59 protein-coding genes and 3 pseudogenes (1 of these 62 cut by a window edge) are annotated in these 57,671 nt (G+C 35.3%); 40 read left to right on the forward strand and 22 right to left on the reverse strand.

The genetic code is table 11. The features are described 5' to 3' along the window. The 5 genes from HNP81_RS06450 to HNP81_RS06470 form a co-directional block, all read left to right on the forward strand. Positions 1–49: the 3' portion of an FAD/NAD(P)-binding protein gene (locus tag HNP81_RS06450; protein WP_182502000.1), read on the forward strand. It extends 1,127 nt beyond the left edge of the window; 49 of the gene's 1,176 nt are visible here — the last part of the coding sequence; the start codon falls outside the window, past its left edge; the stop codon is at positions 47–49. A 540-nt stretch (positions 50–589) separates the two neighbouring features. Beyond that, positions 590–1,006: a DUF1284 domain-containing protein gene (locus tag HNP81_RS06455; protein WP_182502001.1), complete on the forward strand. Its 417-nt coding sequence runs from the start codon at positions 590–592 to the stop codon at positions 1,004–1,006. Positions 1,007–1,346: 340 nt separating this feature from the next. After that, positions 1,347–2,087, forward strand: coding sequence for a metal-binding protein ZinT (locus tag HNP81_RS06460; RefSeq protein WP_182502002.1), 741 nt, complete (start codon positions 1,347–1,349; stop codon positions 2,085–2,087). 357 nt (positions 2,088–2,444) lie between these two features. Beyond that, positions 2,445–2,729, forward strand: coding sequence for a DUF3219 family protein (locus HNP81_RS06465; RefSeq protein WP_182502003.1), 285 nt, complete (start codon positions 2,445–2,447; stop codon positions 2,727–2,729). 19 nt (positions 2,730–2,748) lie between these two features. After that, complete coding sequence (locus HNP81_RS06470; protein WP_182502004.1) at positions 2,749–3,699, forward strand: LLM class flavin-dependent oxidoreductase; 951 nt, start codon at positions 2,749–2,751, stop codon at positions 3,697–3,699. Here HNP81_RS06470 and HNP81_RS06475 read toward each other — a convergent pair. Beyond that, positions 3,668–4,051: pseudogene (locus tag HNP81_RS06475) on the reverse strand (glycosyltransferase); the annotation flags it as partial. The gene HNP81_RS06470 and the pseudogene HNP81_RS06475 sit on opposite strands and share 32 nt — an antisense overlap. Before the next feature lie 396 nt (positions 4,052–4,447). On the opposite strand from HNP81_RS06475, the gene HNP81_RS06480 reads away from it, so the two are divergent. The 8 genes from HNP81_RS06480 (at position 4,448) to HNP81_RS06515 (ending at position 9,910) form a co-directional block, all read left to right on the forward strand. Next, complete coding sequence (locus HNP81_RS06480) at positions 4,448–4,819, forward strand: VOC family protein (protein ID WP_028392470.1); 372 nt, start codon at positions 4,448–4,450, stop codon at positions 4,817–4,819. A gap of 650 nt (positions 4,820–5,469) precedes the next feature. Then, positions 5,470–5,745 carry a DUF2277 domain-containing protein gene (locus tag HNP81_RS06485; protein ID WP_028392469.1) on the forward strand — a complete coding sequence of 92 codons (276 nt, stop codon included), beginning with the start codon at positions 5,470–5,472 and terminating at the stop codon, positions 5,743–5,745. 72 nt (positions 5,746–5,817) lie between these two features. After that, positions 5,818–6,315: an SRPBCC family protein gene (locus HNP81_RS06490; protein ID WP_182502005.1), complete on the forward strand. Its 498-nt coding sequence runs from the start codon at positions 5,818–5,820 to the stop codon at positions 6,313–6,315. A 147-nt stretch (positions 6,316–6,462) separates the two neighbouring features. Then, entirely contained in the window at positions 6,463–6,930 is a 468-nt protein-coding gene (locus tag HNP81_RS06495; protein ID WP_182502006.1) for an SRPBCC family protein, read from the forward strand. Between the two features lie 392 nt (positions 6,931–7,322). Beyond that, positions 7,323–8,060, forward strand: coding sequence for an extracellular solute-binding protein (locus HNP81_RS06500; protein WP_182502186.1), 738 nt, complete (start codon positions 7,323–7,325; stop codon positions 8,058–8,060). A gap of 14 nt (positions 8,061–8,074) precedes the next feature. Next, the gene (locus HNP81_RS06505; protein ID WP_028392465.1) at positions 8,075–8,548 is read left to right on the forward strand and encodes a COG4315 family predicted lipoprotein; all 474 of its coding nucleotides are present in this window, start codon (positions 8,075–8,077) and stop codon (positions 8,546–8,548) included. 84 nt (positions 8,549–8,632) lie between these two features. Next, a complete protein-coding gene (locus HNP81_RS06510) occupies positions 8,633–9,187 on the forward strand; it encodes an RNA polymerase sigma factor (RefSeq protein ID WP_182502007.1) in 555 nt (184 codons plus the stop codon). Beyond that, complete coding sequence (locus tag HNP81_RS06515; RefSeq protein ID WP_182502008.1) at positions 9,188–9,910, forward strand: anti-sigma factor; 723 nt, start codon at positions 9,188–9,190, stop codon at positions 9,908–9,910. 106 nt (positions 9,911–10,016) lie between these two features. Here the strand turns inward: HNP81_RS06515 and HNP81_RS06520 are convergent, their stop codons facing one another. The 4 genes from HNP81_RS06520 to HNP81_RS06535 form a co-directional block, all read right to left on the reverse strand. Continuing rightward, positions 10,017–11,963 carry an FtsX-like permease family protein gene (locus HNP81_RS06520; RefSeq protein WP_182502009.1) on the reverse strand — a complete coding sequence of 649 codons (1,947 nt, stop codon included), beginning with the start codon at positions 11,961–11,963 and terminating at the stop codon, positions 10,017–10,019. Next, positions 11,950–12,714, reverse strand: coding sequence for an ABC transporter ATP-binding protein (locus HNP81_RS06525; protein WP_182502010.1), 765 nt, complete (start codon positions 12,712–12,714; stop codon positions 11,950–11,952). Before HNP81_RS06525 ends, HNP81_RS06520 begins: the two co-directional genes overlap by 14 nt. A gap of 102 nt (positions 12,715–12,816) precedes the next feature. After that, positions 12,817–13,815, reverse strand: coding sequence for a sensor histidine kinase (locus tag HNP81_RS06530; protein WP_182502011.1), 999 nt, complete (start codon positions 13,813–13,815; stop codon positions 12,817–12,819). Beyond that, positions 13,808–14,503, reverse strand: coding sequence for a response regulator transcription factor (locus HNP81_RS06535; protein ID WP_182502012.1), 696 nt, complete (start codon positions 14,501–14,503; stop codon positions 13,808–13,810). The genes HNP81_RS06530 and HNP81_RS06535 overlap by 8 nt, the downstream gene beginning before the upstream one ends. Positions 14,504–15,174: 671 nt before the next feature. Between HNP81_RS06535 and HNP81_RS06540 the strand changes: the two genes are divergently transcribed. Both HNP81_RS06540 and HNP81_RS23750 read left to right on the forward strand, forming a co-directional pair. Continuing rightward, positions 15,175–16,107 carry an alpha/beta hydrolase gene (locus HNP81_RS06540; RefSeq protein WP_182502013.1) on the forward strand — a complete coding sequence of 311 codons (933 nt, stop codon included), beginning with the start codon at positions 15,175–15,177 and terminating at the stop codon, positions 16,105–16,107. Between the two features lie 156 nt (positions 16,108–16,263). After that, complete coding sequence (locus HNP81_RS23750) at positions 16,264–16,401, forward strand: nitroreductase family protein (protein ID WP_312859657.1); 138 nt, start codon at positions 16,264–16,266, stop codon at positions 16,399–16,401. Positions 16,402–16,560: 159 nt separating this feature from the next. Here HNP81_RS23750 and HNP81_RS06550 read toward each other — a convergent pair whose 3' ends face one another. Together HNP81_RS06550 and HNP81_RS06555 are read right to left on the reverse strand one after the other, a co-directional pair. Next, positions 16,561–16,740, reverse strand: coding sequence for a small acid-soluble spore protein H (locus HNP81_RS06550; RefSeq protein ID WP_182502014.1), 180 nt, complete (start codon positions 16,738–16,740; stop codon positions 16,561–16,563). 302 nt (positions 16,741–17,042) lie between these two features. Next, the gene (locus HNP81_RS06555; RefSeq protein ID WP_182502015.1) at positions 17,043–18,716 is read right to left on the reverse strand and encodes a ribonuclease J; all 1,674 of its coding nucleotides are present in this window, start codon (positions 18,714–18,716) and stop codon (positions 17,043–17,045) included. A gap of 490 nt (positions 18,717–19,206) precedes the next feature. Here HNP81_RS06555 and HNP81_RS06560 point away from each other — a divergent pair, with 490 nt between their 5' ends. Continuing rightward, complete coding sequence (locus tag HNP81_RS06560) at positions 19,207–19,791, forward strand: hypothetical protein (protein WP_182502016.1); 585 nt, start codon at positions 19,207–19,209, stop codon at positions 19,789–19,791. A gap of 179 nt (positions 19,792–19,970) precedes the next feature. Here HNP81_RS06560 and HNP81_RS06565 read toward each other — a convergent pair whose 3' ends face one another. From HNP81_RS06565 to HNP81_RS06575, 3 genes are all read right to left on the reverse strand, one after another. Further along, positions 19,971–20,336: a carboxymuconolactone decarboxylase family protein gene (locus HNP81_RS06565; RefSeq protein WP_028392455.1), complete on the reverse strand. Its 366-nt coding sequence runs from the start codon at positions 20,334–20,336 to the stop codon at positions 19,971–19,973. Between the two features lie 475 nt (positions 20,337–20,811). Further along, on the reverse strand, positions 20,812–21,135 hold the full coding sequence (locus tag HNP81_RS06570) for a transposase (RefSeq protein ID WP_182502017.1): 324 nt from the start codon (positions 21,133–21,135) through the stop codon (positions 20,812–20,814). Positions 21,136–21,279: 144 nt separating this feature from the next. After that, positions 21,280–21,708, reverse strand: a complete 429-nt coding sequence (locus HNP81_RS06575) for a ferritin-like domain-containing protein (RefSeq protein ID WP_182502018.1) — start codon at positions 21,706–21,708, stop codon at positions 21,280–21,282. A gap of 164 nt (positions 21,709–21,872) precedes the next feature. Between HNP81_RS06575 and HNP81_RS06580 the strand changes: the two genes are divergently transcribed. Further along, entirely contained in the window at positions 21,873–22,295 is a 423-nt protein-coding gene (locus HNP81_RS06580; RefSeq protein ID WP_182502019.1) for a pyridoxamine 5'-phosphate oxidase family protein, read from the forward strand. Positions 22,296–22,503: 208 nt separating this feature from the next. On the opposite strand, the gene HNP81_RS06585 is transcribed toward HNP81_RS06580, so the two are convergent. From HNP81_RS06585 to HNP81_RS06595, 3 genes and pseudogenes are all read right to left on the reverse strand, one after another. Continuing rightward, entirely contained in the window at positions 22,504–22,932 is a 429-nt protein-coding gene (locus HNP81_RS06585; RefSeq protein ID WP_028392452.1) for a YugN family protein, read from the reverse strand. 359 nt (positions 22,933–23,291) lie between these two features. After that, entirely contained in the window at positions 23,292–24,203 is a 912-nt protein-coding gene (locus HNP81_RS06590) for a DMT family transporter (RefSeq protein WP_182502020.1), read from the reverse strand. 394 nt (positions 24,204–24,597) lie between these two features. After that, positions 24,598–25,334: pseudogene (locus HNP81_RS06595) on the reverse strand (helix-turn-helix domain-containing protein). A gap of 306 nt (positions 25,335–25,640) precedes the next feature. Here HNP81_RS06595 and HNP81_RS06600 point away from each other — a divergent pair. The 11 genes from HNP81_RS06600 to pdxA all read left to right on the forward strand — a co-directional run bounded on the left by HNP81_RS06600 (position 25,641) and on the right by pdxA (position 38,892). Next, positions 25,641–26,336, forward strand: coding sequence for a FadR/GntR family transcriptional regulator (locus tag HNP81_RS06600; RefSeq protein WP_182502021.1), 696 nt, complete (start codon positions 25,641–25,643; stop codon positions 26,334–26,336). Beyond that, entirely contained in the window at positions 26,327–27,541 is a 1,215-nt protein-coding gene (locus HNP81_RS06605; RefSeq protein ID WP_376766724.1) for a CynX/NimT family MFS transporter, read from the forward strand. The genes HNP81_RS06600 and HNP81_RS06605 overlap by 10 nt, the downstream gene beginning before the upstream one ends. Positions 27,542–27,751: 210 nt before the next feature. After that, positions 27,752–28,030, forward strand: coding sequence for a hypothetical protein (locus HNP81_RS06610; RefSeq protein ID WP_028392447.1), 279 nt, complete (start codon positions 27,752–27,754; stop codon positions 28,028–28,030). 457 nt (positions 28,031–28,487) lie between these two features. Beyond that, on the forward strand, positions 28,488–30,119 hold the full coding sequence (gene abc-f, locus HNP81_RS06615; RefSeq protein WP_182502023.1) for a ribosomal protection-like ABC-F family protein: 1,632 nt from the start codon (positions 28,488–28,490) through the stop codon (positions 30,117–30,119). Positions 30,120–31,028: 909 nt separating this feature from the next. Next, entirely contained in the window at positions 31,029–31,751 is a 723-nt protein-coding gene (locus HNP81_RS06620) for a DUF421 domain-containing protein (RefSeq protein WP_182502024.1), read from the forward strand. Positions 31,752–31,863: 112 nt separating this feature from the next. Further along, positions 31,864–32,049 carry a hypothetical protein gene (locus HNP81_RS06625; protein ID WP_182502025.1) on the forward strand — a complete coding sequence of 62 codons (186 nt, stop codon included), beginning with the start codon at positions 31,864–31,866 and terminating at the stop codon, positions 32,047–32,049. A gap of 213 nt (positions 32,050–32,262) precedes the next feature. Then, complete coding sequence (locus HNP81_RS06630) at positions 32,263–32,733, forward strand: NUDIX hydrolase (protein ID WP_182502026.1); 471 nt, start codon at positions 32,263–32,265, stop codon at positions 32,731–32,733. A 373-nt stretch (positions 32,734–33,106) separates the two neighbouring features. After that, positions 33,107–35,092, forward strand: a complete 1,986-nt coding sequence (locus HNP81_RS06635; protein ID WP_182502027.1) for a methyl-accepting chemotaxis protein — start codon at positions 33,107–33,109, stop codon at positions 35,090–35,092. 445 nt (positions 35,093–35,537) lie between these two features. Beyond that, the gene (locus HNP81_RS06640) at positions 35,538–36,509 is read left to right on the forward strand and encodes a 2-keto-3-deoxygluconate permease (RefSeq protein ID WP_182502028.1); all 972 of its coding nucleotides are present in this window, start codon (positions 35,538–35,540) and stop codon (positions 36,507–36,509) included. A 94-nt stretch (positions 36,510–36,603) separates the two neighbouring features. Next, entirely contained in the window at positions 36,604–37,893 is a 1,290-nt protein-coding gene (locus tag HNP81_RS06645; RefSeq protein WP_182502029.1) for a four-carbon acid sugar kinase family protein, read from the forward strand. 3 nt (positions 37,894–37,896) lie between these two features. Continuing rightward, the gene (gene pdxA, locus HNP81_RS06650; RefSeq protein WP_028392440.1) at positions 37,897–38,892 is read left to right on the forward strand and encodes a 4-hydroxythreonine-4-phosphate dehydrogenase PdxA; all 996 of its coding nucleotides are present in this window, start codon (positions 37,897–37,899) and stop codon (positions 38,890–38,892) included. 257 nt (positions 38,893–39,149) lie between these two features. On the opposite strand, the gene HNP81_RS06655 is transcribed toward pdxA, so the two are convergent. Both HNP81_RS06655 and HNP81_RS06660 read right to left on the reverse strand, forming a co-directional pair. After that, positions 39,150–39,344, reverse strand: coding sequence for a hypothetical protein (locus HNP81_RS06655; protein ID WP_182502030.1), 195 nt, complete (start codon positions 39,342–39,344; stop codon positions 39,150–39,152). Between the two features lie 500 nt (positions 39,345–39,844). Next, positions 39,845–40,513 carry a DUF5342 family protein gene (locus HNP81_RS06660; protein ID WP_182502031.1) on the reverse strand — a complete coding sequence of 223 codons (669 nt, stop codon included), beginning with the start codon at positions 40,511–40,513 and terminating at the stop codon, positions 39,845–39,847. 517 nt (positions 40,514–41,030) lie between these two features. On the opposite strand from HNP81_RS06660, the gene HNP81_RS06665 reads away from it, so the two are divergent. Then, positions 41,031–41,486 carry an SRPBCC family protein gene (locus tag HNP81_RS06665; protein WP_028392438.1) on the forward strand — a complete coding sequence of 152 codons (456 nt, stop codon included), beginning with the start codon at positions 41,031–41,033 and terminating at the stop codon, positions 41,484–41,486. 564 nt (positions 41,487–42,050) lie between these two features. Next, complete coding sequence (locus HNP81_RS06670) at positions 42,051–43,307, forward strand: MFS transporter (RefSeq protein WP_220478513.1); 1,257 nt, start codon at positions 42,051–42,053, stop codon at positions 43,305–43,307. A 268-nt stretch (positions 43,308–43,575) separates the two neighbouring features. On the opposite strand, the gene HNP81_RS06675 is transcribed toward HNP81_RS06670, so the two are convergent. Further along, positions 43,576–44,445 (reverse strand): LysR family transcriptional regulator, encoded by an 870-nt coding sequence (locus tag HNP81_RS06675; protein ID WP_182502032.1) that lies wholly within the window; start codon positions 44,443–44,445, stop codon positions 43,576–43,578. 128 nt (positions 44,446–44,573) lie between these two features. Between HNP81_RS06675 and HNP81_RS06680 the strand changes: the two genes are divergently transcribed. Further along, entirely contained in the window at positions 44,574–45,482 is a 909-nt protein-coding gene (locus HNP81_RS06680; RefSeq protein ID WP_246399256.1) for a DMT family transporter, read from the forward strand. 78 nt (positions 45,483–45,560) lie between these two features. Further along, positions 45,561–46,277 carry an NAD(P)H-dependent oxidoreductase gene (locus HNP81_RS06685; protein ID WP_182502033.1) on the forward strand — a complete coding sequence of 239 codons (717 nt, stop codon included), beginning with the start codon at positions 45,561–45,563 and terminating at the stop codon, positions 46,275–46,277. Positions 46,278–46,484: 207 nt separating this feature from the next. On the opposite strand, the gene HNP81_RS06690 is transcribed toward HNP81_RS06685, so the two are convergent. Both HNP81_RS06690 and HNP81_RS06695 read right to left on the reverse strand, forming a co-directional pair. Then, positions 46,485–47,117 carry a LysE family translocator gene (locus HNP81_RS06690; protein ID WP_182502191.1) on the reverse strand — a complete coding sequence of 211 codons (633 nt, stop codon included), beginning with the start codon at positions 47,115–47,117 and terminating at the stop codon, positions 46,485–46,487. 176 nt (positions 47,118–47,293) lie between these two features. Then, entirely contained in the window at positions 47,294–48,196 is a 903-nt protein-coding gene (locus tag HNP81_RS06695) for a DMT family transporter (RefSeq protein ID WP_182502192.1), read from the reverse strand. 467 nt (positions 48,197–48,663) lie between these two features. Here HNP81_RS06695 and HNP81_RS06700 point away from each other — a divergent pair, with 467 nt between their 5' ends. After that, the gene (locus HNP81_RS06700) at positions 48,664–49,554 is read left to right on the forward strand and encodes a LysR family transcriptional regulator (protein WP_182502034.1); all 891 of its coding nucleotides are present in this window, start codon (positions 48,664–48,666) and stop codon (positions 49,552–49,554) included. A gap of 154 nt (positions 49,555–49,708) precedes the next feature. After that, positions 49,709–50,176, forward strand: coding sequence for a GrpB family protein (locus tag HNP81_RS06705; protein WP_312859654.1), 468 nt, complete (start codon positions 49,709–49,711; stop codon positions 50,174–50,176). Positions 50,177–51,036: 860 nt separating this feature from the next. Here HNP81_RS06705 and HNP81_RS06710 read toward each other — a convergent pair. Further along, positions 51,037–51,504 carry a hypothetical protein gene (locus HNP81_RS06710; protein ID WP_182502035.1) on the reverse strand — a complete coding sequence of 156 codons (468 nt, stop codon included), beginning with the start codon at positions 51,502–51,504 and terminating at the stop codon, positions 51,037–51,039. After that, positions 51,482–51,868: a hypothetical protein gene (locus HNP81_RS06715; protein WP_246399257.1), complete on the reverse strand. Its 387-nt coding sequence runs from the start codon at positions 51,866–51,868 to the stop codon at positions 51,482–51,484. Before HNP81_RS06715 ends, HNP81_RS06710 begins: the two co-directional genes overlap by 23 nt. Positions 51,869–52,113: 245 nt before the next feature. On the opposite strand from HNP81_RS06715, the gene HNP81_RS06720 reads away from it, so the two are divergent. Together HNP81_RS06720 and HNP81_RS06725 are read left to right on the forward strand one after the other, a co-directional pair. Continuing rightward, on the forward strand, positions 52,114–52,263 hold the full coding sequence (locus HNP81_RS06720) for a hypothetical protein (RefSeq protein WP_182502036.1): 150 nt from the start codon (positions 52,114–52,116) through the stop codon (positions 52,261–52,263). 89 nt (positions 52,264–52,352) lie between these two features. Next, entirely contained in the window at positions 52,353–52,988 is a 636-nt protein-coding gene (locus HNP81_RS06725; RefSeq protein ID WP_028392431.1) for an FMN-dependent NADH-azoreductase, read from the forward strand. Positions 52,989–53,189: 201 nt separating this feature from the next. Here the strand turns inward: HNP81_RS06725 and HNP81_RS06730 are convergent, their stop codons facing one another. Next, on the reverse strand, positions 53,190–53,630 hold the full coding sequence (locus HNP81_RS06730; RefSeq protein WP_028392430.1) for a GNAT family N-acetyltransferase: 441 nt from the start codon (positions 53,628–53,630) through the stop codon (positions 53,190–53,192). Positions 53,631–54,295: 665 nt separating this feature from the next. On the opposite strand from HNP81_RS06730, the gene HNP81_RS06735 reads away from it, so the two are divergent. From HNP81_RS06735 to HNP81_RS06750, 4 genes are all read left to right on the forward strand, one after another. Then, on the forward strand, positions 54,296–54,574 hold the full coding sequence (locus HNP81_RS06735; protein ID WP_182502037.1) for a KGG domain-containing protein: 279 nt from the start codon (positions 54,296–54,298) through the stop codon (positions 54,572–54,574). 358 nt (positions 54,575–54,932) lie between these two features. After that, positions 54,933–55,553, forward strand: coding sequence for an HAD-IA family hydrolase (locus tag HNP81_RS06740; protein WP_182502038.1), 621 nt, complete (start codon positions 54,933–54,935; stop codon positions 55,551–55,553). 99 nt (positions 55,554–55,652) lie between these two features. Next, positions 55,653–56,642 (forward strand): zinc-dependent alcohol dehydrogenase family protein, encoded by a 990-nt coding sequence (locus HNP81_RS06745; RefSeq protein ID WP_182502039.1) that lies wholly within the window; start codon positions 55,653–55,655, stop codon positions 56,640–56,642. Between the two features lie 135 nt (positions 56,643–56,777). Next, positions 56,778–56,999, forward strand: a complete 222-nt coding sequence (locus tag HNP81_RS06750) for a hypothetical protein (RefSeq protein WP_182502040.1) — start codon at positions 56,778–56,780, stop codon at positions 56,997–56,999. 224 nt (positions 57,000–57,223) lie between these two features. Here HNP81_RS06750 and HNP81_RS06755 read toward each other — a convergent pair. After that, positions 57,224–57,561, reverse strand: a pseudogene (locus HNP81_RS06755) (flavodoxin domain-containing protein). Positions 57,562–57,671 lie beyond the last annotated feature (110 nt).

Below are 57,671 nucleotides of genomic sequence, written 5' to 3' on the forward strand. Positions count from 1 at the left end.
TATTTCTGGAGCACGCCATGCGGCAGAACGAATTGTCGCTAGTTTATAAGAATATAGAGATGATATAAATCGTAATCATTTCAATTTATAAAGGGACAAATGATCACCAAACAGTTAACAATTAGTGTCGTGCTTAGTATTTTGCTATTAGTTCTATCGGCATGCTCAACCTCATCTGAGCCATTAAGTTCTTGAAATGATAGAAATAAAGAAGAACAAAAGCACTTAATCTTTCTGTCTAATTTTCCAAGTGAAACTTTAGTACACACTTAAATGATACAGCAGTAAGAGCATGTGTGACAGTAACCTTAGTGAAGATTAATTTTGTGTTATTAAAATGCGCTAGTTATTTTATCCACTTTAAATAATTCTGTTTATTAGTAAATAATAAATATTAATCCAAGCCAGTAATAAATGATGTTTGCAGCGATTAGACTATAAAATAACAGGGAATTTGAAGTTGGAACCCATACTTTAATAAGTTCCCAATTGATCAGGTATGGTATGTTATAATGACAAATAAGTTAACTGATTAATTATTTTGGTTAACATTTGAATTTTAATTAACGTGTCGAACTGGGGGGAATTTATGTATAAGCTGCGTGGTCATCATATTTTTTGTCTTCTGGGCTATCGGGGAATGGGCTATTCCAAAGAATACGTTGAAAATATGACTAAATTGCATCAAACATTGAGAGAAAACCCTAAGACGTGGATTCAGCTTGTAAGGGGACCAGATAAGTTGTGTGAAAAGTACCCCAACTCAGGTGAATACCACTGCCAAGACAACAATATTTATGAAAGAGATTCCAATATCTTAGATAAATTAGGGCTTAAAGTCGGACAAGTTCTGAGTTGGGAGGACATTGAGTCACACATCCGACAGTATGTCGTACCCGCCGATATTAAAAATGTGTGTGAAACTTGTTCCTGGCGTTTATACGGGGTTTGTGAGGAAGGTATTCAAGAGATTCTTGAAGGGAAGGGCTTAAGGGAAGTTAAATAAGTCCTCCCTTTTATATTGGCTATGTTAAAGCTCATTGTTGTATTAAGAACTATGTTGATTGGAGCTGAAGGCGTGAGACTCCTGCAGGAAAGCGAGTCAAAGGGAGACCCCGCAGGCGCACTGCGCCGAGGAGGCTCCCGGACCGCCCGCGGAAAGCGATCGCCTCTCGCTGCAATCAACAGGCAAGTTTAACAGCTCCTATTAATTAAAAAAACATAAATCATAATCATTTCGTTTTATATTGACAGAAGATTCGAAACATAGTATATTCATAAAAGTATAAATAGTAATTGTTACGATTTACACCTATTATTATAATGGAAAAGGAGATCTTTTATTTATGAAAAAGGAACTTATCAAATCAATATTTGTGTTTTTCTTATTAGGTATAGTCCTTACAGGCTGTCAAGAAAAAGTAGATACACCTGTCGAACATGCTTCCTCAGATTCTAAATCTACTTCTTCTGAATCTACAGGAGGTACCAATCATAGCCATAATCATAGCCATAATCATAACCATAATCACGATGATGAAAAGCAGAAAGAAATATATTCAGGGATATTTGAGGATGACGAAGTTGAAGATAGGGAATTATCAGATTGGGAAGGAGATTGGCAATCAGTCTATCCATACTTATTAGATGGAACTTTAGATAAGGTCTTACAGAAAAAAGTAGAAACAAACAAAGATAAAACCTTTAAAGAATACAAAGACTATTATAAAGTTGGGTATGAAACAGACATTAATCGAATCGTTATAAAAGATAATATGATGACATTTTATAAAAATGGAGAAGGAAAAGTAGGAGAATACAAGTATCATGGATACGAAATTTTGACTTATGAATCCGGAAATAGAGGCGTTCGGTATTTATTTGATTTAGTTGGGGAAGTAGATGGAGTACCAAAACATGTTCAATTCAGTGATCATAGTATTTATCCAACAAAAGCAGAACATTACCATATTTATTTGGGAGATGAAGATCATGACACTCTTTTAAATGAATTAGACAATTGGCCAACTTATTATTTTTCTAATCTAAGTGGAGAAGAAATTGTAGAAGAAATGAATGCCCATTAAGATTTATCGTTATTTTCCTCTTTTAGTTCGATAGAATAAAATACAGCTTTAGAAAAAAGCAATATTAACAGTTTCTCTCAAATACATATGTAACAGCAAATGAAGAAACGTCATTTTAAAAAAGTTTGATTAAAATGGCGTTTTTTTTATTATATTTGATCAATTTTAATATCGATCTCAACTTAAAATGGTAATTTTTTTCAATTCCTCTTGGGATTCTTCCTCATACAGATAGGTAAGGGTTTGAATAATTTAAGGGCACGACAAACGTATATCATAGGCTTCAATTCTAAGCAATAGAGTTCGTTAACTGGTTAAGGGTGTGTTATCCTTTTTTGGGAAAGGGATGATGATGAAATGGTTAAGGAAATTCAACTAAATGATACGAAAATCAAAATCACACAATATGAAGAGAAAAAAGAAAAAAACGGAATTCGAATTTCGGTAACTTTTTATGTTACAAGTGACGACTACCATGACATAACAACACTTCTTTATAAAGGAACATTTGATGTAATAGTACCTGAGAAACATCTTGAGTTCCGCGGAACGATCCAAGAATATTCAACATCTATTACAAATCTATACGAAAAAGGACAAATTGGCGAATTTAAACTGACTTTAAAAGAAGGAACAAAATAGAAAAGGGGAATTTCATTTTATGAAATTAAGCATTTTAGATCAATCTCCTATTTCAACTAATCAAGCGGCACACGATGCACTACAGGAATCAATGAAACTTGCAAGAATAGGGGAGACATTAGGATATTCACGTTATTGGATTGCTGAACATCATGCATTGCCAGGGCTTGCATGCTCCGCACCCGAGGTGATGTTAGGTTATATTGGAGCAAACACAAAAAATATACGAATTGGCTCTGGGGCGGTTTTATTGCCATATTATAAGCCATATAAAGTGGCAGAAACCTATAACTTGTTATCCACTCTATTTCCAAATCGGATTGATGTGGGGATCGGGAGGGCACCGGGTGGTCCTGCTGAAGCATCAAATGCATTATCAGACAACTATTTGCAAAATGTCTATAAAATTCCTGATTTGGTAAAAGAATTAATTAAATACATAGATAATGAGGAGTCCATATTACCGGCTTCTCCGTTGCCGCAAATAAGTCCTGAACTTTGGATGCTAGGAACGAGTAAAAAAAGTGCAAATTTTGCAGCGGAAAATGGTTTAGCTTATTGTTTCGGAAAATTTATGAGTGATGAAAACGGAGAAGATATCATCAAAGAATATCGTCATTCATTTCAACCAAGAAAAAAAGGCCAAAAACCTTACGTCATTATGGCTTTATCAGTAATTTGCGCAGAAACTACTCAAAAAGCAGAGGAAATTGCCTTAAGTTCGATTGTTTGGCAATTGCAAAACGAGAATAGAGAAGGGAACCAAGGTGTTCCTTCTGTCGATGAAGCAAAAGAATTTCAATTAAATCTACGTGATCAAGAGTCAATTGAAAGAATAAAAAAGAAAATGATTATAGGTAATCCGAATGAGGTAAAAAGTAAGCTTTTAAAGATTCAATCCCATGTATTAGCAGATGAAATCATGATTGTAACCATCACTTATTCACCAAGGCTTTATTTCCGCTTTTAGCCGCATCTACAATTTTCCCCGCAATAACAATATGATCCTTGAGCAAATCCGTAAGTTTGTTCCCAGCTTTCTCTCCGTATACTGGCTTTACAGAATTACCAATATCCTCCTGATTTTTCAGAAGCCTAGTCAGTACCTGTTTTTGATCCTTCGCTCCTGCTGTTGTTGCACTTGTAATATAATTACTTGTCCACAATACATGATCCATCCAAAGTCTCCTGAATTTATTTTCGAACTTAACCTCAGATTGGCTAATGGGTTGTACCTGCGGTTTAGCATAGGCACTGGATGTTCCAACCACCATGTTTAGCGGAAATAACAAAATAAATCCTATCAACAATAATTTCTTCATAAAACCTTCTCCTTCCAAGGTTAAAAATGTCCTTTTTAGTATTGATATATGGGATCTTTTTACTCTTATAAATGGTTCTACTTACCTTCTTGATCTGTAAATAAGTGTCTTTAAATGAAAGAGCAAAAGAGTAGTGATCATTAAAATAACGGGTGTAAAGCTTCAACTGCTGGCGGCTGTTTTTATTGAGCTAACGGATGCTTATCAACATAATTGATCTTCCACAACCGGGCTCATATAAAGGTCCATTCAATGGAATATGGTTTATTCCTTTGAACGGGCTTTGGTTGTATTTTATAAAAATTGGACAAACTGAAATGTGTTCTTCAAAGTAATCATGTATACTTAATTTACGCAATGAATTTTCTAAATTATTAATTTATTATTGGAGGAAATATGAAACTAGGTGCATTCTCAGTAAGTTTAAGTGTAAAAGACATTAACAAATCAAAATCATTTTACGAGAATCTAGGATTTCAAGTGTTTGGAGGGGATATTACCCAAAATTGGCTCATTATGAAGAATGAAAGTTGCATAATCGGTCTGTTCCAAGGAATGTTTGAAAAGAATATTCTTACTTTTAATCCAGGTTGGAATGAAAATGCCGAAAATCTCAATTCATTTACGGACATTAGGGATATTCAGAAACAACTTAAAGCAAAAGGAATTAAAATGCTGTCTGAAGCGGATGAAACAAGCGAAGGTCCTGCAAGTTTTACAATTGAAGATCCTGATGGTAATCCGATTCTTGTAGATCAACACAGATAAAATAAAGGATGGACTGGGAACATAAAATTAATCTTCAATTATTAAAGAATCTATTTGATACTGAATGGGTTCTTTTATTTTGCCCTCATAATGATGGGCTACTTAATTTTCAAGCCAACCCTTATGGATGTACCAACAACTATAATATTTATTCAAGAAAAGGGAGTATTTCTTAAATAAGAACTTCACTTCTTGTGTTAAGCAAAAATCAATAACTTCTTAATTATACAACCAATCTTTTTATGCATACTCATTGATTGAAGAACATTTGTTCTGTTATAATTATCCTATAAACATAAAATGAGAACGGGTCGAAAACTAACAACCATCCATTCTGTATACTCAAACCGTTCAGGCCATCGCGGATAAGTATGTGGCGAATCGTGAAACCATTCGAACACTGTGAAAAAAAGATAAAAAAGCAAATTCCCCTTGGCGAAGAAAGTCATATTTTTTGTAACAATCGGGTACTTTTCTGAACCTCTTGGGTTATGTGACTGTTTAAACGAAGAGTATATAAATGAACATGATGTAGGGGAAAATACTTTTCTACTTCTAAATAATTTTGTGTTACTTTTTCAAAAGAAAAGGAAATTAGGAATTCTTTGTGGAATGGAATGTAGTAAAGTGAAAGCAAAAAGGAGAAGCATATGTGCCGAAACATTAGAACCTTATTTAATTTCGATCCACCAGCTACCGATGAAGAGATTCACGCAGCATCTCTTCAGTACGTCAGAAAGATAACGGGCTATAACAAACCTTCAAAGGCGAACGAGGAGGCATTTTTTCATGCAGTCAATGAGATAGCATTGGTTTCTAGGAACTTATTGAATACACTGGAAACGAGTGCTGAACCTCGCAATCGTGAGGTCGAAGCTGAGAGAGCTCGTGCTAGAGCAGCTAAAAGGTTTGGAACGAATGAGTGAGGACTAAAGAATAGAGTTAAAGAATTGAAAGCGAAAAAGAAAGAACATTATATGACATAAAGGAGTATTTAAATGAACAACTATTCAACAACCACTTTAACAATGATAAGAAATTTTGATGTAGCACCTGAAAAAGTTTTTGACGCATGGTTGAACAGTGAGATGATGAGAAAATGGTTCTTTACATTGGAAGGGACGAATAAAGTGGCACAAAATAATCCTCAAGTAGGTGGCACTTGGGAAATTGTTGACCATCGAGGTGGAAAAGATTATCGAGCAATAGGGGAATATCTTGAAATTGATCCTCCAACAAAATTAGTGTTTACATTTAAAATGCCACAATTCAGCGAAACAGAAGATACGATTACTGTGGAGCTAAAAGAACTTCAACAAGGCACTGAAATGACATTTTCACAAATCATCATCGTTCCTCATGAAGAAAATTGGACAGAATCTGATATTGAAAAAGCTCTTGGAGAGTATCACGATGGATCTGAACATGGGTGGAATTTAATGTTCATGGGACTTAAGGAATTAGTTGAGACAGGGAAGATTAGCTATACAGGCTAAAATAGATGAAAGTAGTGTCAGTGTACTAGAAGTTGACAAACGGGTAGCGTTTCTACAATATGTGGAGACGCTTTTTTATTAACTGGTTTATTTCGGAATAATAGTTTTTGATTTAATCTTAAAGAATTTTGGTAGAGGTGATTTTCGATGAAAAAATGGACAAAAGACATAGAAATAAACGCTCCAATTGAACAGGTTTGGAAGTTTCTTGATGGTTCTTTAGAAAATATGCAAGAAATTATGCCTCAAGTTGTCGAACACAAGCCTATTAAAATAACTGAAGAAGTGGTTGGGAGTATATACCGCCAAAGTTATCGAGAAGGAAAACGAGTAGAAGAGTATGATGTAGAAACATTAGAATATTCGAATGAACCTAATAAGAAAAAGTTAAAAGTCGGTTTTACTCTTGCTAATATGTTTGAAATTACCGCTTTTTATGAATTAAATAAAATAAATGATAATAAGACTTTATTAAAATATACAGTGACCAATCGCCCGTTAAAGTGGATTGTGAAATTATTTTTATTGTTTGCTACTGAAAAAGTGGTCGTTGAATTTTTAGAACGTGTCAAAAATGTAGCCGAGTCCCAAACATATAAAGGAACATTTGGTTAACGTCTTAACCGACATCAATCTCCCCCCTCTCTCGTTCGCCGATAAGAGGGGGTCTTTTTTTACAAAACAAATAAGACGTTAGTACGCCACCATTTACCATGATGGATCGCTCCTGTAGCACGCTACACTCGCCTAATCACAATGGTGGCGGAGCGAGCCTGACTTTGAAGTCCTTTCTTAATATAAATACGTATATCTGCAAAGTAGATTGTCTAGATTAGTAAGTTGCGAAGCCTTGTCCCCATGTCTGCATACAGATAAATTGAAAAAAATTGAATTATTTTCAAACCGTTTGGCAGTTTGTCTCGTTACCTATAGTATAAACAGATTTTTCTGAAAGGAGAGTAGAGGGTGTGAAGAAAAAGGTCATTTTTGTTGGGTGCATAGTATGTATGCTTGTGTTGTTAGGATTTTCAACAGTAATGGAATCTAAATGGCATCCTGCAAAGAACGATGTTGTAAAAGTATATGGACCAGGTGGACCGCTTGGACCAATGAAGGAGTTGGCAGATCGTTTTACGGATGAAACGGGGATCAAAGTCGAAGTAACTGCGGGCCCTGAAGTAAAATGGATAGATCAAGCCAAACAGGATGCTGATATTATTTACGGCGGATCTGAGTATATGTTGACGGATTTCATACTTAAACATCCGGGGATTATTAATGAAAAAACTCGTACTGAATTGTATTCGCGAGCGGCTGGAATTTTAGTTAGAAAAGGAAATCCAAAACAGATACAAACATTGGAAGATTTAACGAAAAACGGTGTGAAGATTGTAGATGTGAATGGAGCAGGGCAACTTGGTCTTTGGGAGGACTTGGCAGGAAGGAAAGGGCTTATTTCTGGGATTAGCAAGAATATTGTGATATCAGTAGAGTCGAGCGCTGAAGCTATCGAACTTTGGAAGAAGAATTCTAAATATGATGCTTGGATTACATATGAATCTTGGCATTATCGTCTAACAGATGTGACAGAACTGGTTCAGCTTCCAGATGAAGAAAAACTTTATCGAGGAACACCGATAAGTATAACAAGCAAGACGGACAATAAGAAAGAAGCTAAACAATTTATTGAATATTTAAAATCAGAAGCCTCTCATCAAGTGTTTCAAAAATGGGGCTGGAAGTGAAGGAGTGGAGTTAAATGAAGAATAAATGGATGTTTATGTTAACGATTGTTGCAAGTGTACTGTTTTTAGCAGCCTGTGGCAATGATACGAAAGATTCTGCTACGGAAGATCAAGCGGTTACTACCACAGCTGATGAGACGACACCGAGTCTGAAATTATTGGAAAATGAAAAAGTAGGAAAGTACTTGGCTGATTCGAAAGAAATGGCACTGTACTATTTTAAAAAGGATGAACAAGGAAAAAGCAGCTGTTCGGGTGAGTGTTTGGAAAATTGGCCACCGTTTTTGGAACAGGATTTTAATGTACCAGAAGGCTTTGACAAAAAAGATTTTGGAACAATTAAAAGAGAGGATACTGGTGCAGAACAGGTTACCTTCAAAGGATTCCCGCTCTACTATTTTGTAAATGATAAGCAAGTAGGCGATGTCAATGGAGAAGGTGTCAAAGATGTTTGGTATATTGTAAATAATGATACGGTTTTTCCATAATACGAAAACAAGGGGAATGATCAGACTCGTGATTGTTCCTGTTGTTCGTTTTCAAAAATTACTTGGCGAGGAGTGCAGGTGCGATTGAAAGAAAAACTTGATCAAGAATTAATGGCATTAGTAATTAAAAAGCATCGTCCTGCTCTGGAAGAACTTTATGACCGCTATATTAAATTAATCTATGGCTTCATTTTTAAATTTACTAATGGAAATGAAGAAAAAACAAAAGAGATTGTGCAGCTCGTTTTTTTAAAGCTTTGGACGACAAAAAGCAGTTTTAGCCCTGAAAAGGGGAACTTCGTGAATTGGCTGTTAACGGTTACACGGAATGTATGTGTAGATTATGTTCGTAAAGACAGTATTCATATTCAGAATAACCAACAAATTGGGATGAGTCAGTCAATTGACATAGAGGATCCGAATAATGATATCGAAAATGGACTGATTAACAGTGAAATTACGAAAGCCAAAAATAAGTTAAGCAAGCCACAAAAACGACTCATTGATTTATTATATTGGAAAGGGTATTCGCTTACGGAAATTGCTAAAATTGAAAATGAACCGATTGGAACGATTAAGAGTAGACTTCATCAGTCACTCAAGCAGTTGAAGAAGTATTTGGAAGTAGGTGATTTGTAAATGAAAAAAGAATGTGATAACCTGCTTTCATTTTTATCAGATGAATTGGAAGAAAAAGAAAAAAAGGCATTCGCAGAACATTTAATTCACTGTTCAGAATGCACCAGGGAGTATGATCAAATGACGGAAGCCTGGAATTCATTGAAGTGGGATTTTGAAGAAATGGCTCCCCCTGTTACTCTTAAATCGGAAGTGATGAATTTTGTTTTTGAGCAAAATCATGAAAAACCTGTACATAAGGTGAAGCAATGGAGCAGCTTTTTTAGCAGGCAGTTTACACCGATCACTTCAGGACTCTTTTTGGCTACTCTAGTTTTAGCGATTATCCTGTTTTATTCCAATGTACAGTTAAAAAAAGAACTGCAAGCAACCGATCTACCGGTAAAAGTTAAAACGGCATTTTTATTGCAGCCTGCCGATAAAACGGCTGTAAATATGAATACGGCCGGAGCTGCATATATCCTCGAGCAAGGTCATGAAAAAAGTTTAGTCGTACAAATTCGGAACTTACCTGCATTACAAGAGTCTGAAGTTTATCAAGTGTGGCTTTTGAATAATGGTAACCGGACGAATGGCGGCACTTTTAAGCCAGATAAAGCTGGGACAGGGTCATTGACGTACAAGCTGCCAGCAAATAATCAATTCAATCAAATTGGCATTACGAAAGAACCAGATCCAAATGGTACACAGCCGCGAGGTATAAAAATAGTTGGATCTTCTTGATCATGAGTGAAGGGTTGACTACACACTCTATACATTGTTTACTGTGTCAATTTCACAGTAACAAAATATAGTAGAGGTGGAGTTCAGCCCTTTTGTTTATTTCCTATTAGAGTGCGTCTTTAATGACCTTTTTGTAATAAAAAACAGATAGGATACCAAAAATTGAGTACAATGCGGTATAAAGGACCATCACGATAATCATCGGTGTCCAAACTTCAGAGCCAAATAAAAACCAGCCTGATTGAACGGCAAAATAGCTATGGCATAACCCGATGACTAAAGGAATTCCGAAATTAAAAATTTGTTTGGCTTGGATTCCTTTTAACAAGTCTCGCTCTGTAAACCCGAGTTTTCGTAAAATCGTGTAATTGGGTTTTTCGTCTTCACTTTCATCCATTTGTTTAAAATAAAGGATACATCCGGAGGTAATCAGAAACGTTAAGCCTAAGAAGCCAACGATAAACATTATAAGCCCCATATTTTGTTTTTGATTGTTACTCGTTTCAAGGCGAGAATCATTTTGACGATTATCACTAAATTTCATTTTTTGAAAAATCTCATTTGCTTTTTCAATCGTTGCTGTATCTTTCATAGCAATGCCGATATAAATCGTAGATTCTTTTTGAATGTCTGTATTTAGATCCTGTTTTAGACGTTCGAAAATGGTTTTGTCAACAATGGCAGTGGGTAGACCACCGTTTGTGAAATACAATGAAACAAAAGAATTTTTCTTTAGTCCGATATAGTTTTGCGGTATGTCTTCATGTTGCCCTTTCAATTCAATGGGGCCAGAGTCTTTTAAAGACATAAATTTCTGTAGCAGGTCACTATACCCGGTAAAAATAACTTCTTTAGCAGACACATCGATATCCTCTACATCTTGGTCACTAATAACAGGAATGGTCATGACGTTCGGATCAAAGTTCATTTCCTCTAGATTTGTCTCCAATATTTGCTCCATATTAACATCAACTTGAATAACATCCACGGTTTTCTCACTATACTTCATTTGATTCGCTTGTAATGCTGCTTTAAATTGTTCGGCATCTTTTTGATTCGCAAATGAAAAGTCGTTAGGGACATAGTTCTCGGCCATTTTTTCTGCAGAGTAGTAGGAAATATAGCTTAACGATAATAAACCAATCGCAAGGGCAGATACGACCGTAATAATGGTTAATAATAAGGCGTTTGATTTCATGCGAAACATAATCGATGATAGAGACAATACTTCATTGATATTTAAGTAACCGTGTTTCTGTTTGCGAATAATATTTAGAATAAACCGGACAGAACCTTTATAGATAAGATAGGTTCCGATGATGACTGATGCCAAAATAATAATCATGGCAAGAAATAGTTCAGTCATGGTTGTGAAGTCTCCACTAAATAATTTTGATGAAAGATAATAGCCGATTATGATCAAAATTATGCCTGTCATCCCGATGAACATTTCAAGAAAGGACACCTTTTTTACTTTGCCTTCTGTCATGGAAATGGTTCTAAATAAAGATAAAATGGTTTGCCTTTTAATAAATGCATAGTTCATCAACATAATAAAGCAGTAGATGACACCAAACACAACAAGTGTTTGGATGAGTGCCTGAAAAGAAAAATGAAGGGTTGCGATCGCTTCAACAGCTGTAATTTTAAATAAAATCATAATAATTAGTTTGGATACGGAAAAGCCAAGAAAAATTCCTACCATTAATGATCCGAAATAGAGGATAAAGTTTTCCATACTAAGGATGCGGAATATCTTGCTTTTCGTCATGCCGATTAATTGAAATAAGCCAATTTCTTTACTCCGCCGTTTAATGAAGATGCTATTGGCGTACAAGAGAAAGATTGAAACAATCGCGACAAGTAAGACGGAAGCTGTTCTGATAGCAGCTGCTCCTTTAATTGACCCTTTTGTTTCATCCATCGATGGGTCAAATTGCAAGGTAACAAATGCAAAATAAAGTGCGGCACTAAAGATTAAAGCAAAAACATACAGGTAATAATTTTTTAGATTCTTCTTCAGATTGCGGAAGATGAGTTCATTGATGCTCATGTTGCACCCCGCCTAATACACCTTGTGTCTTCATGATGTCATGGAAGAAGGTCTGCCTTGTTTCTTCCCCTTTATTTAGTTGTGTATAAATTTGTCCATCTTTGATAAAGACGACTCGACTGCAATAACTAGCGGCAACAGGATCATGCGTAACCATAATAATCGTTGCTTTACGTGTTTGATTTAATTTGCTTAATTTGTTTAATAAGTCGGAAGCGGATTTTGAATCGAGCGCACCAGTCGGTTCATCAGCGAAAATAATGCTCGGTTCATGAACAAAGGCTCGTGCTGCGGAGGTACGCTGTTTTTGACCACCGGAAATTTCATTGGGATATTTATCTTTCAGTTCATAAATACCTAGTTCTTTTGCAAGGGTAGCAAATTTTTGTTCAGCTTCTTTCTTCGGTGTCTTTGTAATCGATAACGGTAATAGGATATTTTCTTTGACCGTCAGTGTATCTAATAAATTGTATTCTTGAAAGATAAAACCCAAATGGTGCTTACGAAATTCGGCTAACTGTTTTTCTTTCATATTACTAATTTCTTTACCTTCGATTTTAATGGTCCCGTTACTAATTTTATCAATGGAGGATAGAACATTAAGCAAAGTCGTTTTCCCTGAACCGGATGCTCCCATAATACTTACGAATTCGCCTTGATGAATGCGAATATCAACCCCTTTTAAGACTTCTTGTTTATTAAATTTAGTACCATAGCTTTTATGGATTTTAACGGCTTCAAGAATATGCATAGTTATCCACTCCCTTTTCTTTCAATGAACTTAGTATAAAGCGCTCAAGCTTAATTTGCCTTCGATTGAGCGAACAAAGAATAAAAGCATATGACATTTTTGTCACATGCTTGTTAGCTTTACGAATTCATTTCTTTTTGGAAAGGTTAACGTAAAAGTCGTTTCAGCGAGTTCTGATATGACATATATATCAATATGTAATGGTTGAGCTGCTTTTTTGGCTAAATATAGTCCCATCCCTGTTGCTGCATGGTCTTGATGGGTAGTCGTTGTAAAGCCCCTATCGAATATACGCGGTATATCCCTAGGATCAATGCCTCGTCCGAAATTTTTTACTTCAAGAATGGTTTGCTCAGCTTGCTCATAACTTGTAATCATGATATCGGCTGCTGTACTATATTTGACTGCGTTTGTTAAGAGTTGTCTAATGATAAAAGCCAGCCATTTGGCATCACTAAGTACTTCAGTTATCTCTAATTGGATTGCAAAGCCAATCCCTTTTTGTATGCACCATGATTGTAATGTTTTAATTTCAAAGAAAATGAGCGTTTCTAAGTTCGTATTTTCTATGTATAAATCATTTTCGATGGATGGAATACGCTTTTGATGGAGCTGCTGGTCAAGTAGAAGATGGATTCGCAACCATTCATAAGTTAAATGAGTTTTCATCATTTCATTGTCTAAGCGATCAATCATTAAATGCATCGCTGTCAACGGTGTTTTTACTTCATGAATCCAAGCCAATAGTTCATCTTTCTCTTGCTCTAAAGTTAGTAGATTTTGTGAAGCTACCTGTTTTAGTAATTCGGTTTGGTTTGTCATACTATCTTCTATTATTTTTTCAAACGGACTTTCTGGATAGGCGATGCTCGTTAAATCAAGATTGTTTTCTCTATCTACTAAACTTCTATAAAATTTCGTTTCTTTATGGTAGCGAAAGATCAAAAAGATTGTAAAAAAGATCATCGATAAGAAGACAAGATAGAGGATGGGCTTAAGCGGAATTGCCGAATCAATGTAGGCGACAAAGATGATTAATAATTGTAAAAAAATAAATAAAATGATCCAGCTGCCTCTTTCTATGACATATTTTTTAATCATATATAGTTGCCTCTTCTATGGCTTTGTATCCTTGCCCAACTTTCGTTTCGATAAAGCTTCCTAAACCAATTTCATCGAGTCTTTTTCGTAAACGATTTACATTGACTGTTAGGGTGTTATCGCTGATAAAGCGCTTATCATCCCATAAGCTATTAATTAATTGCTCTCGACTTACGATCTTATTTTTCTGCTCAATCAAAAGTTTTAAAATAAAAATCTCATTCTTTGACAGTTCTATTGATCCAGCAGTAGTGGTAACCGTATTTTTCTCATAATCCACCGTTGCCCCACACCATGTTTTGAGCTCGATTTTTTCACTATTGTAATTATAGACACGACGAAGAATCGCTTGTACCTTTGCAATTAGCACATCAAAATGAAAGGGTTTTTGGATATAATCATCCGCACCAAACTGCATAGACATCACAATATCAGTCGGATGATCGCGAGAAGATAAGAAGATAATTGGAATGTTGGAATGTGATCGAATCATTCTACACCAATGAAACCCATCGAATTTTGGCAATTGAATATCAATAATAACTAAGTCAGGCTTTATATCCGTAAATTCTTGAATCACTTTACTAAAATCAGTAATCCCATAAACATCATAAGACCATTGGGCTAATCGATCTTTTATCTCATTAAATAGAGTCGTATCATCTTCAATTAACAAAAGTTTAAACAACTGGATTCACCACGCCTTTAGATTAACTTTACAATAATTGTATAATAAATAATTAGTGTTTGCTATTGTGCTATGTGTTTTTTAGGATATATATAGTAGAATTTGATGCTAATTCTTCAACATGTAAACTTGCCTACCATTGTGGAATAAGGTTGAGAAAAAGGAACATGCCATATTGATAAAAGTTACTATTATCCAGGGATCGAAAAGAAGCTATCCTTAAAGTGAATATGGATGAGTTTTTTAGGAGAAGACTATTTAAAAAAAGCCTAGTATATATATGAATGAAAATGATTTTGGAAATATATAAGGTACAAAACCAAGGGCCATGCGTAAGAAAATATTCGATTGTTTAGATCAATATTTTTGAATTCCATTATACATAGAAAAATTCATGGTGATAAAGTATAACATTGAATCTAACTAGAATTTGTAACAAAATAGATTGAAAATTTAAAAAGCATCGAATGACGGAATTAGTCATACGTGTCACCTGTGTGTTTCGTGAAAACTGAGCCCTTCAAAAGGAGAAGGTCAGGGTTCAATATGGCCGTTTTATCACACTTCTTAGAATACTTTAAATACACCTTTGTTTGCGGAACCCCTTAAGGTTTTGGTGCAAAAATCATTAGATGACATCAATAAATTACAGAGATACAGGAGAGGAATATATGAAACAAGTCATTGATAATATTCGAAACGATCAGCATTTGCTTTTTACATACGACTCACGTCCCATGACTGAAAATATGAAACGATACAGCGAGTTTTACAATCTCCCAACAGAGAACGTAAAGTACCGTTACGGATTTGAACAAGTTGCTCATGAATGGCTGTTTATCCAATCCTTTCGTCCCTTACAGGTAAAATCTCATATTCTCCTTCTTCACGGATATTATGATCATACTGGAGTGTTAAGTGCTGTCATACGTTTTTTGGTTCAACAAGGGTTTCATGTGTTGATATTTGATTTACCGGGACATGGATTGTCAACAGGAGAACGGGCAGTCGTTACGGAGTTTTCTCTCTATGCAGAAAGTATTCGTGAAGTCGTACACAGACACCTGTCCTCAAGCTCTCTTCCCGTCCATATCGTAGCTCACAGTACCGGAGCTGCTGCGGCAGTCGATTATATACTGAACAATCATGAATCGTCCCAGATTCGAAAAGTAGTTCTCATCTGTCCACTTATTCGGTCTTATCGCTGGAATGCAATCACCATCGGGATAAAACCATTAAAGGTGTTCACCCAGCAATTGAGAAGGGTGTTTCGAAACAATTCATCAGATTCGAAGTTTTTGCGCTTTGTGAAGCAGGATCCATTGCAGTATGATAAAATCCCTCTCAGTTGGCTAGAAGCATTGATGAAATGGAATGAATCCATCAAGGAAGGAACCCCTAGTCCTGTCCCTGTTCTCATCCTCCAGGGAAAAAAGGATACAACGGTGGATTGGCGATATAATGTCGTTTTCTTACTGAAGAAGTTTCCAAATATAGATGTTGAACTTATAGAGAACGGAAAACATCATTTATTAAATGAAGAAGAGCTGATGAGAGATAAGGTGTTTTCTTCTATCCATCGTTATTTAACAAGTGATGCGTAAATGAGAACTCGCTCGCCTTTGGTTTTCGATGAAGCAAGGCGCTACGCAGAGGAGGAGGTCCAATTTTATGTTCTGTATTAGTTATATTTAAAGCTGTTTTGTTTATTTTTTTGATTAAAAAATAACTTTATTGGAGACTTACAATTCGTCATAGTTATATTTAGTAGGAGCGATATTCAGAGTTTTTTACCTAATGTTATTCCAGAAGATATGGTAAATAATATACTGGTAGCTGCTTATCATGTATCATCATTCGGATTCATGCAAAATTGGAACTTCATCTTAATTTTCTGACATGGAATTAAGGAGCGGTGATGAAGAAGATTTTGATTGAGGTTTGTACTTATGATGTTTTTCTTATTGTGCTAGGCGCAAGGAGATGGGAAATACAAACACCACTCAGAGTGGTGTTTGTATTGAAAGGTATTATTTATTCAGGATACATTTGACAAGTTAATGTTCTTTTAAGTTAGATAAAGGAATATCTTGTTCTTTCTTTGGTTCATCGAGGGGATAGATTCTAGCTATTTCATTATTTTCATCCACATTTTGAATATAGATTGGAACCCCATTATAGGTTACATTAGCCATAACTGGCGAAGCAGCAATCTCTTGTGCCCGTTGTTTGTTCATTATAATGACCTCCTTTTGATTTGTAACAGTTATAATGTTTACTTTTAACTACTTAAGTATTCTTGTTATTCAATTTTAAGCAAACAGAAATTTAAATATGGTTACTCAACTGGGTGGCTTTAGTTGAAGATAATGAAAACCATTATGTAACAGTTTTCTTAACTTATTATTGTGTGGTGTTTCATAATGGTCTGACCTCGCACACTAAATCAGCATGTAGTGCCCCATTCACTTATCGCATATTATGTAGTTTTGAGGGGTCTGAACCACAGTTTCAAAAAATTAGAGCATGTTGAACCTACCTAAATTTCAATAATGATAGGGAGAATCATTGGTTTTCTCTTCGTATGTGTGAACACATATTGACCTACTGATTTTCTAATCTTTTGTTTCATTACATTCCATTGACGGATATTCTCTTCATTTAGTTCTTTAACGGTTTTCTTAACAATGGTGTTAATCTCTCTTAGGTGGTCATCGGAATCTCTTACATACATGAATCCACGCGATATGGTATCTGGTCCTGAAATAATTTTTCGTTCTAATTTACTGAGCGTTAACACAATGACCAGCATTCCATCTTCCGAAAGTTGTTTCCGGTCTCGTAAGACAATTGCACCGACATCACCAACACTGATCCCGTCTACATAGGTATCACCAGCTGGAATGTTTCGAGTCTGATTGGCAATTGAGTTTTCGATATCAACGACATCACCATTTTTAATGATAAATGTATTCTCTTTCTTTACTCCAACAGATTCGGCTAGCATTCGGTGGTGGTACAGCATTCTATATTCACCATGAATCGGGATGAAATAGGTTGGCTTCATTAATGTAAGCATGAGTTTTAAATCTTCCTGATAGCCATGACCCGAAACATGCATTCCGGTCGTGCTACCTGAGCCATAAATCACGTTAGCACCCAATTCGAATAAGTGATCGATAATACGGGAAACATCTTTTTCATTCCCTGGTATTGGCGATGCAGCTAGAATAACAGTGTCCCCAGGATAAATGGAAACATCCCGATAGTTGCCAGTCGCGAGGCGACCAAGAGCGGCCATTGGCTCACCTTGACTTCCTGTACATAGGATGACTACCTTTTCAGGAGACATTTTATCAACTTCGTGTGCCTCAACGATCATCCCTTCAGGAAGCGTTAAATACCCACGTTCGATTGCAACTGATACGACATTCACCATACTTCGGCCAAGTAAGGAGAGCTTGCGTTTTGTCTTGATTGCAGCATCCACCACTTGCTGAACACGATTAATATTTGAAGCGAAGGTAGAAACAAAGATTTTCCCTTCGGCTTTCATAAAGGCCTCGTTCATATGGTTTCCAACCATTTGTTCAGACGGAGATAAACCAGTACGTTCCGCGTTCGTACTTTCGGATATTAAAACTAAGACACCTTCTTTTCCAATTTCAGCCATTTTATGAATATCTGGAGATTGATGATTAGCGGGTGTTAAATCGAATTTGAAGTCCCCGGTATGAACGACATTTCCTTCTGGTGTATGAAAGACAATGCCTAGACAATCAGGAATACTATGGCTTACTTTGAAAAAGGATACATGAATCTTTCCGAAATTCAGTTTTGATTCAGAATCAATCGTAACGAGTTTCGTATCTCTTATTAGCCTATGTTCCTCTAATTTTAATTCAATAAGACCTAGTGTAAAATGAGTAGAATAAATGGGAACATTTAATTTCTTTAAAAAGTAAGGAATCCCACCGATATGATCTTCGTGTCCATGTGTCACAATTAAAGCTCGAATTTTCTCCTTATTTTCTTCCAAGTAGGTAAGATCAGGGATAATTAAATCAATACCTAATAAACTTTCATCTGGAAACTTCCCACCACAATCAATAATCACGATATCATCTGAATATTGGAGCACATACATGTTTTTACCGATTTCATTTATGCCGCCTAATGCAAAAATGGATAATAAATTTTCATGTGTTCTCAAATCTAAACCTCCCAATGCCAATTAGTATTTTTAGCATTCCCTATTGAGACATCTTTAATTAAGTTTAAATACGCTAATCAGAAAGATAGATACAGCAAGTGATGTATCAATTTTGCAAAAAATTCTCAACAATAGTACAAGCCATTTCATATAAAGGACATATTATGTTACGAAGAGAAGTTCCTGAAAAGCCTGAGGGCGTACTCGCCATTTTGGTGGTGCCGGGATGACAGGCAGGGGCATGATGGAAACTGATGACCACTTTTCCTAGACAATATTTTCGCTTTCTCAGCATCCGGAAATTGAGACTAAACCCTTCAAAGAAATCATTGGGCGTCACTGATAACCGACCGTTTTTGCCAGTGGGGTTCATGTAATTAACATTTACTTAAAATAACCTGGGAATCGAAACGCCTTTTCCTCCTACCGTTAGTGGAAGAGAGGAGGAGATTAAATGAAAATTAATTTAAGAAAAGGAGACATTTAGGGTATGTGTCCAAATAACTATGGTAATGAAAGTATACAGTCGAGTAAAAGTTCTATGTTGTCCCGTAAAGAGATAAAAGCCATTGAATCCTGGATATCTCAAATGGGTGAATATCAATTTTTTATATCCGCGTATCAAAAAGCGGATATTGCAATGAATACGTTGAAATTCAAATATAAAGTGATTGGACAGGGGTATAATCGAATCGTCTATGATCTCAATAATGGCTATATACTAAAAATTGCACTGTCTGATGTAGGATTAATAGGCAGCGCAAATGAAGCCTACATTTATAATAACTGCAATAAGGAGGTCCAAAAGTATATTTGTCCGGTTAAAGAGTTTGGGACCGGCTGGATTATTATGAAGAAGATGGAGATTGATATACCAAAAGCCATCATGGAATATACGAAATTAATCGAGTTGAAATTAATATTCCTAAGTTACGGCATCATTCCAATAGATTTGCGGTTAGCTAATGTCGCATTCTCCAAGGATAATGAAATGGTTGTCATTGATTACGGTCTATTCACCATGGATCTCAAAAGCCCTGTGTTGCGCTGGATATTTAACGATGATTCTTTATAAAGATAGATGATGGAAAACGAATTGATGCGATGGTAATGACATTGCTTTTTTAGAATCTGTCCCTATATCAGCGCGCCCCCCTACTTAAACAGGGGGGATTTTTAATACTATCTTTATAAATTAACACTTATCCATTTTCGTTTTTTCACTTGAAAATAAGATTATTAATTTACACTTAATTACTGCTTTAATTGATTTAATTCCTGAACGCACGTTTGGACAAGAGTTACCGCCTGGCTCATCGCCGCTCCCCCACCAAATGCTGCAGTAACGCCAATAGCTTCAAGAATTTCTTGTTCTGAGCATCCTTGATCAAGGCACCCTTTAGTGTGATATATAATACAATACTCATCTTGAGAATAAAGGCTTATGCCTAAAGCAATAAGCTGTTTTTCTTTCTTAGATAAAACACCTTCTTTAAAGCACTCTTCTGTAAAGGCATTAAATTGTTCAGCGAGCTTAGGCATTTTCTGAGTAAATAAACCGAGTCCAGCTTTATATTCTTGAAGGGCGGCTTCTGTAGAAGTTCTAGATTCAAATTCCATACATAGTTCAGCTCCATTTCAATAATTCTTTAATCCCAAATTAGTATGAGCTAAACACAAGCTGATTAATCAAAAACGATGTTAATTTAAGGCTGTTTTCCAACAGATTGTTGCTTTTAACAATTTTGCAAGCATAGAGTGGATTGTAGCGGAAAGCAAGTGCCTGCAGCGAAAAGGAACGGTTCATTAATTAAAAAAACAACAAACTATGCGAAAACAGCCTAATTTAATTAGCAGCTTAACGAAGCAGATAGATTCCCATTTATCCTTCTATATCAAGTAATCATATTTTTCCCTGATTGAAGTTTCACTTTATTGTTCCAGTAATAAAATAGTTTCAAGCATAGTAAAAAGGAGTAGGTTAAAGGTTTCCCCTTTTGCTAAGTGATAATCGTAGTTATAGACGCACTAATTCCGTTCCATGCACTGAAAACTATGTAGCCTCTTGTAAACGAATAAACGCTCAAATTAATTTTTAAGATTCTTTCTTATCGGGATTATATGTTGAGATAAAACCCAAAGATATAGTTAATACCAACAGTTGATAAAGGATATATATACCTATGTAGGCTCCGGTAAATAAGAAAAAGGGGTTTAAGAAAACAGCGTGGATATTCGTCATAAATACGCTTTTATTTTTAATAATTTCAAGAATAGATAGAGAAGCAATATTTCCAAAAATAAGTGTCGAGATGATAGCACCTATATTAAATATTAAACGGAACTTCATCCAGAATTTCTGTAAGATAAACATGCTTAAAGGAAATACAATACTTGCTAGGACTAAAAAAATAATCATAAAAAATTACCTTCTTTATATAGTTAGAATTTTTTATCTCACATTACCGGAAAGTCACTCCTCACCTAAGGCTTAGAAGATTCGACGAAGCGTAAGTGGGGAGTGATGCCAATATCTTGAATTAGTAATTGAACACAAGTAATTCTAATGAACTAAACCTTTTAAAAATTTCACATGTTCTCTGTCCTTATCCAATATCTCTTCAATCAATTGACGACTTTCTACATCTAAATCACCTTTTACGATTTCTTCTGATATATGAATCCCATAATAATCTTCTCCCTTTAATGCGTTATCTATTATTCCGACCGTTGTATCAGGTATTTTGAAAGAGCCTATGTAGCCTTGAATGGAACCGATAATCCCTTCATCATCTACTGGCGTTCCCCCAAGGTTTTGAATTCTTTCTGCTACCTTTAAGGCGTGATGTTTATGATCTTGTTGAATCCTTTGAAAATCTTTTTTTGTGTTCGGGTCGTTTAATTTCTGTATGTGATGTTCATAAGCATGAATACCCATATACTGTCCTTTTAAAAAAGCATTTAATGTATTTACTACATCGTTAACTTCCATAATAAAACACTCCTTTATTTATGTATTATTTGTCTAAAAGTAAGTACTATCCATTGCTAAAATTGGACGTATTATTTTTTACTTGCTCCAAGAAAATACATAGAAACGGTAGGGTTTAATCTGAAGAATAAGTGGAATAGTACATAGAAAAGGAGTGAAAATCAATGAACCAGCAAGATTTAAAAAAACAAGTACTGAAGATTATCTCAAATCATAGAGCGGGCGTCCTATCAACCGTGGAGAATAACAAGCCTCATTCACGATATATGACGTTCTATAATGAAGACTTAACGCTATTTACACCAACGCAAGCAGATGCTGAGAAAATAGACGAAATAGAAAAAAACCGATCCGTTTCTGTCCTAGTGGGGTATGAAGGCAAAGGCATAGGCGATACCTATGTTGAAATTTCCGGAACATCCATAATGAATGATTCGGAACATTTAAAAAAACAATTCTGGGATGAATCATTTAAAAAATGGTTTGATGGCCCTGAAGATCCAAACCTTGTGTTTCTGCAAATACAACCTGAAACGATCCGTATCTTAAATAATAATGGTGAACCACCCCAAGAACTTAATTTGTAATAACCGCTAAAATATCGTTCATACAATCCATTCTTTTCTTTTATTTAGAGGATACGAAATGTATCCGTAATTTCCGACTTACGTATAACTACTAAATTAGAAACGGGGTATCGTTTATTGGGAGTTGAAAAAAGGGAGCTTTAGATATTAAAAAAACGCTTGAATCAAGCGTTTTTTGTTTTCGTTTCATTAGTAAAATCAATTTAGATTAGGAGCTTAATAGTTCATTCATGGAACTCAATACATGATCTATTGTTTCTTCACCGGCTTTTTTCCAGCGGCTTTTATCTCTTACATACCCATCATTATCCAAGGGCTCTTGAAATTGATTAAGACCTGTGGTGGTGGTCAGTAATGAGTTTTCATCATAGTCTAGTCCAAAATTCACTACATGCTTGATAACATAAGGTGTTCCAAACTCAATAAATGCATTAGAATGATCCAAAGCACCATCCAAAACATTGAAAGGGATTCGTAAGTAAATGGTTTCCCCACCTTCTCGCCATAAAACAGTGTCGAATTTCCCTTGGTCATACTCAAAATTACTGCAGAAACTACATCCAAAAGAGTTAAAGATTTCTCGTACAAGACCAAAATAGGCCTGTTTTCCCTCAATACCTGATTGTAATTTGATCATCATCATTCACTCCTGAGAAAAATGTTATTACTATTCTTAACAAAAAGCTGAATAAGATACGATCAAGATGCTCTTGTTTTTTATGTGACGCAATATATATTGTAAATTGACACTCTAGGTTAGCGAAAAATAAAAAGCACAAGTGGATTGATACCACTTGTGCTTTTTTTGTACGTTCAAAGTAAACCTTTTTGAAAATCGTGCAAAGTTGCCGTAGTAATGCCTTCTGACATTTGTTTATTTGTCTTCGCATTATTTATCCCGGTTTAACAGGATGTAATATCCCCACCTCAATTTTTGCGAGAGAATCAAGAAATAAATAGGTGGGGGATGAAAACCCCACTGAGGGAAGTTTCACTTTATTGAGCTAATGAATGGTTAGAATGACTTTGTTCTTCTTGCTTATCTTTAATAACGATTAAGACCCCTAAGAGAATTAAAATAGAGCCTATCCAAAAGGTGATACTAATCGTTTCCCCTAGTATTAACCATCCTAATAATGTTCCAACAACGGGTTGAACGAAAAAGAAAACTCCCCCACTGGAGGCATTTAGCATTTGTAATCCACGACTCCATAATAGAAATGCAGTACATGTTGATATGACACCTAAATAAATTAATCCTCCCCAAATGGTTGGATTAGTTAATTCATTTATATCGATTTGTGGTAATTTTGTTATGACAAAAGGAGTTAGAACAACAACAGCAATTAAAGTAGCATAGGTTGTAACGACAATTTGTGAATAATCACTAGGTATACGTTTTATAAGTACAGACATTAATGCCCATGTTAATGCTGCTATAATAAGTGATACTCCACCAAGCATGCTAGACATATTAATATCATCAATTCCAACAATGATAATCACACCAATAGTGGCTAAACTAACTGAAATAGCCTTCTTTAAAGTTAAACGTTCTTTAAGGATTAAACTAGCAAACACAACCATAAATGCTGGTGTTGTAGAAGTTATAATAGCACCCATTTGTGCAGTAGAAAGCATTGTACCTGTTTCTTGTGTAACAATGGAAATGACGTACCCTATAATTGCGATAGCAACGATAATGCCAAAGTGACGTCTATTAATTCTCCAATTTTGTCTAGTCAAAAGGCTAATAATGACTAATGCAACTAGTGCTATTAAATAACGCATCCATACAAGTTCTAATGGTGGTATGACTGCCACTAATATTTTAACGACAACATACATCCCGCCCCAGATACTCGAAGCTAATATTAAATATAAAGAACCAATAAGTGTATTTTTCATTTTTATACCCTCCGTTTTAATTTAGGCTTTATATGCCCTAACGGAGAGAAGCACCTATTATAGTTATCTCTCCATTAGAACGGGAGAGTGCTACTGGTACATCATTTTCGAATAATGGAGTCCAATACATTTTGATTCACCTCTAGTCTAATCTAACTGTAGATCTGTATTTTATTGTAGCAAAGATTATTAAGCCTGTTTTATCAGGCTTTTAAAGAAATTCCTGTACTGAGAGTTAGATTGTGAAGAATTGTAATTAAAGTAATTGGTGCTTCTGTTCCCAAAAGCATTGAAGTAAGTAAAATTCAAAATTAACAATATTCTCCTTTCATACGATTCACTCCAATAAAAAAAGATAATAAGAACGGTTAAACTAATAATAGAAAAATAATCATCATTTTTCTTTACTAAGTTTAAGGTTCTTTTTATCCAATCTTAATGTTTTCGATACATTTGCGGAGGTTTCCCTACGCATTTCACAAACCACCTAGTAAATGAGGAAGAATTTTCAAAGCCTAATTCTTCACTTATGCTCGACATCGACCATGATGTCGTTTTTAATAATCGTTTAGCATCATTTAAACGTAGTTCGGTGATATAAGCTTTAGGACTTTTACCTGTTTTTTGTTTAAACCATGATGAATAATATACTGGATGGTAATGCTCAATTTCAGCCAATGTTTCAACTCTAATGGACTCCTTATAATGATTGTGAATAAAGTCAATAGAAGGAGAAGGTGATGTCCGTAATTTTTGAGCCACATATCTAGTCAGATCATTTAATGCAGATGTTGTGTTCCCTTGATCCCTTGCCTCCTCCAATAATAAAAGTCTTATGGAAGACCATTGTTTGTCTAACTTCATATACATACTCTCTGTTTTACTAGGTAAATAATGGTTTGGGATATCTAAGATTAAAAATTCATTCCTGTCAGTAGAACGATAAATATGATTGCACTCAGGAGGCAGATAAAAGCAGTAGTCTGAGTTAAGGTTGATTTTTTGCCACTTCGTTTGTAAGTCTAAGGAGCCTTGTAATGGAAAGAGGAATTGACCAAAATCATGTTGATGAGAATCAAATTCTTTGGAATATGTTCTTTTTTCACAAATTACTTGTTTACCACTCTCCACCAACTTAATCCCCCCTCACTCGTAATTTAATCTAGATTATACCATTCATTTGGTAATTAAACTTAATCAAAACTGTATATTGTTATAGGCTATCAGGTGGTCCCAGTTTTGTTTTTCTCTTTATTGTTAAAGATAAAGGAGAATTTTATCTGGATTAACAGACCTCTATCGCCACATTCGCTTTTGAGAGAGTCACGGGAATTTCCCTTTATTTTTAGGCGTGAAAGATTTACTTTATTTTCATCTTATGATACATTATCCAATAAACCAAACATCCTATGTTTAAAAAGGGGTCTCGATCAAGTAATGATAAAAAAGACTAAACGTCTCACATTAGTAGAACAAGTCGCAATTCAAATGGAAGATTTAATCGAAGCTGGACAATGGGAAGTAGGGAGTAAAATTCCGGCAGAGCCAGAACTTATGGAAAAGTTTGATGTGAGTAGAAATACATTACGAGAAGCGATTCGTGCTTTAGTTCATGCGGGTCTTCTAGAAACACGGCAAGGTATTGGCACGACGGTGAAATCAGCGAGTACTCTCGGGTTAGCATTAGAGAAGAAAATTCAAAAAAGCGACCTAATGGAGACTCTAGAAGTTCGGTTAGCTTTAGAGAAAGAAGCTGCAAAGCTAGCGGCAGAGCGAAGAACGATGGAGGATTTAAATATAATAGAAGAATGTTTAACGAAGTGTAAGGAAGCGGCTACAAATAAGGACTCCGATTATTTTATAAATATGGACATTGAGTTTCATAAATCGGTTGTAAGAGCTACTCATAATCAAATGTTTATTGAGTTGTATGATCATATTACCGATGCTTTACAAAATTCTGTGCATGAAAATATGCGTGCAAGACGTCAATTAGAAGATGAATATGCCGTTCATACAGATCTCTATGAAGCGATTCGAGTACAAGATGGCCATGCCGCTGTTTCATGTGTAGATGCTTATTTAAGGAAAGCGAAAGACTCACTATACACAATGATGGAGGGATCAAATTGAGTAAGCCAGCTTTACAACTGAACAATCATCCTTTAACAAAAGGGCAATATTGGTTATTGCTAATAGGCATAATTTTTATTGGGGCGAATTTGCGGGCGCCGATCACTTCTGTCGGTCCGTTATTATCTACGATAAGGGATGAGTTAGGTTTATCTCACTCAATGGCGGGCAGCATAACAACTGTTCCATTAATCGCCTTTGCCTTGCTTTCGCCATTTGCACCGAAAATCGCCAAAAAACTTGGGAACGAAATGACTATTTTTTGGGCCTTTCTCGTCTTAACGTTCGGTATCGCTGTCCGGATTCTTCCAGGGGCAAGTTTCTTGTTCCTCGGAACTATATTAATTGGGCTTGCGATCGCAATTTGTAATGTGTTGCTTCCAGGTTTGATCAAAGTGAATTTCCCGTTACAGATGGGATTAATGACAGGAATCTATGCCGTAGTTATGAATGTGTTTGGTGGTTTAGGTTCTGGTCTGAGTGTGCCACTTTCATCTCTAGGAAATATGGGATGGCGGGGTTCTTTAGCAGTTTGGGGGATTTTATCAATTATTGCGATTATCATTTGGAGTTTTCAACTAAATAAAAAACACGATATACATGTAAACGGCAATAAGAGCAAAGTGAGTGCAAAAAGCATGTGGAAATCTCCGATTGCCTGGAGTGTTACAGTGTTTATGGGCTTGCAATCGCTCGTTTTTTATACATTGATGACGTGGATGCCTGAAATTATTCAAAGTTATGGCTATAGTATTAGTGCATCGGGGTGGTTACTTTCCTTATTGCAATTTGCCATTATTCCAATGACATTTATTATTCCAATTATTGCAGGAAAGTTGGAAAATCAGCGGCTGCTATCATCCATTACAGCCATTTTATATATGATCGGTTTTTTAGGTTTATTTATTGGTGTTTTCTTGCCAGTATGGGTAATTGTTATTGGTATAGCCAGTGGAAGTGCATTCGGCTTATCGATGATGTATTTTACTTTACGAACAAATGATAGTCAACAAGCTTCTGAATTATCAGGAATGGCTCAATCCATTGGCTATTTATTGGCAGCTTTTGGACCGATTGTTTTTGGTTGGCTTCATGACATTTCAGCTGGATGGCATGCGCCACTGTTTCTTTTTTTAGTACTGCCGATTATTTTCTTTATTGCAGGCATAGGGGCTGGTAAAGGTTTTATTGAAGAAAAGGTGTAAAGATTTTGTAGGCTGTGTAGGATAAAAGATAGAGAACACATGCATCATCTGCGTGTTCAGCAAAGAAGTTACCATTTAATCGAGAATGTTTTGATAGATTTCATTCTTAATAAATTGGAAGAATAGCTGAATGAGAATTTTGTTCAAAATAAACCTATGAATATTCTGTTAATGATAGAATAAAAATGTAAGTATACGAGGGGGATAAAAGTGTATAAATATCTTCATTCTTTTTCTATTATTTTCTTTGGAATCTGTGTGCTTTTAGGTTCTTGGTTTATTTCGCAATCATTAAAATCAAATCAAGATAAACAAGAAAAGATATCAAAAGGGGAGCAATACAGGTATGAACTCCTTTCACCGAATGAAAATAACCTGATCATTTTTGATAAGCAAAGCGGAGATTATTGGAGAAAGTTCATTGAAAGTGGTGAAGGACCTACTGAGTGGGAAAAGCAGCCATCGCCAATTTCTGAGACTTTAGAATAAAATATATTCATGAGCGTCTGCTCTTAAGCCCATCGATGAAATAGGTTCAGATTCTCAAATTATAAAACCTTATGAAGGTGGCGGTGCGAAGCTGATTTTGCAAAGCCCCGCCCCTTTTCCGCTAACGGTGGCTATGAGCTTTTTCGTAATTGAAGAAGATTCGTTGGTTACATTAACAGACTCAAAAGTTGATTGCTTTCACTGTAAATAAGTGCTACAATCACACTAATATAAATCGAAAGGGATGATGGGTGGACGATGGATAACTAATCTTATTTTTTAGAATTTGAAATTTTATATTTCGAATGATATAAAACTAGGATTAGTCTATCCATTTTCTACTATCCCTTGAGCTATTACGTGAGATAGCTTATTTAAGTACGGTAAAAATGCGACTAATCCTTCCAAATGAATTGGGAGGATTTTTTTATTCTCCCTAAAAAGAGGGTGGATTTTAATGAAAGAATTGCTGCAGTTACAAAATGTGTGCGTTGAAATCAAAGATCATATAATGTTTGAAAACGTAAATATCACCGTACAACAAAAGGATATTATTGGAGTTATCGGTAAAAACGGTGCCGGAAAATCTACTTTGTTGCGGGTATTGAACAAGGACTTTTTACCGACAAAAGGACATGTTAAATTTTTACAAAACGATCTTAAAACCATTATGGTTGAGCAAGAAACCGAATCGCATTCTTTTGAAGAGATTACTCCAAAAGAAGTTACATTATTAGAGAAATGGCATGTTCCAACTCATGAATTCTCAAAATTAAGTGGTGGAGAAAAATTAAAAGCGCGACTTGCAAAAGGACTTGCACAAGATACAGACCTGTTACTATTAGATGAACCGACAAACCATCTTGATGAGCAAAGCTTAAAAATCCTAATTAACCAGATAAAAAGTCATAAAGGTACCGTTATTCTTGTATCGCATGATCGATATTTTTTAGATGCTGTTGCAACAAAAATTTGGTCCATTGAAAATAAAATGCTTATTTGTCACAAAGGCAACTATTCTAGTTATATGAAATTTCGAGAACAGAAAAGACTCACACAGCAACGAGAATATGAAAAACAGCAAAAAATGGTTGAACGTATTGAAGGTCAAATGAATGAACTTACTTCTTGGTCAAAAAAAGCTCATGCACAATCGACGAAAAAAGAATTCCCTAAAGAATACTACAGGGTAAAAGCAAAGCGAATGGATGCACAAGTAAAATCTAAACAAAAGCGTCTTGAGAAAGAACTTGAAAAAATAAAAGTTGAGCCACTTGATTCAGAATACAAAGTGACCTTCTCGATGAAAGCAAATAATAAAGTAGGAAAGCGCTTCTTAGAAGTTAAAAATTTAATGAAATCATATGACGGCAGAACGCTTTTTAAAGACACCAATTTTACGATACAGCATGGTGATAAGGTTTCAATTTCTGGTCCAAATGGTAGTGGGAAAACGACATTATTGAAAGTAATACTCGGACAGGAAACTGCCGAAGGCGATATATGGATTTCACCATCTGCAAAAATTGGCTATTTAACTCAAGAAGTATTTGATCTACCACTTGAACAAACTCCAGAGCAGCTTTTTTATAAAGAAACCTTTGAGGAGAGAGGAAAAGTTCAAAATTTAATGAAGCATTTAGGATTTTTGGCTTCTCAATGGTCAGAACCAATTATGAATATGAGCATGGGTGAACGTGTGAAGTGTAAGCTAATGAAGTATATTCTAGAAGACAAAGATGTGCTTATCTTAGATGAACCAACGAATCATCTAGACTTAGCTTCGCGTGAACAACTGGAGGACACGTTAGCACAATACAATGGGACGCTTTTGGTCGTATCGCATGATCGCTATTTCCTAGAAAAAATAACAACTACTAAACTCGTTATTATGAACAATCGTATACACAAGCAATTGAATGAAGTGGCGTCTCATAAAGATAATAAGGAAGAAAGACGCTTACAGCTTGATACAGAAAGACAAGAGGTTTTAGGAAAACTTAGTTTTATGACCCCAGATAATAAAGAATACGCAGAACTTGATCTGAGATTTAAAGAGCTTTCGAAACAAATAAGAGAGCTTTCCTAATGAAAAAACTTGTTTCATAAAAAGGTGGTGGCCTCCTAAGGGATTGACCTCGCACTCAAAAGGGGGTTGTTCAACAAGATATTAAAGATGGCTGGTGAGGAAACGTTCGCACGAAGAAGGAAGTGACCATAGTAGCAGAATATATGGAAGGTATGGGTGGAGCAGCTGTAGAAATTGATTCAGCGCAAAGCTTCATATCTTCTTGTTGATTAGGTTTTTAATTATCTTTGTGGTGTTAGAGGTGTCAACATCGTTGATTTTATTAGACAAGTAGGGGCAATTTTGATAATTGTTTTTGGGTTAATTATTGTTGGAATTTTTTACTCGAAATTTTTAATGATGATTAGGAAAATCACTTTAAAAAATTGTCCATTGGGTTATATAGGCTCTGTTTTAATTGGAGTAGGATATCTACTGGTTGGATACCTTACGTTGGGCTATATTAGGTTCTGTTATGGCTCTAGGTTATCTACTGTCAAGTCTTAATCTATACGATTACTTATATACTTGATTTTCGATACCGTTCTTTACCATGTCATTTTTGGTAAATCAGGATAAATAAGATTACAATATCACTCGATTTGGCGGTTACCTCACAATTATTATGTGAGTTGTCTTGTTTTTTATTGGATGACTAAAATCACATCATTTCTAAGAAATCATGTATTTGGAGTCTTTTCCGGTTTCTAATACATAACAAACAGAGCATCCAAAAACTAATCAAAACTCAATTTCAGCTGAAACTTGGGTCCTTCCCAATTACATGAAGACCCTATTTACCGAATAATAGATTTACTTTTCACGATCTACCCTTTAGGTTAATGACTCAACATACTATAAATTGTATACGTTAAATACTATAAAAACAGTAAATACTACAATAAATAAGTATTGTTGGAGTGGTTAGTTATGTCTGATTTTATGGAAATTATTGTGAGGACCATTTTTGCTTTTTTTCTTTTTATGGTTATTGCCAATTTCTTAGGGAAGCAAACCTTATCACGAATGACCTTACATCATTTTACTGCAACGGTAACTTTTGGTTCAATTACAGCTAATCTTGCTTTCAATCTTCGTAACGAAGCCTGGCAAGTGGCGACTGCGATGATCACCTTTTTTTGCATTGCCTTTTCATTGTCGATTATTACTTTAAAAAGCAGAAAAGCAAGGAAATGGTTATCTGGTAAACCAACTATAATTATTGAGGACGGAAAAATTTTAGAAGAAAATTTAAGACTGCTTCGTTATACATTGGATACGTTAAATCACGCTTTACGACAAAAAGATGTATTTGATATTCAAGAAGTACAATATGCTGTAGTTGAGCCAAATGGTGAAATATCGCTTCTTAAGTACCCTCCATACCGTTATGTGACAAAAGAAGATCTTAACATTTTCATAAAAGAGGGCAACCATTTTCCTATTGAACTTATTATGGAAAAACAGATATTGGACAAAAATTTAGATAATAATGGATTAACGAAAGACTGGTTATTAAGTGAACTAACAAAGAGGGGATTAACGGTTACTAGCGTATTTTATGCTGTGAAAGGAACGAATGGTCAATTGTATTTTGATGTTTACAATGACCGTCTTACTTCACCAATCGATAATGAAACCGGACATCGTTAATTATGTGAATTTGCACTTTACTTTAACAAAAACCTTTAAATTACTAATTATTGACATGCACTTATGGTAAATTGTTCTTATTGATATCGTACATATTTGGAGATGGATACTTTTGTATATCATAAAGTTAAGAATGGTATGGATAATTCCTAATGTACTTTGTTACTTAATATTTGTTGGCTTGAATAAATTATATGATCAAGTAAATGATGAGCAAATTAAGCAAACAGCCATGGAATTGATTGAAACTGAAGAAGATAGCAAATATCGTAAGAAGGATCTGTCTGTATGGAAATAACAGATCCTATCCCCTATTACGGGAAAGTCGAAGCTGTCTTTTGGGCAGCTTTTTTTGTATGAAGGACAGGGGGCCGGGCTAATCATTCAAGTCTACTAAGAATTGATATTCATGGTGTAACCAATAAAAAAATATGCGACAGTATAGTGGAAGGAAGGCTCGGTATACAAAAATTAGTCAAATAAATAAAAATCGTAGAAAGGCGTATATCAAATGAAATTTAAGTATACAGTTTGTTTTTTAAAACAAGGTAATAGAATTCTCATGTTAAATCGAGAAAAAGCACCGATAATGGGTATTTGGAACGGCGTTGGTGGAAAAATTGAGGGCGATGAATCTCCAGTACAAGCTGCACTTCGCGAGGTGTGGGAAGAAACAGGAATTCGATTAAACCATTTTTTCTCTGAAGGAGTAGTAAAATGGACGACTTCAAATGGTTCAGTTGATGGCATCCATGTGTTTCTTGCTGTAATAGACCAATCTTTAGACTATCCTACACCAATAAAGACTAGAGAAGGAATTCTAGATTGGAAAAAAATCGATTGGATTTTGGATTCAAATAATCTTGGCATCCCAGAAAAGGTACCTCACTACTTACCATTATTAATAAATGATGAAGGATACCATGATTTTCATTATGAAGCTGGGAGCATCATATATGAAAAAAGCGAGAGTAGAGAGTGAATAAATCTTCTGACCACAATGAGTGAAAAATTATGCTATTAAGTGAATAAAAGTCGAACACATATTGTCAGGACTACTATGTGCTCGACTTTTTTTAGTTTATTCCTCATTAACGTGCAGTAAAATCCATGGTTGCCTCAGGTGCAGAAATAGGATCATCAGCTGTAAATAATAAAGATTTTAAAAAAACTCCCCTTGTTTAACTACTTGCCTACAATCGTCGCATACCAATTAATTTAACACTGGAAATAGATTACTAATTATTTTTGAAAGCACTCTAAAAGTATTGCAAATGTAGACGATAAAAATAAAGGTATTGTTAAGCTGGTTTTTGAATATTTCAAATTTCAACAATTAAATAGGGGGCATATATATGAAAAAAACTAAAGATACCAAGTTTCGTTTTAGCTTGAGGAAGAAATTAATAATAGTGTTTTTAATCATTTTATTAGTACCAAGTTTTTCAATAGCTATATTCTCTTATCAAAGTTCGCAAAATAATTTAGATCAACAAATGATAGAGACGGCGCAAAAAGATGTAGGGATCATTAATCATTCAGTAGAGCAATTCATTCGTTCACATATAGAAAATGTCAATTATTTAGCAAATTCAGTTGTCATTTCTAATATTGTCGAAGATGATGATTTTCAAATGAGAAGATTGCTAGATACAATACAGAGCGATAAAGCAGATGTTGAACAAACATTTATAGCAACAGAGAACGGGCAATTTATTAATTCGCCGTCTACAGTAAAAAATCCACCTGGTTATGATCCAAGAGTGCGACCTTGGTATCAGGATGCGATGGCTAATAAGGGTCAGATACTTATTACAGATCCACGCGTATCGCTAGCGACTAAACAAGTCGTCATTACGATAGCCAAAGCAACGACCGATGGAAAAGGGGTTGTTGCTGTTGATCTTAAATTGGGGAGTTTTATCAATTTAGTCAATCAAATCAAAATTGGCAAACAAGGTTATTTATATGTAATCGATAAGAATAATCATTATATTACCCACCCGAAGATTGAGGTTGGCACAAAAGTAGAAGACGGTTTGTCTAAAAAATTGCAAGCGGCTCAATCAGGCAAGTTTAATTATGTAGCAAATGGGGAGTCGAGGAAATTAGCGTTTTCAACGAGTGAATTAACAGGTTGGAAAATTGTCGGCAGTATGAATCAAAGTGAAGTAGCTGATGCAGTTAAACCTATTTTAAAAACAACATTAATCGTCATAAGTATTTCGATTATACTTGGAGGCTTATTGATTTTCTTCATCATTCGCTCAATGATTCGTCCAATTACTGAGCTAGTCGGGGCGGCGAATAATTTGAGTCAAGGCGATTTAAGTGTTCAAATCAAGTCGAAATCGCAGGATGAAATCGGTTATTTAGCGACAGCGTTTGAGCAGATGAGAAAGGGCCTTAATAAGGTCATTTTGGAGGTACGGGAAAAATCAAGTACACTAGCAGCATCTTCGGAACAATTAAATGCTAGTACAGAACAGAATACATCGGCAACAGAACAAATTTCTTCATCGATTCAGGAAGTTGCTGCAGGTATGGAGAGTCAGTCTAACCAGATTGAACAAAGTTCAAGAATGGCTGGAGATATGTCAGCATCGATTCAATATATTGCTGCTAGTTCAAAAGAGGTTTCACAAACAGCAGCTAATGCATCATCGGCTGTTGCAGTAGGAAACAAAGCGATTGAAACAACTATTGGACAAATGGAATACATTAAGAAAACAGTAAATGAATTATCAAGCAGTATCCAAGTTTTAGGTAGCCATTCACAAGAAATTAGTAAAATTGTAGATGTTATTACAAATATAGCCGATCAAACAAATTTACTTGCGTTGAATGCAGCGATTGAGGCGGCTAGGGCAGGAGAGCATGGCAAAGGATTTGCTGTTGTTGCAGATGAAGTACGTAAACTTGCAGAACAATCGGCACAATCAACTGATCAAATTAGACAAATGATTGGATCGATTCAGAATGAAACAGCAAATGCGGTAAAATCAATGGAATCAGGAACAGTGGAAGTAGACAAAGGAATTGAAGTAGTCAGCGATGCAGGTTCATCGTTTACGGAAATTACAGGTTTCTTCAATACCATATCGGAACAAATCGAACAAGTCACATCTAAAATCCAGGATATTTCTACTGGTACGGAACAATTTGTTTACACTTTTGAAGCAGTTGCAAAAGTAGCAGACGCAACAGCAGGTGGCGCTCAAAATGTTTCAGCATCTACACAAGAACAATTAGCTTCTATGGAAGAAATCAGAAGTTCTGCGACTTCTTTATCACAAATCGCCGAGGAATTGCAGGATATTGTACAGCAATTTAAACTGTAACATAGGCAAGTGAACATATAGGAAGACTTGAAGAGGTAGCCTTATAAAAGTATGACCTCACATCTACACAATCGTTTATTAAGAAATAATACTAATAAACGATTGTGTAGATGTGAGGTTCTGGACTTTTTGTTATGGGGCTGCCTCTTTATGTATAGATTGAGAACATCATGTCGTTTCAATGAAGTGCACTTTGAAAAAGATAGAAAATAATGTTTCAAATGGTATTAAATGAAGATAATAATAATCAAACAAAGCAGCTGAAAGATTAGGCATAAACAGGCTAACTTTAAACTTTGTCGAAAGAATTGTTTCAATATTAAACAGTATAATATTTTTTGAGATAAAATAATTAAAAACTGTTGCATTTGAAAACGGTTTATCTTAATATAATGATTGCGAACATTATTATATATAATTTAAGTTTCAAAAAGGGGTTAATAGAATGAGGATTAAAGCAACACTAGATCGTGTTCCAGGAGGAATGATGGTTGTTCCGTTATTACTAGCTGCAACTATCAACACATTTTTTCCTGGCATATTAAGAATTGGTGGCTTTACAGAAGCATTATTTGTAAATAGTGCCAGTGCATTAATTGCTTTATTCCTATTAATAGCAGGTACTCAAATCACATTTAAAACAGCCGGTTCTTCTGTTGGTAAAGGTGTAACACTTTTAGTTTTTAAATGGGTACTCGGCTCTTTAGTCGGTCTCCTTGCTTTTTGGCTTGCGGACGATAATGGATTATTTTTAGGCTTAGCACCATTAGCTATTATTGCTGCTATGACGAATTCAAACGGTGGCCTTTATATTGCTCTTGCTGGTCAATATGGGAAAGAAGATGACAAAGCTGCTTATCCATTTTTAGCATTAAGTGATGGACCATTTTTAACAATGGTTGCCTTATCCATTTTTGGTACTATGGGCTTCGCCAATGGTATGTTCTCGCCAATGTCTTTCGTTGCTGTATTACTTCCATTAATTATCGGTATTGTTATCGGGAACTTAGACCCGGAAATGGGAGACTTCTTAAATAAAGGTAGCGACAAGCTAGTTCCTTTCTTTGCTTTTTCTCTAGGTATGGGAATCGACTTTAGTGCCATTATTAAAGGTGGAATTAGTGGTATTTTCCTTGGTGTCATTACTGTTGCACTAACTGGTGGAATTGGGTACTTACTTTTCAAATGGATTGGTTGGAATCCGATTGTTGGTGCTTCTGAAGGTTCAACAGCTGGAAACGCAGTTGGAACGCCGATTGCAATTGTTGCTGCCAATGCATCATTTGAACCAATTGCAGAACTAGCAACTGTTCAAATTGCAGCAAGTGTTGTAACAACTGCTATATTATTACCGCTGTTTATCGGGTTCTTAGCAAAACGATTAGATAAAAAAGCCGTAATGGCTAAAGCTAGTTAAAAGGTTATTAGAACTAATATCGTTGAAAAGTAAGAGCGTTATAATTTCTCTCTTCTTTTAAAATGATAAATTGTATTTTCGGAGGAGATCGATTATGAAATTAGCTATCATCGCAGATGATTTGACTGGTGCCAATGATAGTGGGGTTCAATTAGCTCGTCACGGTTTAAAAACGACTGTTTTATTTGATATGGACGAAACAAGCGTTAATAATTATGAAGCTGTTGTTTTTGATACGGATAGTCGTTCGATCGATCGAAAAGAAGCATACGAAAAAGTGAAACAAATAGCAGAGTTTCTCAAAAATGCTGGTTTTAAAAATATTTTCAAAAAACTCGATTCAACAATGAGGGGAAATATTGGTGCAGAAATTGACGCGGTATATGAGGTTATGAAACCTGATTTCGTCATGATTGCACCTGGCTATCCTAAAAACAATCGAACGATTCTCCAATCTACACACTATTTAAAAGGTGTTCCATTAGGAGAAACAGAGATTGCAAAAGATCCTAAAACACCTATAACACAATCATATTTACCCGAACTTTTAAAAGAACAAACGAAACATCCAATTGGAACGATTACAGTTGACGACTTAGAACAAGGGGAACAATTTGTTCACGAAAAAATTAAGGATTATTTCCAAAAAGAAATAACATACCTTATCATTGATTCAACGGAAGAACATCATCTTAAACAAATTTTGGATTACACTAAAGAATTAGCCTATCAATTTACTTGGGTCGGTTCTGCTGGGATTGCCAATTATCTTCCTGACTACTATGGTATCCCAAAAAAGGATCAAGAATTGGCTATTCATACAAACACGAATCCAACACTTACGGTTGTTGGTAGTGTGAATAAAAACTCTAGAGCACAGATGAAGGTGCTGTTAGAAAAAACAAATGTCTACGCAATCCCATTCGAATCCTATAAAGCGATTGCTGAGGATACGGAAAGAACAAGTGAAATCAGAAGAGTCTACCACGAAGCCATGCAAAAAGCAGAAGAGGGACTAGATGTTTTGATCTATTCCACAGGTGAAAAAGAAGATATTGAGAAAGCATGGAGTACTGGAGAATTAAAAGGACTTAGCCATACTGAAATTAGCAATGAAATAGTAAAAGCAATAGGTGCGGTTTGTTCTGTGCTCTTAGAATCAGGAATTTTCACAGGTGTTACGATGACTGGTGGAGATACGGCAAAACAAATCTGTACTTTATGGGATGTCAAAGGTTTTGAATTACTAGACGAACTTGAAATAGGTGTTCCTATTTCTAAGTTTTTAGGGAATGATAACATTTATGTAGTCACTAAAGCTGGTGGTTTTGGTGCAGAAGATGTTTTCATTAATGCAATAAAAAAATTAAAGGGGGAAAAATGAATTATGAAACCAATTATCGGAATTACTATGGGAGACGCTGCAGGAATTGGTCCTGAAATTATCGTTAAATCACTTAATCACAAGGAAGTATATGACAACTGTAACCCATTGGTTATCGGGGATGCAAAAATTTTAGAAAAAGTCAGCCCGATTGTTGATTCAAAAGCAACAATCAATATGATTAAAGATCCTTCAGAAGCTAAATTTGAATATGGAACAATTGATGTAATCGATTTAGATCTTTTACCAGTTGACCAACCTTTCGGAGAAGTTTCAGCTGCTGCTGGAGATGCTGCATTCCAATATTTGGCTAAATCAATCGAGTTAGCAAAAGAACAAAAAATTGATTCAATCTGTACAGCTCCTTTGAATAAAGAAGCGTTGCATAAAGGTGGTCACATCTACCCAGGACACACTGAAATTCTTGCTGATTTAACAGATACAGAAGATTTCTCAATGATGTTAACAACTCCTAACTTAAGAGTAATCCATTTAACAACACATATGGGATTAATTGAAGCGATTGAAAGCATCAACCCAGAAAGAACTTATAAAGTTGTTAAATTAGCACATGATACATTATCAAAAGCTGGCTTTGACAATCCTAGAATCGCGGTTTGTGGTATTAACCCACATGCTGGTGAAAATGGTTTGTTTGGTAATGGCGAAGAAGAAGAAAAATTAATGCCTGGTATTGAACAAGCGAAAGCTGAAGGAATCAATGTAACTGGTCCACTTCCAGCTGATACATTATTCTTCAGAGCTGGCAGAGGCGATTTTGATGTTGTCGTTGCTTGCTATCATGACCAAGGACATGCTCCAGTAAAAGTAATGGGCATTGAAGAAGGCGTTAATATTACAGTTGGCTTAAAAGGCGGCATTATTAGAACGTCTGTTGACCACGGTACAGCATTTGATATTGCTGGTAAAAACATCGCGGATGATAAAAGTATGTTAGCCGCTATTAGATCAGCGATTGAATTAGCACCTAAAAGATAAAAAACTTCCATCAGTGGATACTGAGGATACGTGTAAACTCTAAAACGTGTAGAATATTCTATTCGTTTTAGAGTTTTTTTGTGGAATACTTTATTTGTCTTTCCTTATTTTGTGAAAGCGAACTACTATTATTTGTTAGGGTAAGATGAATATTGGGGTAGTTAAGTAGATAGAGGGAATAGAAATGCCATAATAGAATTAAACAACTCCTCAAAAAAGAACCTCACTAGTAAGTAAGGTCTAAAGTAGCCGATCGATTATAACAAGGTGGATAGAAGCGATACTTTTTTATATAACGCAAAAACTTCTTTATTTTGCACTTCCCCTGCCTGATTGATTTGCCCTTCCATATCGATCATTAAATCAGCCAATTGTAGAGCTTTTTGTCTGTCAGAAATATTGCTGCTGCGAATGATCGATTCGTACTTTTCATTGTACTCAGCTAGTGTCATTTTATAAGTCCTCCTTAAAGTGATTTAACTCGTATTTAAATCTTCATTTGTTTATCCGAGGTATGTGTTCATGTTACTTTTATAAGGCTAGCAATCAGCTATTTGTTGTACTTTCATGTATTAATATAAGTATTTCAGTCATTATAGATTGTTTTTTTATGCTACTTGCCATACTAGTACCCGTTTTATAAACTAGTGAAGTTTATCGGGCTGAACGAACATTATTTAATCTAGTATAGCATGATTCCCCACTTACTTCAGTAATAAGGAAAAATGAATGGAATGATTTTCGACAAATTCATATTTGAATAATTCCATTGGTTATTACAAGGTGAATGGATATAGAGGAGGAGAAAAGGACCTCTAGCTTTTGAAAGAGGAGAGAAAGAAAGGGCCTCCCCGCAGCTCTAAATTCAGTATAAAATAAGTGTTATGAAACACTACCACCTGATTTAGAGTGACGAGGTCAGCCCCTTTTTACAAATTTTTCAATATGAGGTTTACTGCTGATTTTCAAACAATAGCTTTACTTTAAAGTCTTGGTAGATGTGGTTCTGCATCAAGTCAAACACTTTTGATTCCAAATCTTGAAGATCGTCTTCTTCGAGATTTTGTTTAGGTTGAGGGTGAAACCACTGAATGCCATCATCGTGAAAAATACCATGATAATGATCGCCTTCAAAGCTTAGCGTAAACTGTTGCCGTTCATGAATTTGATCTTCAAACAACGGTTTAATTTTAAAATCTTGATTAATGTGGGTTTGCATCAAGTCAAACACTTTCGACTCCAAAACTTTAATATCCTCTTCAGCAAGCTTAGTATGCGGTTGAGGATGAAACCACTGAATCTCTTCATTGTGGAAAATCCCTTGGTATGTGTCCCCTTTGAAGTTTAATATAAATTGCTGACGTTCATGAACTTGATCCTTAAACATTGGTTTTATTTTTAAATTTTGATGGATATGCTCTTGCATTAAATCATATATGTTGGCTTCCAAATTTTTTAGAACTTCTTCAGCAAGTTTAGTATGCGGATGAGGATGAAACCACTGAATGTTGTCATCGTGGAAAATCCCTTGATAAGTAGCCCCTTCAAAGCTAAGTGTAAATTGCTGACGTTCATGAATTTGATCTTTAAACAATGTTTTAACTTTAAAATTTTGGATCATATTAAAAACCTCCTAAAATTTTTTATTCCGTTTGGCACAATTTAATGTAAGTAGAAGAGAAAGGTAAGTAATGACTAAATCACCTTCGTAGTTATTTCATGTTTTGATCAATATTCAAAATGTCTCCAGTTAGTGCGGCGATATCGACATCATATTCTGTATCTTGATTGAAAAAGGAAATTTTGTATTTTTAGCTTGTGATTTTCAATCGTTTGAGTATTAGTTACTAAACCGCCTTTTGTTTTGTCTAAGGCAATTGTCTTTGCTTTTCATTCGTAATGATTCAATATAAATGGCGGTCTATTAAATGCCATCTAGGTTTTGTCTATAGTTGAATCATACCGACTAGAGTTTAAAGAAATAGAAGAGTTATCTTAAAGTTTCCTTAGAATTGTAGAAGAAAGTGCAACTTCCAATTATGTGATTGATCCCAATTACGGGTAGTAAGGTCCCACGGATGGATGTTTAACTGTATAATAATGGTAGTGTTAGAGAATACGTATAAGGAGAAGAAGTTATGCCGGTTATTGCGAATCAACAATTAATTAAAGCGCCAATTGAAGTATGTTTTGACTTAGCGAGGGATGTGGATATTCATACTGAAACAACATCGAAAACAAAGGAGAGGGCAGTAGGTGGTGTGACCGAAGGGTTATTGGAGGAGGGAGATATTGTTACTTGGGAAGCCATTCATTTTGGGATTAAGCAAAGGTTAACAGCGAAAGTGATAGTAATGGAAAAACCAAATAAATTTGTAGATATTATGGTGAAGGGTGCTTTCCATTCTTTTGTTCATACGCATCAGTTTATCGAGGAATCAGGTGGAACATTAATGATCGATACATTTGAATATAAATCTCCATTCGGTTCAATTGGTGTTTTAGCTGATACGTTGTTTTTGGAAAAGTATATGAAATCATTCATCATATCTCGGGCAAAGGCACTGAAAGAGATTGCAGAGAATATGGCTTAACCGACTTTCTCTAACAGTGCTTTGCTGTGGATTTAAATAAAGGTGAATCATTGAACCTTAATTCGTACTGTCGATAGTTCAAAGAGAAAGTAAGATCTTAGCAACAGTAGAATGGGATTAACAATTAGTGGGGGATAAAGATAACCCCCACTAATTGAAGTTTCATTATGGTTTCAAGATACACTTTAATGTAACTATTAACACTAGATATTGCAGAACCAATGAATAAGACAGTAACAATTTATAACAGTAAAATAAAAAGAATCTTTTTTCATTTGAATGGCTTTCAAAGAAAAGAACTTCCGAAGTTACTAAAGTAGCGAGCGTGATGGTAGCTGGCATTGTCTTAAAATTACTCATATATAATAAAAATGCAGAGTTCTATGTGAAAGTGAATGTAAAATATAAGGGGGGATTTTGAAATAATTCATCTTTATGAACACCTATTTTTTATCAAAGATACAGGATGCTTTTAAAGAAAATTACAATTTTTCAAAAAAATGTATTATGATATAATTATTCTGGAAATGATAGCGATTACGATTTGGTGAGGGGAGACTTTTTATGTCTATTTCCAAAAGTGCATTACAAGAGCAATACACAGAAGGAACAAATCAACAAATGGTAAGAAAGAATTCTATTCAAAAGGAGAAAAAACCAAGTGAAATTTTGCTGATTACGGTTTTAATGTTTGGTTACTCCTTGCTTTACATGGACAAAAATATGATTTCGACAGCGATTATCCCTATAGCAGAGCAGTACAATTTTACAACAAGTCAGACAGGTTTAATCATGAGTTTGTTTTTCTTAGGCTATTCCTTAATGCAAATTCCGGGTGGATGGTTAGCAGATAAAATTGGCTATAAAAAGGTTTTAATTATATCTCTTTCACTGATTACTGTATTTACATTTGCATTTGGTTTTGTAGGAAGTCTTATTTTATTTATTTTGATTCGTTTCTTTGCAGGTGTTGGACATGCAGGCTATCCATCAAGTACGTCAAAAAGTATCGCGGTGAATTTCTCGAAAGATAGACGGACTTTCATCCAATCGCTAATATTATCAACAAGTGGAATTGGAGGAATCCTAGCTTTCCTATTCGGAGCAAGACTAATAGATTTGGACTGGCACTATGCATATTATGTATTAGGTACATTATTTCTCATTTCGTTAATTTTGGTTATTTTCTTTGTACCTAGTGGAACTGCAATTGAGAAAAGGAAGGTTGAACCAAAGCAAGCTAGTTTTAAGTCAGTCATTTTGAATCGAAATGTAATCGTTTTATTTATGGTGATGGTTTTAGTTAATATGGCGTTTTATGGAAATATGTCTTGGCTGCCATCTTTCTTAAAAGCAAAATTTGCATTATCGATTAGTACAGTTGGAACGATCCTAGCAATCAACGCTGTTGGGGGAACAATTGCTTCCTTATTAGCAGGCATTTTATTGACAAAATTTTTTGCTGATAAAGAAAAAGTATTATTTTTAAGTAGTTCGATCCTTTCAGCTGGAGCATTTGTAGGTCTGGTGCTTTCTGATTCATTGGCAGTATCTATTGGCTTGTTATATGTGCTTACATTTTTATTAACCATTATCTTTGTTGGGGTATTCTCTTGGCCTCACAAAATCCTGCCTGAAAAAGTAATTGGTTCATCCGTTGGGATTATCAATACGGGTTCGACACTTGGCGGATTTGTTGCCCCAATGACTTTTGGAGCTTTAATTACTCTATTTGGCGGATCTTTCTCCATCGTGTTTATCAGTCTGTCAGTAGTGATGGTTATTGCCGGGTTTATTGTTCTAACGGTTAAAACAAAGTAGCAGGAGAAGTGATCCATTATTAAAAGATTTGAAGAAAGAAAAGAGGAAATGGATATTCAAGTACTGAAAAAAGTGAAGAATAAAGGTACATACAGAGTTATTAAAAGGATAAAAAATGAGAAGCGGTTCAGAAAATTAACAATTTGCTGAACCGCTTTTGTCGACAATCTGAGACATTCTTTCAAAGAATGTCTTATATTAATTATTTAACATTATACTATTGCCGTGAATTTTTTAATTGTATATGTGCACGGACTTTAATTAAACTTCATAAAGGATTTTTATACCTTTCAAGGATAAAGTCAATAAAATATTTACTTGCAATTGGCAATACCCTTTTGTCCTTGTATGCCAGACTGATTGTACGAATGACAGCTGGAGAGATTTCTTTTGTAACAATATTATACGGACATCTACTTAAAACAAGCTTGGGTAAAATAGAAATGCCAAGCCCCTGTTCAATCATAGACATAATCGTATAATCATCATGTACTTGATATTGAATATTAGGTTCAAAGTTGTTTTGTTTAAAAATCGTTAATGGTTCACTAATCTTTCTCTCGCCTAAAAGGATATAAGGTTCTTCGGTTAATTCTTTCAATGTAACTTTCTCTGCTGCAGCTAAAAGATGATTTGCCGGCAATACGGCAAGCATCTCATCTTCTTGCAAGGGAATGGTCGTGACATTTGATACAGCTTTTGGATTGACAAAACCGAAATCTACTCTCCCTTCTTTAATCCAATTTGAAATATCCTTGTATTCACCTTGATGTAATTCGAACTGAACAGCAGGGTACTGTTCCTTAAACTCTTTCATCAATGCTGGCAGCCAATGACATGAGACACTAGAAAATGTTCCAATTCGAATAAGCCCACTATGGAGTCCTACCATTTCTTTTTGCTTTTCTAGCAATTTACGGTGTGAATGATATATATTTGTAATATATGGAAAGAATTCCTCGCCATCTGCTGTCAGAGTAATCCCCGTTCGTGAACGTACAATAAGAGTAGTAGAAAGCTCCTTCTCTAATGAATGCACCATTTGGCTAATGGCAGATTGAGTATAGCCAAGCTCTTCTGCCGCTCTAGTAAAACTGCCTGTTTCGATTGCTTTGATAAAAGCATAATACATATTCATCGATACCATCCCCTTTATATTAGGATATCTAATAGTTGCATTATAAATATTCGTTTTATTAATGCAAATACTGGTGATACGATATTGCTAAACTTTAAAGAAATCGATGAAAGGGCGAAGGGCTTACAATGATGACACAACGACAAGCAAACTTGATTTTAGCTACGGTTTCAGTGGCGTGGGGATCATCGTATATCTTTATGAAGATCAGTGTGGCTGAAATCCCTCCAATCACCATTATCGCTTTACGATTTTGCATTGCGTTTATCGTGATGTTCGCAATATTCTTCAAAAAAATCATTCATGTAAATACTAAAACGTTGCATTACAGTGCGATTTCGGGTGCTATACTTTTGGGGATTTTCGTTTCACTTATGTATGGTATGAAAAACACGACAGCTTCTACAGCTGGTTTTTTGACAAGTACAACGGTTATCCTCGTTCCTGTTTTACAAATATTTATTACACATAAACTTCCTAGTAAAAAAATAGCATGGGGCGTTCTAATTGTCACTACTGGTTTAGCTTTACTCATGATCTCCGATGATATGAACTTTGGATCTGGTGCATTTTTTTGTTTAGTTGCTTCCCTTTTTAATGCGGTACATATTATCGTGACAAATCGCTTTGTCCATGAGGTTAATGCCTTACAGTTAGGGATCTATCAACTCGGATTCGCTACTTTGTATGCAATCATCTCAACCTTTCTATTTGAAACACCTGTTTTACCGAATGACATGATCCAGTGGTTTGCGATCTTTGGTCTAGCACTCATCTGTTCTGCTTATGGCTTTGTCATGCAGACGATCGTTCAAAAGTACACGACACCTACAAGTGTAAGTTTTCTATTTTCGCTAGAACCTGTTTTTACAGGTATCTTTGCCTTCATCTTTTTGCATGAAATTATGGGACTACAAGGGTATTTTGGCGCAGTTCTCATTTTAGCTGGTGTACTTATAGCAAACTCAACTTCTAAAAAACAATCTAAAAAAAGATTTTCTAAAGAAAAAAGGAGAATTGTAGAAGAAAGATATTGATTGCAATAAGAGTGGTTTAAATCATCTAATAGTGGATGAGGATAGTTGGGTTAAAAAAAATCTAAAGGAGTCCAAATTATGAATGTACTTATTATCTACGCCCACCCAGAGCCTAAGTCCTTTAATGGTGCTTTAAAGGACCTTGATGTTTCAGAATTAACATCTTTAGGTCATCAAGTCAAAGTGTCAGATTTGTATGCGATGAATTTCAAAGCTGTTGCCGACCGTGATGACTTCCAGATGCTTGAAAACGAAGATTTTTTTAAGTACGCAAAAGAACAAAAACGCGCTACTAAAACAAATAGCTTTTCCAAGGATATTCAGAGAGAGCAAGAAAAACTTCTTTGGGCAGATTTTGTCATTTTCCAATTCCCACTATGGTGGTTCTCTGTTCCTGCCATTTTAAAAGGCTGGTTTGATCGAGTATTTGCTTCTGGTTTCGCTTATTCAAGCGAGAATCGTTATGATTCTGGTGGACTGAAAGGTAGGAAAGCGATGTTGTCCACTACAACAGGATCACCTAAACAGGCGTATACACCATATGGAATCGACGGTGATATTCATGAAAGGATACTTTATCATATCAATCATGGAATGCTTTACTTTGCTGGCTTAGAACCTATCGAACCTTTCATTGCTTGGACTCCATCACATAATGATGAAGACCGAAAACGATACTTAGAAGAATATAAAAGACGTTTAAACAATCTTTCGGAGATCCCGGCAATCTCATATCATCCTACTTCTCATTATGACGAACATCATCAATTAAAGAAGGAGTATAGAGCATTCTAATACAAAGAATTTAAAATTATTTGGTGGAAATTATTATCTTCAATGATAAGGGGTTTTTGTTAAATATAAAAGGGAGATACATATAATAGATGACAAATATGTATCTCCCTTTATATTTGATGAATTTTTTCAATTTAGGTTTTGATAAATTTTAATGGAATTCTATCCGGCTTTAGCGGGAGGTACACCCACTAACTGAAGTATCACTTATAGAATTCCCTTGATTGTAATCATAAATTCATATAAGAAGTATCCCGCAAAGCCGATTAAAATAAATCCAGCGATAATGGAAACACATTTTATCATTGTCTGATTCATCATTTTCCTTGTAATCGTAACGATTAACAAGAGTCCGATATCATGGACTAATATACCAGCTAATATACCCGCCCCAACGATTAAAAACTTTACCGGTTGTGTCGTATCATAGGAATCGGAAAGTACAGCTCCAAAAACAGAAATCCAAAACACAAGATTTCCTGGTGAAATCGCTACGAGTAATCCATTTCGGTATGAGCTAAAAAAAGATTGATTTGGTTTATCACCAGTTAATGTAATACCCTGATCCGAATTTTTGATCGAATCATAACCCAAAAATGCTAAGAAACAGGCCCCAATTAGCCACATGGGAATTTGAATGTAAGGCGTAGAAAGTATCGATGCCAATCCTAAATATAAGGAAATAATTAAGAAGAAATCGACTGTCATACCACCTAATCCAACAGCCCAGCCATGCAAAAATCCCTTTTTTAACCCTTGCTTCGTCATTTCAACAGTCATTGCTCCTACAGGCATTGCAATGGCCAGACCTGCTAGAAGATACGTAAAAAATAAACTCAAAACAAACACATCTTTCAAATATGATCTCTTCATACGTCCGTTTATATAGAATATAGTAGCATAAAAGTTCTACATATAAATAAAAATGTTAATAATTATGCAAAAAAAAGAGAATTTATTCAATTGAATGTACTGATAGAATGGATGTCTTGACTCCATTACTGTGGAAAGTAAAATTACACTTGAGACTCGTTGATTGTTTTCCTAATGCCTTTCCTTATCAATGAATGTTTAAAATCTATTTTTGCGGCTAAGACACCGATCAAGACAAGGGTTGCTCCTAAATAACCTCGTGCTGAGAGTACTTCATCAACGAAAATATAAGCGAGTATTGCCGCGAAAACGGGCTCTAATGAAAAGATGAGTCCTGTGTGTGTAGGGGTCGTATATTTTTGGGCTGCAGTTTGACCAATAAACCCAACGGCACTGCATAGTATACTTAAAGCTAAAATAGAAAACCATGATTCCGATGTAGTAGGAAGATGTGGTTGTTCCAACCAAAATGAAAATAATAGTGCCCACGCACCGGTAAAACCTAGTTGTAAAACTCCGAGAGTAATAGAATCTACATTTTTTGTTAATTTATCTGTCACAATAATATAGATCGCATAAAAAAGAGCACCTAAAATGATCAGGAAATCGCCAGAACTAATTTGTAAATGTTGATTTAACGTTAAAAGAGCGATCCCTACTATAGAGAAAAGTACGCCGATAACAATTTTCTTTTCAGGTTTTTTTCTAAAGAAGAGGGCTATTAACAATGGGACAAATACGACCGTGAGACTAAATAGGAACCCTGCATTAGAAATGGATGTGAATGTTAATCCAATCGTGACAACAGTAAGCGCCAAAAACAAGATAGTACCTAAAATAAATCCAGCTTTAAAAGTATGTAAATCCATCTTGCACAAGCGTTTGTAAAATATGATTCCAGCTAAAATAAAGGCAATCCCAAAGCGTAAGGCTATCAAGTTAAATTCTTGAATAGAATGAAGACCCATTTTCATGAACAAATAGGATGAACCCCAAAACATAGTGACCATGATCATCATGAAATCTGCTTTTAATTGATTGTTCAACCCTATCGTTTTTAGCATCTCAAACTTTCGAATACTATTCATTTTTCATCCCCTACCTATTTCAAATTGATCCCGGTTTAACAGGCTGTAATACCCCCACCTAAATTTTTTGAAAGAATCAAGAAATAAATAGGTGGGTATAAACAGCCTGTAAATCCCCGATTGGTGAGATACAGTGAAACTTACCTTTGTGGTTTCAAAGGTTTAGTTGAGGCCCACAGGATGTGGGTCACACAGACGTTGCCGCAGGATGCGGCGTACTATGCTGTGATTCATTGAATCGGGTTTTTAGTGTCGATTTATTGAAGATTTAGCGACAGTAGAACGGGACTAACCATCAGTGAAAAACATCCACTGATGGAAGTTTCCCTTTATTATTTTTTAGTATAATTGTAAAATTCAAATAAGAAAAATGAATGTTTTTAAATAATTAAATGAAAAAAATTCATGTAAAGGAAGTGATGAAATTGTCGCTTGCAAAGTTTGAAATATTTAATACAGTTGTAGAGTTAGGGAGTCTGACAAAAGCAGGAGAAACACTTGGTCTAACACAATCCGCGGTTAGTCATGCCATTTCTAGTTTGGAATCAGAGTGGGGATTTTCTATCCTTACTAGAGGGCGTGCAGGTGTTAATTTGACTAGTAACGGAGAACATGTTTTACGATATATCCGTGAGATTTTAAAATGGAACGAAGAAATGGCTCAAGAAATAGCGAATATTAATGGGTTGGAAATAGGTGTAGTACGTATTGGTACTTTTTCGAGCGTTTCAGCTCAATGGCTGCCTGAAATATTGGGGAATTTTAGTGAGTTATATCCTTCTATCGAAATTAAGCTGCTAGAAGGGGATTATGATGACATTGAGTATTGGATATCCAATGGAATTGTGGATTTTGGTTTTGTCTCGATCCCAACCTCCTATGCGTTTGAAGTCATTCCTTTAAAAAAAGATCCTATGCTTTGCATCCTTTCTGAAGATCATCCCCTTGCTCAGCAAAATGAGATCAGTTTTGAAAGTATCCAAGAAGAGAAGTTAATCATGTCGAAGAAAGGAAGCGATAATGATTTAAGACGAATTTTAACAGAGAACAATGTCATCCCCAAAATAAAATTTGAGCTTGCAGACGATCAAGCAATATTTTCAATGGTTCAACATGGAATGGGGATTAGTATTCTACCTGAAATGGCTTTATATCGAATCCCAAATAATATTCGCATCCTTAACTTAGAGCGAGAGAATTATCGTACAATTGGTATTGCAGCTACATCTTTTAAAACCCTTGCTCCAGCCACGAAAAGATTTATTGAATATTTGAAATCATGGGTCAATGTACGAGTAGAAGATCATTCGCTTTAACCCTTATATAGTTGTAAAGCAGATATTCTGAGTGTGTGGGGCGAATTTTTTGCAGGAATCCGTCTTGCAATCATTGCAAGAGAATCAAAAGGAGGGATTACAATAAGAAAAGTCGAAGTTAAACGATATAACGACCAGTGGGTGTTGTTATTTAATGAAGAAGTTATTACAGAAGATCTTCGGTTCTGAACTTATAGAGATTCATCACATTGGCAGCACGTCAGTAAAAGGTCTTTCTGCAAAGCCGATTATTGATATTATGATTGTAGTGAAAAACATTCATCGTATTGATAACTATAATACAAACATGATCCCAATCGGTTATGAACCAAAAGGTGAAAATGGACTAAAAGGACGGCGATATTTCCAAAAAGGAGGAGATAAGCGCACCCATCATGTTCATATTTACGAGATAGACAACCCTGCTATTGAACGTCATCTTGCATTTAGAGATTACTTAAGAGAGCATCCTGACGCTGTAAAAAGGTATGGGACCTTAAAAGAAGAATTGTCCCGTCTTTTCCCCTACGAGATACACTCATATATAAGCGGAAAAGAACAGTTAGTTTTAGAACTTGAACGAATGGCAATCGCCTGGTATCGAAAGGAAAATCGGTTTTGATAAAGGAAAAGCTCAACATCCCTGTACTATTTTCATGTTGTCTTGTAAGATTCCCCAGGTTACATGCTGTTTATCATTTCCGCTATTTTTATCTATCCCACTTTTAAAAGTTTTATGATGTTTTTAGTGTCACTATACATAAGATTCTATTATGCGTTTCCACCTCATATATTAGCTTTTATAAATCAACCAGATAGAAAGAAGATACATTTATTATATAAGTGGCTAACCCTAGTTGTGAGTGTTAATAAAAGAGCATTAGGTCAAACTCTATTATTAATTTAAGAACGAAGTAGAGTGGTGTCAGAATTAAGATAAATGTAAAACCTGGCGCTATCCCTATGTTCAAAAAAGGAACTTAATCATTCATTGCTATCACTCATATACCATTAAAACTTAGTTTACTTTGCGTGTAAAATACATCTGTTCAAGAATTGGCTAGCGAAAGAATCAAATTGATTAGTACTATAATTTTCACTAATGATCGTGTAGCTCAATTGTTGGAGTCACAAAAAGCGCTGAAGAAATTCATAGTAAAAAGCCCTGTTGTGTGATCTCACAACAGAGCTTTCCAAAGGTAAATACATGTATAACTAAACTATAACTCTTAAATTCTCTCTATTAAAGTTTATGTTTATTTAAGGCTGTTTTCACATACTTTGTTGCTTTCAATCATTTTTACATTAATAACCCGGGTTGATTTCCGTTGTAGAGGCGGTCTCAGAAGCCTCCTCAGTGCTTTGCACTTGCGGGGTCTCCCTCAACACGCTTTTCCCGCAGGAGTCTCGCACCTTCCACTACAATCAACATTTGTTCGAATTGGTTTCTTGCTAAAAACAACAATCTTTACGAAAAGAGCCTTATTTAAAAATAGCCGCCATTATTTCATCGATCGTCATTCCACTATCTACCTCATAAGTACCTGGACGTAACTTGTTAGATAAGCCGCGCTTTTCTACTTCTTTGGAGAAATCAATCGCAGGATCAATACTTTTTGTTGACTTAAGGATCTTTTCAATATCAATGCTAGTCATTCCTTTAGATACTGACAGAATTGTCCGGTACACGACTTTTTCCTGCGGTGCTACTGTCTCAGTTGTTTCTTCTTTGGTATTCTCTTTAGATGCTTCATGGGCCTCAAATTGCTTTTTCCACTCTTCCTTTGTTTGAACGATATAGCCTTCAGAGGTTAAAGAGCTGATCATCTCGTCTTCTGATGGTATTTTAGCGGTTTGTACATTGTTCGAACCAAAGAGGTACACGATCCCGCATATACTGGTTGCGAGCAATAGTCCGCCGGCAAAGCTACGCATTAAATGTGCTTTCATTGCTAACTTCGCTCCTCTCATCCTTTGATTTTATGTAAGGAGCAAGTAAATTTTTAATCTCAGTCTCAGTCAGCTGGAATTTTTCAGAAATACTTTCTAATGAATACCCGCGTCTATGTAAGTCGATTACTTCACGTAACAAAAGTCGTTGTTTAGAAGCTCCTGTTTTTTGAGCAATTATTTCAGTATCTATCTCGACGTTTTGAACTTTCTGCTGTAACTGGTTTAATTCTTTCAAAAAAGAAATCGTAAATTGATCTATTTGTTCTTCTACTCCTTTTGACGACTGCTTCGATTTAATAACCGACAAAATAAGTAGAAGAACTGCTGCCCCAAATAAAAGGGCTAACGTCCATTCCATCATTGTATGACACTCCTTAACTAGAATCTATTTTTCTGCATTGTCTTATTATACATCGCTATAAAAAACAATTCGAACATATAGTAGAAAATAAAGCAATTATCATGAAAAAAAGTGGTTAGATCGTGCTAGGTAATTACAAAATTTTTTTAAATTGGTTATTTGTTGAAAAACGGTCAGTGAAAGCTACCAATCGATGAATGGATTATAGGAAGAGATAGATACTAAAAATGATTGGAGGTGTAAATATGGAGCAAAAACCTAATCATTATGATGGTAGTGTTTCTTTTGATTATGCTGAAAACGATGAAGCTTATTCAAATGAATTATACCAAATAACCGATGAGATGCGTCTAAATATTGGTGGTAACCCATATTTCTTTGATGTGAGTAAATAACGAAAATTAAATAAATACAAACTTTGTTCCATATAAATTTTTACTTAAACTATACAATAAGAATCTAAAAAGCAGAAGGTGGAGGCAACATGGCAAAATTATTATACATCACAGCTCATCCTAATGATGATACACAATCTGTCAGTATGGCAGCAGGAAAAGCATTCATTGAAACATACAAGGAAGTACATCCAAATGATGAAATCGTTCATCTTGATTTATATCAAGAGCATATCCCTCATTTAGATACAGATGTTTTCAGTGGATGGGGGAAACTCCAATCTGGCAAAGGATTTGAAGAGCTCTCAGCAGAAGAAAAAGCCAAAGTGGGACGTCTTAATGAACTAAGTGAACAGTTCATGTCAGGGGATAAATATGTATTTGTAACCCCCTTATGGAACTTCTCATTCCCTCCAGTAATGAAAGCGTATATTGACTCTGTTGCTGTTGCAGGAAAAACATTTAAATATACGGCTCAAGGTCCAATTGGTCTTTTAACAGATAAGAAGGCCCTTCATATTCAAGCACGTGGCGGTGTATATTCAGAAGGTCCAGCTGCTGACGTAGAAATGGGGCATCGCTTCTTAAGTGTAATCATGAATTTCTTTGGTGTTCCTTCTTTTGAAGGATTATTTATTGAAGGTCATAATGCTATGCCTGAAAAAGCACAAGAAATCAAAGAAAATGGCATCGCTCGTGCTAAGGATTTAGCTCACACTTTTTAATTAAATAGAAGCACTAGAGGCTAATTCAAAGATAGGTGTCAACGTTTTGATCTTTGTTTTTAGATTAGCCTCTTTTGTATGAAGGAGATTATAGAAAATACCTCAAAATTCCGGCTCCGCATCGCCACCATTGTGATGAGGTGAGTGCAGCGTGATACTTGATTAATCCTTCATGGTAAATGGTGGCGTATTGTAAACAACTTAAATAACCGAATAAAAATAAAAATAATTTTCTTCTCGTTTAAAACCAATTTTTTCGTAGAGACTTTGTGCGGGAATATTTTCTACATTCGTCTCAAGTAAAACTCCTTTTGAACCTGTTTCCCCAGCAAAGCGAATGGCTTTTTTTAATAATTTCTCACCAAATCCTTTTTTACGAGCATTTTTTTTCACATATAAATCGTTTAAAACCCATGACTTTTTCATACTTAATGAAGAAAATGATGGATATAACTGAACAAAACCAATCGGATGATTCTCATCAAAGGCTATAAAAATGACGGATTCTTCATTCATTAATCTAGCTTTTAAAAATTCCCTTGCCCCTTCAAGATTAGACTCTTGTTCATAGAAATCTCTGTATAAATCGAACAGTTCTGTTAGTGAATCAAGCTCATTTAATGTTGCTTTTTTAATATCCATGGATTGTACCCCCTATTATTGTTATACCAATAATCTTAATTTACAAATGATTCAAAAACAACGAAATAATGAGAAAATAAGCGATGATGCACGCTATCATCCATGTTGTTGCCGTTTACATGGTGAATGTTTCCGTTTTCAGTGGCTTTGTCAAAAGGGCTCCCATACACGATAATTAAATCATATCATATAAGAAAGGGGACCATATAAATGAAGAAATATATAAAATCAGTAACAGATGCAATGAAGGTTTATGGGGAAAAACATAAGAGAGTTTGGAATTATGGAGTAGAAATGGAAGAAGGAAAGAAAAAGAAATAAAAACGTAATTAGAAAAAATCACGTAAATAAAAAATTAAAAAAGTAAGGATGGATACAGTGAATTTATCTGGCCAAAATTATCAAACTACTATATATGATTAACCGATTCTCAATGATTAAATTGAGAATCTTTTTTATGACTAAAACAATGGCCTTCATAAATACATAAATAAATAGCATTACTTGTATATCGAGCAAATTGAGTTAACAAATAGCTCAAATTTTAAAATCACATCATCAAAAAGGTAATGATTACCAAATATATGTCTTTAGTTTAAGGACTACTCAAACAGGATATTTAAGTAATGTAAGCAAGATAAAAATCTATTATAGGAGTGATTAATATGGCTAACAACGATAACAAAATGAGTCTAGAAGAAGCTGGTCGTAAAGGCGGAGAAGCCACTTCAAAAAATCACGACAAAGATTTTTACCAAGAGATCGGACAAAAGGGTGGAGAAGCTACTGCGAAAAATCATGATAAAGAATTCTATCAAGAAATCGGGCAAAAAGGCGGAGAAGCAAGAGCTAACCAACGGGACGATGACAATGTTGACGATCGCAAAATGAGTCGAGAAGAAGCGGGTCGCAAAGGCGGAAAAGCCAATAGAAATAACAAATAGTTTGTTAGTAGACTGAGGAGTTGTCTGCCAAGATGACTTCTCAGTCTTTTTTTTCTGCGATTTTCCTCGTTCCCGTCGCAATATCTTTTGACTGCGTGGTATTAAAATCAGTTTACGGTGCAAAAAACTTAATTAATATGTTAACCTTTTTATAAAAAAGGATGCATAAAGTAAAAGCGGGGAGCCTTGTTATTCTAACGGGAGCGATTAAGCAATAACATCGTGTTCTAAGGGTGCAATATTATAAGAAGGAAGTATTGCTTTCACTTGAAATAAGGAAAGGCTGAGTTTAAGAGGGAACTTATACTGAGGAATTTCTTATTAAATCTTAGGATCTTTAGATATAGGAGTAAAGTAAATGTTGAAATATATAATTTTTGATTTTGATGGAACACTCGCCGATTCAAAAATGGCTTTCATCTCAAGTTGGAATATTCTTGCTGAAAAATATCGCTTTAAAGAAATAAAGTTTGATGACATCGAGACTTTGAAAAAACTTTCGATAAAAGAAAGATGTAAATTGTTAAATTTTCAAATGTATAAGCTGCCAATCATCATCCCTCAATTTTATAAATTATACCGAAAATCAATAAATGATGTTAATTTGTTTGATGGAATTAAGGACATGTTATCCGGCTTAGAGAAAAAAGGATATAAAACAGCGATCATCTCTTCTAATTCAAAGGAGAATATATTATTTTTTTTAAAACGTAATCAAATAGACTGTGTCACAAATGTGCTTTGTTCTGGCAGTTTATTTTCAAAAGATAAACTAATTGAAAAGTTTTTAAGAGAGAATCAATTGGAGTCTTCTGAAGTGATCTATGTAGGAGACGAGAAACGAGATTTAGTTGCTTGTAAAAAAGCAGGAATTAAAATGATCTGGGTAAGTTGGGGGTATGATTCAATAGAAGCGATTCAAGGAGAGAAGCCCGACTATAAGGTGCATAAACCCTCAGAAATATTGACAGTTATCTAAGAAATCTTGTTGCAATATGTGTCTTTGAAGGTAGTAAAAAGTTAAAAGTGTAGTAATATTTCGGTGTGAGGATACCGATATAGAAGGAGAGTGGTTGCGTTGGCTGCGAAATGTATTACATTCTGTGAATTCGGACAACCAGAAGCCGTATTAAAAGTTGAACATAAAGAAATTCACCGGCCTAAAGATGATGAGGTGCTTGTGCGAATGTTAGCACGGCCTATTAATCCCTCAGACTTAATTCCGGTTAGAGGAGCATATTCCCAGCGTATTTCACTACCTGCTATTCCTGGTTATGAAGGAGTGGGAATTGTAGAAGAGGTGGGTTCTTTAGTTTCGAAACATCTTGTTGGGAAGCGGGTTTTACCTTTAAGAGGAGAAGGCACTTGGCAAGAGTTTGTGAAAACATCCGCACAGTTTGCCGTTCCAATCCCTGATACGATTGATGATTTCATTGCTTCTCAGATGTATATAAATCCAATTACAGCATGGATCATTTGTACAGAAGAGTTGAGATTACAACGAAATGATGTTTTAGTCGTAAATGCTTGTAGTTCGTCAATCGGCCGAATCTTTGCCCAATTATCGAAAATACTTGGCTTTCGATTAATTGCGGTAACGAGAAATAATACATATACAAAAGAATTACTGAACCTTGGCGCTAGTCATGTCATCAATACATCTGAAACACCATTACGTTTAGCAATGATGGAGATTACTAATGGACTAGGTGCTGATGCGGCGATTGATTCTATAGGTGGTTTCTCTGGTACGGATTTAGCCTATTGTGTACACCCCGATGGGATCTTTTTATCGATCGGTCTTTTATCGGGCGTTCAAGTAAACTGGGGAGAAATTGTAAATCAGGCAAAAGTAAAAGCGAAAATCTTTCATTTACGGCATTGGAACAGCAGAGTATCGACGGAAGCTTGGCAAGAAGCCTTTCAACAGATCATTACATTCATACAAGATCATAAATTAAAATTAATGATGACAGATTCCCATTACGATTTAGTAAACGTAAAAGAAGCGATTGCAGTTGTTGAATCTTCAATGACTAGAAAAGGGAAAGTTTTTTTAACAAGCTGATCGGAGCATTAAATGGGAATATAACATTTTCCAAGTGATTTATGCGAGCAATCCAAAATGATAGACCTATCCCATCATGATTATTCAAGCAAGAGGATGAACAGTTTAACAGGGCCATTTATAAAGGGGTATGCTATGGGTGGTGTTCATTTTTGCACAATGTTCATTGGACCGTATATAGGAGACTTCTTGTGCCAAAGAGCGTCAAAGGGAGATCTCAAACTAGCGTACAGCGCCGTTGGAGACCCCCTTATTGACCGCAGAAAGCAAATGCTTTCGCTCCAATCAACAGGCAAGTTTTACGATAAATACTTAGCTGGATTTAATTTTGGTGTTTCTCTATTACAAACGTTTTGAAATGTACAAATTGGGCATTCATTTTCGTTAGATTTCACTATAATTAGCTGAATCTTCTAGAAAATGCTTCATTAACAGTAAATAACTTATTCCTTCATCAAGCTTTTCTTGTGTCGGACGAAAGATATGTTTCTTTTAGGCAGTTAAAGTGATCACTTCAATCCGTGTTGGACGTATTTGAAAAACTTTTTCCGAAAATACTTGAATGAAGTAATACTAAAGCTTTAACATTTCTTGAGAAAATCTTTTCCAAATAGTTTGCAGCGTTCAACATCTTCACCGACAGGATCGAGCTCAACCTTTAAACCTTCAAGTACTACATCAGCTCCACATTCTTGTAATTTATTCATCAATGTATCAACAGCTGCCCCAAATTCGGGATAGAATGAATCACATGAACCAAAAACGGCTGCCTTTCTACCAGCAAAATTTAGTTGATCCATTTCGTCATAAAAATCTAAAAACTCATCTGGGAGATCGCCGTTTCCCCAAGTATAAGCACCAAGTAATATTCGGCTTCAAGCACATCTTTTACAAGGATATCGCCACCTTCTTCTGTTATCGCTTTTTAAATAATCTCCGCCATTTCCTCTGTATTTCCTGACATACTTGTAAAAATTAAAATATATTTTTTCATTCTTATGCTCCTCGTTGAAGTTATTTATCGTATTA

This window comes from Peribacillus huizhouensis (assembly GCF_014138605.1).
GTDB classification, from domain to species: domain Bacteria; phylum Bacillota; class Bacilli; order Bacillales; family DSM-1321; genus Peribacillus; species Peribacillus huizhouensis.

Excerpts from the sequence above, each read along its gene's own strand:
- HNP81_RS06455 (WP_182502001.1), top strand. The coding sequence starts at position 590 with ATGTATAAGCTGCGTGGTCATCATATTTTTTGTCTTCTGGGCTATCGG.
- HNP81_RS06460 (WP_182502002.1), top strand. The coding sequence starts at position 1,347 with ATGAAAAAGGAACTTATCAAATCAATATTTGTGTTTTTCTTATTAGGT.
- HNP81_RS06465 (WP_182502003.1), top strand. The coding sequence starts at position 2,445 with ATGGTTAAGGAAATTCAACTAAATGATACGAAAATCAAAATCACACAA.
- HNP81_RS06470 (WP_182502004.1), top strand. The coding sequence starts at position 2,749 with ATGAAATTAAGCATTTTAGATCAATCTCCTATTTCAACTAATCAAGCG.
- HNP81_RS06480 (WP_028392470.1), top strand. The coding sequence starts at position 4,448 with ATGAAACTAGGTGCATTCTCAGTAAGTTTAAGTGTAAAAGACATTAAC.
- HNP81_RS06485 (WP_028392469.1), top strand. The coding sequence starts at position 5,470 with ATGTGCCGAAACATTAGAACCTTATTTAATTTCGATCCACCAGCTACC.
- HNP81_RS06490 (WP_182502005.1), top strand. The coding sequence starts at position 5,818 with ATGAACAACTATTCAACAACCACTTTAACAATGATAAGAAATTTTGAT.
- HNP81_RS06495 (WP_182502006.1), top strand. The coding sequence starts at position 6,463 with ATGAAAAAATGGACAAAAGACATAGAAATAAACGCTCCAATTGAACAG.
- HNP81_RS06500 (WP_182502186.1), top strand. The coding sequence starts at position 7,323 with ATGCTTGTGTTGTTAGGATTTTCAACAGTAATGGAATCTAAATGGCAT.
- HNP81_RS06505 (WP_028392465.1), top strand. The coding sequence starts at position 8,075 with ATGAAGAATAAATGGATGTTTATGTTAACGATTGTTGCAAGTGTACTG.
- HNP81_RS06515 (WP_182502008.1), top strand. The coding sequence starts at position 9,188 with ATGAAAAAAGAATGTGATAACCTGCTTTCATTTTTATCAGATGAATTG.
- HNP81_RS06520 (WP_182502009.1), bottom strand. The coding sequence starts at position 11,963 with ATGAGCATCAATGAACTCATCTTCCGCAATCTGAAGAAGAATCTAAAA.
- HNP81_RS06525 (WP_182502010.1), bottom strand. The coding sequence starts at position 12,714 with ATGCATATTCTTGAAGCCGTTAAAATCCATAAAAGCTATGGTACTAAA.
- HNP81_RS06530 (WP_182502011.1), bottom strand. The coding sequence starts at position 13,815 with ATGATTAAAAAATATGTCATAGAAAGAGGCAGCTGGATCATTTTATTT.
- HNP81_RS06540 (WP_182502013.1), top strand. The coding sequence starts at position 15,175 with ATGAAACAAGTCATTGATAATATTCGAAACGATCAGCATTTGCTTTTT.
- HNP81_RS06550 (WP_182502014.1), bottom strand. The coding sequence starts at position 16,740 with ATGAACAAACAACGGGCACAAGAGATTGCTGCTTCGCCAGTTATGGCT.
- HNP81_RS06560 (WP_182502016.1), top strand. The coding sequence starts at position 19,207 with ATGTGTCCAAATAACTATGGTAATGAAAGTATACAGTCGAGTAAAAGT.
- HNP81_RS06565 (WP_028392455.1), bottom strand. The coding sequence starts at position 20,336 with ATGGAATTTGAATCTAGAACTTCTACAGAAGCCGCCCTTCAAGAATAT.
- HNP81_RS06570 (WP_182502017.1), bottom strand. The coding sequence starts at position 21,135 with ATGATTATTTTTTTAGTCCTAGCAAGTATTGTATTTCCTTTAAGCATG.
- HNP81_RS06575 (WP_182502018.1), bottom strand. The coding sequence starts at position 21,708 with ATGGAAGTTAACGATGTAGTAAATACATTAAATGCTTTTTTAAAAGGA.
- HNP81_RS06580 (WP_182502019.1), top strand. The coding sequence starts at position 21,873 with ATGAACCAGCAAGATTTAAAAAAACAAGTACTGAAGATTATCTCAAAT.
- HNP81_RS06585 (WP_028392452.1), bottom strand. The coding sequence starts at position 22,932 with ATGATCAAATTACAATCAGGTATTGAGGGAAAACAGGCCTATTTTGGT.
- HNP81_RS06590 (WP_182502020.1), bottom strand. The coding sequence starts at position 24,203 with ATGAAAAATACACTTATTGGTTCTTTATATTTAATATTAGCTTCGAGT.
- HNP81_RS06600 (WP_182502021.1), top strand. The coding sequence starts at position 25,641 with ATGATAAAAAAGACTAAACGTCTCACATTAGTAGAACAAGTCGCAATT.
- abc-f (WP_182502023.1), top strand. The coding sequence starts at position 28,488 with ATGAAAGAATTGCTGCAGTTACAAAATGTGTGCGTTGAAATCAAAGAT.
- HNP81_RS06620 (WP_182502024.1), top strand. The coding sequence starts at position 31,029 with ATGTCTGATTTTATGGAAATTATTGTGAGGACCATTTTTGCTTTTTTT.
- HNP81_RS06630 (WP_182502026.1), top strand. The coding sequence starts at position 32,263 with ATGAAATTTAAGTATACAGTTTGTTTTTTAAAACAAGGTAATAGAATT.
- HNP81_RS06635 (WP_182502027.1), top strand. The coding sequence starts at position 33,107 with ATGAAAAAAACTAAAGATACCAAGTTTCGTTTTAGCTTGAGGAAGAAA.
- HNP81_RS06640 (WP_182502028.1), top strand. The coding sequence starts at position 35,538 with ATGAGGATTAAAGCAACACTAGATCGTGTTCCAGGAGGAATGATGGTT.
- HNP81_RS06645 (WP_182502029.1), top strand. The coding sequence starts at position 36,604 with ATGAAATTAGCTATCATCGCAGATGATTTGACTGGTGCCAATGATAGT.
- pdxA (WP_028392440.1), top strand. The coding sequence starts at position 37,897 with ATGAAACCAATTATCGGAATTACTATGGGAGACGCTGCAGGAATTGGT.
- HNP81_RS06655 (WP_182502030.1), bottom strand. The coding sequence starts at position 39,344 with ATGACACTAGCTGAGTACAATGAAAAGTACGAATCGATCATTCGCAGC.
- HNP81_RS06660 (WP_182502031.1), bottom strand. The coding sequence starts at position 40,513 with ATGATCCAAAATTTTAAAGTTAAAACATTGTTTAAAGATCAAATTCAT.
- HNP81_RS06665 (WP_028392438.1), top strand. The coding sequence starts at position 41,031 with ATGCCGGTTATTGCGAATCAACAATTAATTAAAGCGCCAATTGAAGTA.
- HNP81_RS06670 (WP_220478513.1), top strand. The coding sequence starts at position 42,051 with ATGTCTATTTCCAAAAGTGCATTACAAGAGCAATACACAGAAGGAACA.
- HNP81_RS06675 (WP_182502032.1), bottom strand. The coding sequence starts at position 44,445 with ATGAATATGTATTATGCTTTTATCAAAGCAATCGAAACAGGCAGTTTT.
- HNP81_RS06680 (WP_246399256.1), top strand. The coding sequence starts at position 44,574 with ATGATGACACAACGACAAGCAAACTTGATTTTAGCTACGGTTTCAGTG.
- HNP81_RS06685 (WP_182502033.1), top strand. The coding sequence starts at position 45,561 with ATGAATGTACTTATTATCTACGCCCACCCAGAGCCTAAGTCCTTTAAT.
- HNP81_RS06705 (WP_312859654.1), top strand. The coding sequence starts at position 49,709 with ATGAAGAAGTTATTACAGAAGATCTTCGGTTCTGAACTTATAGAGATT.
- HNP81_RS06710 (WP_182502035.1), bottom strand. The coding sequence starts at position 51,504 with ATGAAAGCACATTTAATGCGTAGCTTTGCCGGCGGACTATTGCTCGCA.
- HNP81_RS06715 (WP_246399257.1), bottom strand. The coding sequence starts at position 51,868 with ATGATGGAATGGACGTTAGCCCTTTTATTTGGGGCAGCAGTTCTTCTA.
- HNP81_RS06720 (WP_182502036.1), top strand. The coding sequence starts at position 52,114 with ATGGAGCAAAAACCTAATCATTATGATGGTAGTGTTTCTTTTGATTAT.
- HNP81_RS06725 (WP_028392431.1), top strand. The coding sequence starts at position 52,353 with ATGGCAAAATTATTATACATCACAGCTCATCCTAATGATGATACACAA.
- HNP81_RS06730 (WP_028392430.1), bottom strand. The coding sequence starts at position 53,630 with ATGGATATTAAAAAAGCAACATTAAATGAGCTTGATTCACTAACAGAA.
- HNP81_RS06735 (WP_182502037.1), top strand. The coding sequence starts at position 54,296 with ATGGCTAACAACGATAACAAAATGAGTCTAGAAGAAGCTGGTCGTAAA.
- HNP81_RS06740 (WP_182502038.1), top strand. The coding sequence starts at position 54,933 with ATGTTGAAATATATAATTTTTGATTTTGATGGAACACTCGCCGATTCA.
- HNP81_RS06750 (WP_182502040.1), top strand. The coding sequence starts at position 56,778 with ATGGGTGGTGTTCATTTTTGCACAATGTTCATTGGACCGTATATAGGA.